A 57,671-nucleotide genomic window follows, 5' to 3' on the forward strand; every position below is an offset into this window, starting at 1 on the left:
TGCCATGAGAGCAGTGGTTTAGTTTTTGGGTTTGGTCGCACAAACACAATAACTCTTCCTTACTGCTCTCTTGCGTTTACGGCATGCTCATCCCGGCAATCCGTGAAGAACCAAAAAAAAGCCCGCTTCGGTAGCGGGCTGAATCCAATTCTAAGAGAGTTGGAGGAGACAGGTGTAATGATGCTGCATTGCGGGATATTTATCCAATTTTAAATTCGCATAGTGGATATTAAAATGGTGAATATCGTTAAAAACAGGCAACAGGGATGCATGTTTAGTCGTATCGTGCTGGACCACTATCAAAAGTGGAGCTACTGTTATTGACGGATATCCCGTAAGTTCACCATCGTGACGGAGGCCGCCATGCGCCATTTGTCCATCAAGCAAGCTTTCACTGCAACCTTTCTGCTGGCCCTGGTTCTGGCCGCGCTGACCCTGTGGGCGCTGCTGCGCGTGTCCGATAAACAAGCCGCCGCCACCAGCGCCAGCCAGGCGCGCTACCAGTCTTATTTGCTGGCGGACGAACTGCGGCAAAGTTCCGACGATTTGACGCGGCTGGCCCGCACGTACGTGGTGTCCGGCGATGCCGCCTATGAGCGCCAGTACATGGATATCCTCGACATCCGCAACGGCAAGAAGCCCCGTCCGGAACACTATGAGCGGATTTACTGGGACTTTGTGGCGGGCGGCTTGCCGGTGCCGCCATCGAGCGGCCAGACCGTGGCCTTGCAGGATTTGATGAAGCAGGCCGGATTCACCGACCAGGAGTTCGCCAAGCTGAAACAGGCGCAGGCCAACTCGGACGGGCTGGTGAAAACCGAAGTCATTGCCATGAACGCCGTCAAGGGCTTGTTTGACGATGGCAAAGGCAACTTTACCCGCAAGGATGCGCCGGACATGGAGATGGCGCGGCGCATCATGCACGATGCGACCTATCACCAGAACAAGGCCCGCATCATGCAGCCGCTCAATGAATTCCTGGTGCTGCTCGATAACCGCACGGCGGCGGCCGTGGCGCAGGCGGAACAGGACACCCGCACCGCCTTTGCGCTGGCCGTTACCCTGCTGGCGCTGTCGGTCGGCGGCACGCTGCTGTGCCTGCAACTGGTCTACCGCTATATCCAGCGCAACCTGGCCAGCGCCACGTCGGCGGCGGAAAAGATTGCCGAGGGCGATTTGACGGAAGAGATCAGCGTCGCCCACCACGATGAAGTTGGCATCCTGATGCAAGCCATTGCCACCATTAACGGCAACCTGGCGGGCATGATCGGCAAGATCCACGAGAGCACCGATGAAATGGCGGTGGCAACCGGTGAAGTCGCCAAGGGCAATGCCGACCTGTCGGCGCGTACGGAATCGCAAGCCAGTTCGCTGCAACAGACGGCCAGTTCGATGGAGTCGCTGACGCACACGGTGCAGCGCAACGCCACCGACGCCACTGAAGCGAACCGGCTGGCCGCCACCGCATCGACCATTGCCGCGCAAGGGGGCGACGTGGTGTCCCAGGTGATCAGCACGATGGGCGCCATCCGCGAGAGCTCCACCCGTATTGGCAACATCACCAGCGTGATCGATGGCATCGCGTTCCAGACCAACATCCTGGCGCTGAACGCGGCGGTGGAGGCGGCCCGTGCCGGCGAACAGGGCCGGGGCTTCGCCGTGGTGGCCTCCGAGGTGCGGTCGCTGGCCCAGCGCAGCGCGGCGGCGGCCAAGGAAATCAAGGAACTCATCGGCGACTCCAGCGGACGGGTGGAAGCGGGCGCGCGGATGGTCGATGAAGCAGGCAAGACCATGGCGCAAATCGTGCTGGCGGTGCGCCAGCTGGAAGGCATCATGGCTGGGATCACCAACGCCAGTGCGGAACAAAGCACGGGCATCCAGGAAGTCAACCGGGCTGTCACGCAAATGGACGCCATCACACAGCAAAATGCCGCGCTGGTCGAGCAGGCTGCCGCTGCGGCGGAAAGCTTGCGGGAACAGGCGCAAGGCCTGGCCCGCGCAGTCAGCACTTTCCGACTGCGCGGCGAGGGGAGCGGCTACGCTACCGCATCGGCGGCTGCGCACAGCCGGCATCTGGCGCTGTCGCACTGAGCGGGGTTGCGCCGGTGGCGGGCAAAAAAAACCCGCCAGGCGGCGGGCCAAAGCCCTGTTCGGACTGAGGAGATAAACGGCGGACCGGATCGTATCGGGCGCACTGACGCGCAAACGCAAGGCGATTCTGGTCGGAATTCGGGGAAAGTCGCGCGAGCCGGGATTGGGGTCGCAGTGGATGCCGTGGCCGGCATTGCAACGCGATCTGGCGTTGCGGAAGAAAGTTGCGGTCAGAGTGGACCGTTAGAACACTGTAGCACAGGATCGGGCCTTGTGCGCCATTGGATGCGGCTAGTGCGTTTTGGCCACAGGTTGCAGGGTGCTAGCCGATGAACCTTGTGACAAGAAAAAACGCCAGGGCCGTTACGGGGCGCTGGCGTCCAGTGTTACCGCATGCGGCAACGCTTATTTTTCAGCGAATGCGCGCTCGATGACGAAGTCGCCCGGGGTCGACGTGTTGCCTTCGTTGAAACCGCGCGCTTCCAGCATTTCCTTCAGGTCGCGCAGCATGTCGGCGCTACCGCAGATCATGACGCGGTCGTCGTTCGGGTTCAGTTCCGGCACGCCCAGGTCGGCGAACAGCTTGCCGCTCTCGATCAGGTCCGTGATGCGGCCCGTGTTCTTGAATTCCTCGCGCGTCACGGTCGGGTAATAGCGCAGCTTGCTGGTGACCAGTTCGCCCAGGAATTCGTGGTTCGGCAAGTGCTCCACCAGCAAATCGTGGTACGCCAGTTCATCGACCTGACGGGTGCCATGCACGAGGATCAGTTGGTCGAACTTGTCGTAGATTTCCGGATCGCGCACGATCGACAGGAACGGCGCCAGGCCGGTACCTGTCGACAGCATGTACAGGCGTTTGCCTGGCAGCAGGTAGTCGGACACCAGCGTGCCGGTCGGCTTGCGGCCGACGATGACGGAATCGCCCACTTTCAAGTGTTGCAGGCGCGACGTCAGCGGACCGCCCGGTACCTTGATGCTGAAGAATTCCAGGTGGTCTTCATAGTTCGCGCTGGCGATCGAGTAAGCGCGCAGCAGCGGCTTGCCATCGATGCGCAGGCCGATCATCGTGAAGTGGCCATTCGAGAAGCGCAGGCCAGGGTCGCGCGTCGTCGTGAACGAAAACAGGGTATCGGTCCAGTGGTGCACGCTCAAGACGCGCTCTTCATTCATATTGCTCATGTATTCAATCCTGACTCAATGACAAGCACTGTCCATCCCCGGGAAACCGGGCCTGGCAACCTGCTGGGCTGGAATAACAGTGCGGGTTAATGCTGGTAACAACAATGACCGATATGTTAAGGCATTTGGCGGATTTTTGCCTGATAAACGGCCATATGGTTACCATTTAATAGGCATATGCATATATGGGAAGCTCATATATGGGGAACGGAGGTATAAAGAAGGCAGCCAAGGCAATGAATTCATGGCCGTGCCGGCACGTTCCGGCGCTCGTAACGGTCGATAATGCGGCGCGCCGTGCCATCGGCGCGCATCGTGTCGAGCGCCTTGTTGAGCTGCGCGACAACGCCGGTGGAAATGCCGGTCTGGCAAGCCATGTAGTGTTCGACTTCCTTGATCACGTACACCGGCTTGATGGCGCTGACGCCCATTTCCTCGGCCAGGATCTGGCCGCGCGCCATGCCGGTGGCCCACAATTGCACGCGGCCGTTGACGAGTTTTTTCACATTGGCGTGGTTATCGCCGGTCAGGTCCAGGGTCAGGCCCTGCGATTTCAGGAACACCGAGGGACCGTCGTCGATCAGGCCGCCGATGGAATAGCCAGCCGCGTCGCTGAGCCGTTGTATCGTGCCCGTAAAGTCGGCACGGGCGAACAGCACCCACTTGTTGCTGGACAGGGGGCCGACCCACGCGAACTGGTTTTCGCGGTCCGGCAGCCGTGTCACGGGGAATACACAGGTATCGGGCAAGGTATTGGCCATCATGTAGGCGCGGGCCCAGGGGTAGATCGCCACTGTCGGCGCCAGGTCGGCGCGCAGGAACGCTTCGGCCAGCAAGTCGGCGCTGACGCCGGCGATCTTGCCATGTTTGTCCGTGTAGGCAAACGGCGCATTTTCGCTGGAGACGATGGTGATGCCTGCCGTGGCCGGCATTGGCGCCAGCAGCAGCGGCAGCACCAACGCTGCCGCCAGGTGCGCAGCCCGGTGCGCCGCGGATGTCGCCGTAGGAATCAATATTCCGCCCGCAGACTCAGGCTGACCCGCCTCGGCGCGCCCTGGATGAAGTAATCAAAGCCGAAGCCCGCCAGGCTGATGGCATAGCTGTCGTATTGGCGATCGAGCACGTTGCTGACCTGCGCTATCAGCGTATACCGGTTGCTGCTGTCGGACAGGCTGGCGCGCGCATTGAGCAAGCCGTAGCCGGACTGGCCGATGCGCTGGTAGCCGGGCCTCCCGTTATAGGCGCTGTACCATTGGCGTCCCTGGGCGCTGCCGGCCAGGCCCAGTTCCAGCGTGCCGCCGTAGGCCATGCGGCTGCGGTAGTCGATGGCGGCATTGAACCTTGCCTTGGGGGCGGAAATCAGTTCATTGCCGTCGAGCCGGTCCGCGCCCAGCACCAGTTCCGTGTATTTCGTGTGCATCAGGTTGACGCCGGCCGTGGTTTTCCACGCATCCGAGGGCCGCCATTGCAGGTCCGCTTCGATGCCCCGGATATGCGCTTCGCCCGCGTTGAGCAGCATGGTCGAGGCGCCCACGACATTGATGAATTGCTGGTTGCGGTAGCGGTAGTCGTAGCCCGCCACGTTCAGGCGCAATTTGTGCGCAGGCCATTCCTGCTTGATGCCCGCTTCCAGCGCCGTGATGGTTTCCGGCCGCGTATAGCCCTGCTTGACGACAGTCCCGGGCGAATACACGAGGCCCGGATTGAAGGCGCCGCTGCGGAAGCCGTTCGACAGGCTGGCATACACCATTGCATTTTGCGTCAGGCGGTAATCGGCGCCCAGCTTGCCGGACCAGTTATGTTCGCGCTCCGTGCGGCGCGGGCCGGACGCCGTGGTGTACGGCCCGGTCAGGTAGCGCCCGCCGAGGCCCGGCGGCAGGAACGCCGCTTCGATGCCGCTGGCGTTGCCGGGGATCCAGCTGCCGACCGGGGCGCCCGCGGTACTGCGCTGTGAAATATTGATGTATTCCAGCTTGCTGCGGTCCGATGTGTAGCGCACGCCCGCATCGAAGCCCAGCTTGTCGCTGGCTTGCCAGCGGCCCTGGGCGTAGGCGGCGGCGCTGGCCGTCTGCGTCGTCATGCTGTGGTCGACCAGGCCGTAGGCATTGAGCATCGCGGCCAGCGCCGGGTCTTGCAGCTGCACCAGCGGCAGCGCCGTATCGAAGAAGCGGTAGGTATTGAACATGGCGCGCTGTTCGCGGTTCAGGTAGACGCCGGCGATCACGCTGAACGGGCTGTTCCAGTTCGATGCGACGCGTATATCCTGCGACAGCGCATGGCCGTCAAACCGCCAGTCCGGCTCGATCAGCGCCTGCGGGCTGCCGTCGCCGTCGGCCTCCAGCCGGTAGCGCGTGCGGTACCACGACGTCACGGCCGTCAACGTGTAGGGCCCGGCAGCATGGCGCAGGCGCGCGCTGGCCAGGTCCAGTTCCACCAGCGCGTGGCCCGCCTTGTTGATGGCCGTTTCCAGGTAATCCATGTCGGCCGGGCGGGTATATCCCGTCAGGCTGACGTTGCCGAGCCCCGGCACGGCAAAAATGCCTTCCATGCGTGGCGGATTGGTGCGGGGCGAGCTGCGGCTGTGCGTCAGCTTGACCAGGACATCGGTGGACGGCGCCAACTGGCCATTCAATGTCACGCGCGCCGCGTAGCGGTCGGCCTGCGCCATTGTGGGGCCGAGACGGTTCTTGATGTAACCGTGGTCGTGGTCCGCATCGAAGGCGGCGCGGATCGCCAGGACGCCCGGCGACAGCGCGGCTTCGCCGGCCAGGAACAGGCGCCGGGCGCCATAGTCGCCAATACCTGCCCGCACTTCGCCGGACGCCGGCGCATCGAGCGCCGGGCTGCGTGTGATCAGGTTGATGGCGCCGCCCGTGGTGTTCTTGCCGTACAGCGTGCCTTGCGGGCCTTTCAGCACTTCGATCCGGTCCAGGTCGAAGAAGGCCATGCCGTGCGTGGTGATGGCGCCCAGGTAGGCTTCATCGAGGTAGACGCCGATCGGGCTGGCTTCCGTGCTGTTGAAGTCGGACATCGACACGCCGCGCAGCGAAAACACCATTTGCACGCCGTTCGACGTCGACGCCTGCAAACCCGGCACTTGCTGGTCCAGTTCGTAGCTGCTGAGTACGCCGCTGCGTTCCAGTTCGCGGCCACTGAGCGCGGTGACGGACATCGGCACCTGCTGCACCGGTTCCGCGCGGCGCTGTGCCGTCACTTCGATCACTTCCATCGGTTGATCCGCGGCGATGGCGGGCATGGATGCCAGCACGGCGGCGCAGGCGAGGGTGGGGTGAAGCAGCGTGGCGTGTCGAAGCATGGAGCCTCCTGATACCTGAAACGGTATCACTGTACCAAATTAATTGATTGGCCGTGAAGCCCGCCAATGATCATCATACGCGCACTGGCTTGATCAGTCGGGACGGCGTCCATGCCGCATGCGCATTTCAAATAACGGTATAAATAATATACACCGATTGTGCGACGCAACAATGGACGAGGCAGGGCGATTTCAAAGCGCGCCCGCCGTTAAAGGGCTTCTGCTCAATTTGCGCAAGTCCGGCCGATTTGATCATCCTTGTGATTCTTTGGAAATACAGACCGAAAACCGCGCAGCGCTCACCTAGAATGCAATCTGAAAGCCGATCAAACAAAGGACAGGCCGATCAACGGCCGATCTTCGGAGGAGAGCATCGTGAGTCGTAACGTGATTGAAAATTGCAACAAATTCCGCCAGATTTCCCGCCCCAACGCGAAACTGCATGCGCTGGCCGCCGCAGCGGCGCTGCTGGCCATGCACACGGCAATGGCGCAGGAAACGGCAGCCGCCAAGCCTGCCGGCGCCGACAAGGCCGCGGAAAAACCAGTTGAATCCGTGATGGTGGTGGGCACGCGCAAATCCGTCGCGTCGGCCATCGACCGCAAGATCCGCAACGCCACCGTGTCCGATTCGCTGGTGGCGGAAGACATCAATCAATTCCCTGACAAGAACGTGGGTGAGGCGCTGTCGCGCATCACCGGCGTGCAGCTGACGCGCGATTTCGGCGAGGGTTCGCAGGTGGCGATCCGCGGTGTGGAACCGGACTTGAACCGCGTGGAAATCAATGGCATGTCGGTGCTGAGCACCAACGGCACGGCGGGCCGCGGCGCGGAATTGCGCGAACTGGCGTCGGAACTGATCGCGTCGATCGACGTCTACAAGGGCACCACGGCCGACATGACCGAAGGCGGCGTGGGCGGCACGGTCAGCATCAAGACCCGCAAGCCGCTCGATTTCAAGGAAACCACGATTGCCACCACGATTTCCGGAGAACAGGCGACCAGCCGGGGCGGTGTGCAGCCGCGCGCCAGCCTGCTGCTGGCCGACAAATTCCTCGAAGGCCGCCTGGGCCTGATGGCCAACATTGTCTACGACAAGGTGTACACGCAAAACGATTATGCGCGCAACACGTCGTGGCGCTTCCTGCGCGACTGGGATTTTTCGCCTGAAAAAACCGTCGTGAGCCGCGATGCGGCGCTGGCGGGCATCACCAGCAAGGCCGGTTGCGCGGGCCTGCCGGCCGCGCAGAAAACCGCGTGCGAAGCGCAGTGGAACGATTACTCGCCTGGCACGCCCCGCTACGGCATCTGGACCCGCGACCATGATCGCTCGTCCGCCGAACTGACGGCGCAATACAAATTCTCCAATGCGCTGACGGCGTACGTCAGCTACCAGGCCAATACGCAGGACGAACGCCTGAACGACCGCAACTTCGGCACGGACTTCGGCGCCACGACGCGCCTGTCGAACGCGGGAACCGCGCCGGTCTACAACCAGGCCACCGGCGTGCCCACCACGGCAGGCACATGCACGCCGGTGTCGGCCACCGCGACGCCGGCCGGCGTGGTGGTGAACAACCACTATGTGACGCAGTACACGGTCGGCAATTGCCTGAACGTGGCGGGCGTGGGCGGGCAGGGCGCATTTTCCACGTCGGCGCGCGACTTCGGGCTGAACGTGAAATCCCGCTACGCGTCGGGCGGCTTCAATTACCGCAAGGATGCGTGGGAAGTGGAAGGCTTGATTGCCAAGTCGTCATCGGACTACCAGAGCCAGTCGAACAATATCGTGCTGACGCAGAATGCGCCGGGCCTGAAAGTCACGCTGGACAGCCAGGGCTTGCCGCACTTCGACTTCCCTTCCGCGTATTCTCCGGACAGCGCCAGTTCCTATACGCAGGTACAACTGCAATACCGTCCATCGGCCACGAAGAATACGGAAGACCAGGCCAAGCTGGACTTCAAGTACCGCCTCGATAGCCCTTTCTTTACCAAGCTGTGGTTCGGCGCGCAAGGCCGCAAGGCCACCGCCAAGCAATATGGCGCCGGCGGCTACCTGGTCAGCAATGGCGATAATCTCACCAGCACGGCCGACGACATCACGGTGCCGACCGCCAACGTCAATCAGACCTTGATTTTCGATCCGCTGTTCACGGGTTCCGCGCAGCGCGCGGCGGACACGCAAAGCGCGTTGAACGCCAACTTCTCCACCAAATACACCAACGCGGCCGGCATGGCGGAGCTGATCAACAAGATCCGCGGCACGTCGCCCGGCACTTTCTTCAGCGGCTACGACAAGGTCGGCAACCTGCCGGCCAACTGGATGACGCCAAGCTACGCGGCCGCCGCGCCATTCTTCGACACCTCGCACTTCAATTACGGCAACCTGTACCAGGCGATGGGCACCGATGGCAAGGTGTACCCGCAGGTGCCGGCGTTTGGCGTCGATGAGCGCATCCAGTCCGGCTACCTGCGTGCGGACTGGGATACCGAAGTCGCCGGCTACGGCATCCAGGGTAACTTCGGCGTGCGCTATACCCGCACCCGCGACATTTCCACCGGCTTGAACCGCCTGCAGGTGCGCCGCGCATCGTCGGCGTCGGGCGGCTATTCCGACTATGTCGTGACCAATTCGATTGCATCGGTGGACAACCGCTACTCGGACATCCTGCCCAGCGCGAACGCGATGATGTGGCTGGTGCCGGACTTGTTCCTGGTCCGCCTGGGCTGGGGCAAGGTGATGGCCCGTCCGAAAATCGACTTGCTGGCGCCGAACGCCACCTGCACGGTCGGCAGCGGCAACCCGGCCTTCGGCGGCGACGGCACCGACGATTGCACGGCCGGCAACCCGGACTTGAAACCATTCCGCGCCACCAACACGGACCTGAGCCTGGAATACTACCCGTCGCAGGACAGCCAGGTCAGCGTGGGCCTGTTCAAGAAGGACATCAGCAGCTACATCATGGACAAGGTGCTGGTGAAGAACGTGGACTTGTTCAAGAACGGCACGCTGTTCGACGTCACGCAGCCGATCAATGGCAAGGGCGCCACCACCAAGGGTATCGAGTTGACCGCGCGCACCGCGTTCACGTTCCTGCCGGGCTGGCTGGGCGGTTTTGGCGGCGACGTCAACTACACCCGCATGACGTTCAAGTATGCGCCGGGCACCGAACGCCTGAACGTCCTGGATGGCACCGTGCTGCCGTATCCTGGCCTGTCGAAGAACAGCTACAACGTGGCGCTGTGGTATGACCAGGGCCCGATCAATGCACGCATCGCCTATAACTACCGTGACCGCTTCTTCACGGGTACCAACGACGTGTCGGGCAATCCGGTATTCATGGAAAAGAATGGCTTCCTGGACGCGAAAATCCAGTGGCGCTATAACAAGAACATCACGTTCTCGCTGGAAGGCAAGAACTTGACGGACCAGGCGCAGATCACGGACGCCGGCGACCTGTTCCGCGTGAATGAGCTGGCATGGTCCGGCCGACGTTATTTCTTCAGTGTGTCCATTAAAAACTAGAAAAGGAGATCTATGCATTACCGCCTGCACTCATCAGTTCGGCGGATCCGGCTGGTTGCCATGGCAGCGATGCTGCTGGCAGCCGGAGCCCTCGGGGGCTGCGCCTTGCAACAGGCCGCAGCCCCTTCGGCGTTGGTTCAACCGGTATCCGACGTTTCCTTTGCCAATCCCCTGGTGCGCCAGCGCGCCGATCCGCACGTGTCGCTGCACAGCGATGGTTATTACTACTACACGGCCACCGTGCCGGAGTATGACCGCATCGAAGTGCGCCGCGCGCGCTCACTCAATGAACTGGGGACGGCCAGGGCGCAGGTGGTATGGCGCAAACACGCCACCGGCGAGATGGGGGCGCATATCTGGGCGCCGGAAATGCATTTCGTCGACGGCAAGTGGTATATCTATTTCACGGCGGGACGGGCGGAAGCGCCATGGGAAATCCGGCTGTACGTATTGGAAAACAGCGCAGCCAACCCGCTGGAAGGGCAATGGGTGGAGCGCGGGCAGCTGAAGACCGGCTGGGAGAGTTTTTCGCTGGACGCCACCACGTTTACCGTCAAGGGCCAGCGTTACCTGGCTTGGACGCAAATCGCCGCCGGCGACAAAAAGGGAACGAATATTTACCTGGCGAAGATGGATACGCCCACGTCGATCGTGCAGCCAGCCGTGCTGGTGTCCAAACCGGAATACGCATGGGAAAAGGTGGGGCATGACGTCAACGAGGGGCCGGCCGCGCTGGTCAGCCATGGCCGCGTGTTCCTGACGTATTCGGCATCGGCCACGGATGCGAATTATTGCCTGGGCATGGTGACCGCCGATCAGGACGCGGACTTGCTGAATCCCGCATCGTGGCGCAAGTCCGCCGAGCCGGTCTTGCGCAGCAGCGTGGCCAACAGCCAGTATGGACCGGGCCACAATGCCTTTACCACGACGCCGGATGGCAAGACGGACATCCTGGTCTACCACGCGCGCAACTACCGCGACCTGGCGGGCGATCCGCTGAAGAATGCCGACCGGCATACGCGCGCGCAGGCCATCAGTTGGCGCCCTGACGGGACGCCGGACTTTGGCGTGCCGGTGGCGGATGCCGCGCGCTCGGCTTCCGGCAGTGTGGCGAACAAACCGCTGTTCCGCGACCCGGGCATGGATGGGGCGGCCGATCCGGTGCTGGTGTGGAATGCGCAGCGGGGCCGCTGGTGGATGTATTACACCAACCGGCGTGCTCGCATCAAGGACCCGGCGCCGATCGCATGGGTGCACGGCACGCATATCGGCATCGCGGAATCCGCCGACGGCGGGGCTTCGTGGTCGTACGTCGGCGAGGCCGACATCGAGCTGCCGCCGACGATGGGCGGCAAGGATGCGACGCACTGGGCGCCGGATGTCGTGCGGGGGGACGATGGCGTCTATCACATGTACCTGACGGTGGTGCCGGGCATCTTCACGGACTGGAACCATCCGCGCCATATCGTGCATTTGACCAGCACCGACATGCGCAACTGGCGCAACCCCGTCGAAGTCAAGCTGGGCTCGAAAAACGTCATCGACGCCAGCGTCGTGAAGCTGCCGGGCGGCGGCTGGCGCATGTGGTACAACAACGAGGTCGACAAGAAGGCGATCTGGTATGCCGACAGCCCCGACCTGACGACGTGGACCGACAAGGGCCGCGCCGTGACGGACCAGGCGGGAGAAGGACCGAAAGTCTTCCAGTGGAAAGGCAAGTGGTGGATGATCACGGACGTGTGGGATGGCCTCGGCGTCTACCGGTCCGATGACCTGTCGTCATGGAAGCGCCAGGACGGCAACCTGCTGAAAGGTGGCGGGTCCGGCCTGGACGACCAGGTGCAGGGCGGCCATCCGGATGTCGTGGTCAGCGGCGGCCGCGCTTACCTGTTCTACTTCACGCATCCCGACCGCCGCGGTCCCGACAAGGACAAGGACGGCCCGGAACAGCGGCGCAGCTCGATCCAGGTGACAGAACTGTTTGAAGACAACGGCAAACTGCGCGTCGAGCGCGACCAGCCGGTTGCCATTACGCTGTTTCCGCAAACACCGTAGGACCGGGGCGCGTGTCTAGCGCGGCAGTGCGGCGCGCCAGCGGCCGCGGTAGGCGTGCAAATCCGGCAAGTCTATCGGCGGCGCCACGGTGTTGGCGCCGCCGGGCTTGCTGCCCCAGTGCCGCAGCATCCATCCGCCCGATGTGGTGCCGCTGGTATCGGACGATACCTGCACCTGCTGGCCCATGCGCAGCGCCGCCAGCAATGGCGCGAAATGCGGATTGCCCGTGTAGCTGCCTTCCACGATCACCGGCCCCGTATCCGCCCCCAGCATGTCCAGGCAATAGTCGCTCATCAGTGCGCAGTACAGGCTCGCCAGCGCATAACGCTCCGTCGGCGATTGCGGTAGCGGCCCGTCGATCCGGCCAGTGTGCGCGGCAAACGGCCCGCCGGCGGCAAACGCGGGAATCGCCAACGTTCCCTGGTCGATGACGCGCGCGATATCGTCCGCCGTGCACGCGGCCGGCGCATCGCCGGCCAGCTCGCCGAATTCCCGTCCGCCCATGAAGCGCATGCACGCCACGGGATCGCCCAGCGCATTGACGTTGGCCAGCATGTCCGCTGCTTCCTTCAAACCATCGAGCGGCCGCCCCAGCGCCGCGGCGATCACCCAGGTGCCGGTGGACAGCACCGCGCGCGGCCCGGATTCAACGCCGCCAGCGGCGGGCAAATGCCGCAACAGCGAAGCATTGCTGTCATGGATGCCGCAGACAATCACGCATTCTTCGGACACGCCGGTCTGCCGCGCCAGCGCGGGTTTGATCGTGCCGAGGATGTCCCATGCATTGCGCATGGCGGGGAATTGCCCCTTCCAGCCCATCTTTTCCACCAGCGCCGAATATTGCCGGTGGCCCGGTTGCCACAAATCCGTATGGCAGCCCAGCGACGTGACTTCCGACGCGGCCACGCCCGACAGCAGCCAGGCCCAGTATTGCGGATACATGAGGATGTGTCGCGCCTGGGCGAATTGCGCCGGATATGCGGTGGCCAGCCAGTGCAATTGCCGCCCCAGGTTCAGGCCGGCCGGCAGGGCCGGCGACAGCGTGGCGGCAAAGTCCGGACGCACCGCGTCGTAATGCGCGCCGCCGCCCGGCAGCGCGTATTCATAATCGGGCACCGGCAACACCAGGCCCTTGTCATCGACCAGCGCCGCCGTGGCGCCGTGCGTGACCGGCACGATGGCCGTGATGCGCGCCTGCGATGCAAAGCCGCGCAGGGTGGCCAGCAGCCAGCCCCGGATGCCTTCCGTATCGTGGTGCGGATACGGACCATCGGTGGCGATGGTATTGGCCCGCCGCGCTTCGCCGATCACCGCGCCTTCCGCGTCCAGCAACACCAGCTTGACATTGGTCTTGCCGATATCGAGGATGGCCGTGGCTTCCTTCAAGCCCGTCATTTCGCCACCTTCTTGCCGGCCAGCAGGCGGGGAATGGCGATGGTGGCCAGTAACAGCAAGCCCACGACGATCGTCATGTAGATGCCCGGCACATTGGCCAGCGACAGCCCATAGGTGAGGGCGCCCAGCGTCAGCACCGACAGCATGACGCCGGCAATGGTGCCGGTGCCGCCGGCGATACCCACGCCGCCAAGAATCACCATGGTGATGGCTTCCAGTTCCCAGCCCATCGCGATATTCGGACGCGTGCTGCCGATACGGCCCGTCAGCAGCCACGCGGCGATGCCTGCCATGGCGCCCGTCAGCACGAACAGCGCCAGGCGGTAGCGGTCCACGGCAATGCCGGAAAAGCGCGCCGCGTCCGGGTTGTTGCCGATGGCGTACATGCGGCGGCCCCACGTGGTGGCGTGCAGGATGAAGGCAAACAGCGCGGCAAACACCAGCAGCACGACGAATTCACGGGGAATCACATCGAAGAAATACCCCTGGCCCCAGTCCATCATGACTTGCGGGTAACCGGTGAATGCCTTGTCGCCCAGCACCACGCTGGCCAGGCCACGGTACAGCGACACGGCGCCGATCGTCACGACGATCGACGGCAGCGCATGGACCGTCACCAGGTAACCGTTCAGGAAGCCGCATGCGGCGCCGGTGGCGATCCCGACCACCAACAGGCTTTCCGGCGGCCAGCCCGCATTCATGGCCAGGCCCATGGCGACGGACGCCAGCGCCAGGATGCCGGACACGGAGATGTCGATTTCGCGGCAAATGATCAACAATGCCATCGGCAAGGCCAAGAGCGCCTTTTCACTGAAGTTGAAGGTGCCGTCCGCCAGGTTGTAGGGATCGAGGAAGGCCGGCAGCAATGCGCCATTGACGGCGAAGACCAGGGCCAGCATCAGCACCAGCAGCGCTTCTCGGCGCGCCAGCACGGATTTCAACGTGGTGGGCGCCTTGTCCAGCACCGTGTAGCGGGACGTGTGCTGCGCGGCGTCGGCCGGCGACGGAGGCACGGCGGCGGTCGGGATGGCGGAAAGTGGTGCATTCATTAAACGTGGCTCCCGGTTTGAATCTGGTGCAGCGGCAGGATCTGGCGTCCGCCTTGTTTATTACCCCGTGCATTGATCAGCACGGCCGCGAGGATGACGAGGCCCGTCAGTGCGCTTTGCCAGAACGGCGACACTTTGACGACAGGCAGCGCATTGCCGATCACGCCGAGGAACAGCGATCCCAGCACCGCGCCCGCCACAGTGCCGGCGCCGCCCGCGATGCTGATGCCGCCGATCACGCAGGCGGCAATCACGGTGAACTCGAAGCCATAGGCGATTTCCGTGTAGGCCACCGCATAGCGCGCCACCCACAGGTAGCCCGCCAGGCCGGCCACCATGCCGGAAATGCCATACGTCCAGAACAGGCGCTGCGCCATCGGGATACCGACATAGCGGGCCGACGCAGGGGCATTGCCGATCGCGTACAGGTCGCGGCCAAAGCGCGTGTGGCGGGTGCCGTACCAGCACGCCAGCACGACCAGTGCGGCAATCCATACCAGGTGCGTCGCACCCAGCAAGGTATCGAGGGGGAAGGCAATGAAATTGGCCGGCATCTGGTGCGAATTGACCCAGGCGCCGCCGGACAGCACGAACACCAGGCCCCGGTAGACGCTCATCGTGCCCAGGGTGACGACGATGGGCGGCAAATCCAGGTAGCCGATCAGCGCGCCGTTCACTAAGCCCAGCAGCAGCCCCGCCACGGTGGCGGCCAGCATCACGACCGCCAGCGGTAAATCCGGATGCGTTGACGCCAGCATGGCGGCAATCATGCCGCACAGCGCCAGCGTCGACGCCACCGACAAATCAATGCCGCGCGTGACGATCACCAGCATTTGCGCCAGCGCCAGCATGATCAGGAGGGTGCTGTCGGTCAGCACGTTGCCCAGGCTGGCGGGCGACACGAACACCGGCGCGCGTAAGCCCACCAGCACGATCAACAACACGACCATCAGCGCCAGGATGGCTTCGCGCTGTTTCAATACATTTTTCATTACGCAGCTTCCTTTGCATCGGCGAGGCCGGAGGCCGCCGCCACCACGGATTCCGGCGTGGCTTCCTGCCGGGAGAATTCACGCACCATGCGGCCGTGGTGCATCACGATCACCCGGTCCGACAGGCCCAGCACTTCAGGCAATTCGGACGACACGAGGATCACGGATAAACCCTGTTCCACCAGCCGGCTGATGAAGCGGTGCACGGCCGCCTTGGAACCGATATCGATGCCCTTGGTCGGTTCATCGAGGATGATGACCTTGGGTTGCGTGGCAAGCCACTTGCCCAGCACTACCTTTTGCTGGTTGCCGCCGGACAGTTCCGACACGTTTTGCATCAGGTGGTGCGCCTTCAGTTCCAGCTGTTCCGCATAATGGCGGGCCAGCGTGGCTTCCTGCGGACGCTTCCTGCGCAGGAAAAAGCCCAGGCGGCTCAATACCGGCAACGTCATGTTGTGCAGGATCGGCAGCGACAGGTGCGCGCCGTGGTGCTGGCGGTCTTCCGGCACGTAGGCGATACCGTGGCGGACCGCGTCGTCCGGGCACGTGATACGGACCGGCACGCCATCGATCTTCACCGCGCCGCGCACGTTCGCCGTCAGGCCGAACAGCGCCTGCATGACTTCCGAACGGCCCGCGCCCACCAAACCGTAGAAACCCAGGATTTCCCCCTTGCGCAGCCGGAAGCTGACGTTGTCGAATTCCGTCGGGTGGCAAAAACCGTCGATTTCCAGCAAGGTGGCGCCGGGCGTGACATCGGCTTTTGGATACGCCTGGTGCACGGCGCGGCCGACCATCAGGGCCACCAGTTCCGGTTCCGAGATGTCGGAAAGCAGCCCGTCGGCCACGAACTGGCCGTCGCGCAGCACCGTGTAGCGGTCCGCCACCGTGAAAATTTCATCGAATTTGTGGGAAATGAAGATGATCGCCGTACCGGCCGCCTTCAGTTGGCCGATGATGCGGTACAGTTCCACGATTTCCCGCTGCGACAGCGATGCGGTGGGCTCGTCGAGGATGACGACTTTCGCGTCCTGCGACAGCGCGCGGGCGATTTCCACGAAATGGCGCTGGGCGACCGACAAATCCCGCACGCGGGCCCGCACGGGAATCGCCACTTCGAGCCGCGCAAACAGCTTTTCCGCTTCGTCTTCGATGCGCTTCCAGTCGATGCGCCCGGCTTTGCCGGTGCAAGGCTGGCGGCCGACAAATATGTTTTCCGCCACCGTCAGCTCGTCGAACATGACGGTTTCCTGGTGCACGGCCGTGATCCCGGCCAGCATGGCTTGCTGGGGACCGTGGAACGTCACCGGCTGGCCTTCCAGCAGGATGCTGCCGCCGTCCGGCTGGTAAATGCCGGTGAGGGTTTTCACCAGGGTGGATTTGCCGGCGCCGTTTTCGCCCAGCAGCGCCATGACTTCGCCGGCGCGCACTGTGAGCGCTACCTCGTTGAGCGCGACGATGCCGGCAAAGCGCTTGCAAATGGCGCGCATTTCCAGCACCGGCGCACCCGTGTTGTTCACTTGCATACGGCGTCCTGTCAGAAAATCCTGGAGAACTGCTCGACGTTCTCCTTGTTGTAGACGAACGGCGCCGCCATCGCGGCTTCGCCCTTGGCATCGATGGCAATCGTGCCCATGCGGCCGGCATTGATGGTGCCGCCCGCCTTGGCTTCCGGCGCGCCCTTGACGAACTGGTAGGCCGCATACGTGGCCGCATACCCCAGGTCGATCGGATTCCAGATCGCGAATTCGCGCACCGCGCCGCTTTTCACGTGGCCGGCCATTTCCGACGGCAAGCCCAGGCCCGTGACGAAGACCTTACCCACCAGTTTTTCGTCGACCACGGCCTTGCTGGCCGCATTGATGCCCACCGTGGTGGGGGCGATGATGGCTTTCAGGTTCGGGTTGCTGCGCAGCAGGCCGATGGCTTCGCGGTAGCTTTTATCGGACTGGTCGTCGCCATACACGGTGGCCACCAGTTTCAGTTTCGAGAATTCCGGTTTCGCGAGTTCGTCCTTCATGACGCCGATCCAGATGTTCTGGTTGGTGGCCTGCGCGGACGCGGACAGGATCGCAATTTCGCCGGCGCCGCCGATGGCGTCGGACGCCATTTGCAACTGCTTTTGCCCGATCAGTTGCGCATTCGACGGGTTCAGCTGCATCAGCCGGCCTTCCGGGGCCAAGCCGCTGTCGAACGACACCACCTTGATGCCCCGTTGCATGGCTTTCTTGGCAATCGGCACCAGCGCATTCGGATCGTTGGCCGAGATGACGATGGCGTTGACCTTCTGGCTGATCAGCGAATTGATGATCTCGATCTGGCCTTCGGCGGACGGCGTGGTGGGACCGGTATAAATGATTTCCACGTCCTTCAGTTGCGCGGCCGCTTCCTTGGCGCCCGTATGGGCCGCGTCGAAGAAGCCGTTGCCGAGGTTCTTCACCACCATGGCGATGCGGACTTTCTCAGGAGGCTTGCTGCAACCGGCTGTCAGCAGCAGGCCCGCTGCGATGGCGCCCGCGCCGATGGCCTTCAATGCGGTGCGGCGTGCCTTGCGGTTGTTCTGGTTGTTCTGATTATTCAATGTGCAGTCTCCGTCTGGAACATGGCGGGTTGGGTGAGGTCGTAAACATTAGGAAAAGGGGAGACGGCCGGTTGCGGCGGCAATTGCTCCGGCTCCACGGTCACGACTTTGATGCCCGACTGCTCCAGCAATTGCACTGCGGAATCCGACGCGTAAGTATCGGTGATCACCGTGGAAACGCGGTTCAGGCCGCACAGGATCAAGCCTGCCTTCTTGGCAAACTTGGAACTGTCGGCCAGCACGATCAATTCCTCGGCCTGGCTGATCAAACGCTTTTCCGCCTGGATCAGCAGCGGGTCCGCTTCCATCAATCCCAGCAGCGACAAGCCGTAGACGCTCATGAACATCTTGGCCGCGTAATGGTGTTGCGTGATGTCGTTGTCGAACGGGCTGAGGATGACGTTTTGCTCGCGGTAGACCTTGCCGCCAGGAACAATGATTTCATTTTCACTGGTGACCAGCAGCCGCTCGGCCATCAGGAAGGAATTGGTGAGGATTTTCAAGTGTTGGTCGACGAGGAATTCCGCCATCATGAACGTGGTGGTGCCGCCGTTGATGATGATGGTTTCGCCTTCGCGGCACATGCCGGCCGCATAGCGGGCAATGGCGCGCTTGCTTTCCGCATGGGCACGGATATTATTCTGGAATGATTCGCTGGTGAGGGGGAAACTGCGCTTTTTCTGCGGCAGGTTGGCGGCGCCGCCGCGGGTGCGGGTCAGCAGGTTGCGCGTGGCCAGCCAGCTGATGTCGCGCCGCACGGTGGCGGGCGATGCGTTGAGCCATTCGACCAGTTGCGGCACGGTGGCCGTTTCATGTTCGGCGAGCAGCTTCAACAAACGTTTACGGCGTTTGTGGTTTACCATTTTCGTCTCCTTTTGTTGTACCTACTCCAATATTCCCGCCGTGGTGCATGGCTGCGGAACATCTGGGTGATCGCTGTTGTTACCGGAAAGACTAATCACTCTGTCCGTGAGCGTCAATCAGCGAATGATCAACCGGTTGATTATTTCTCGCCAGCTTCCCACGCGATTGCGCATTTCAATCATCATTCTGATTATTCCGAACTTGCTCACAATGTTGATCGGTGGCGCGTTGACACCCCATGGCCCCAAGGTTTCTACTGGCTCCGTATGCCGAACAGGCACTTACCGCAAGCACACACACCAACGACGGAGAACAGCAATGAATGACCCGAAGCAGCAAGAACCAATCACTTCGCAGTGGAATGACAGCGTGGCCGCCAGCATGAGCGAGCCGGAACTGCTGCTGTACCGTTCCAACCTGCTCGGTTCGGACCTGCGCATTACCAATTTCGGTGGCGGCAATACCTCGGCCAAGGTGTCGATGACGGACCCGCTGACCGGCCAGCAAGCGGAGGTGCTGTGGGTGAAAGGTTCGGGCGGCGACCTGGGCAGCATCAAGATGGATGGTTTTTCCACGCTGTACATGGACAAGCTGCAAGCGCTGAAAGGCCGCTACCGTGGCCTGGAACATGAAGATGAAATGGTGGGCTACCTGCCGCATTGCACGTTCAACCTGAACCCCCGTGCCGCGTCGATCGATACGCCGCTGCACGCGTACATCAACCGCAAGCACGTCGACCACATGCACCCGGATTCGTGCATCGCCATTGCTGCTTGTAAAAACAGCAAGGAACTCACGCAAAAGATCTTTGAAGGCGAACTGGGCTGGCTGCCATGGCAGCGTCCGGGCTACGACCTGGGCCTGAAGCTGGAAGCGCTGTCGGCATCGCAGCCCAGCCTGAAAGGCATCATCCTCGAAGGCCACGGCTTGTTCACGTGGGGCGATACCGCCAAGTCGTGCTATGAAACCACGGTGGCCATCATCAAGCGCGCCGAGGAATGGCTGGCGGCGAACATCAGGCAGCCGGTGTTCGGCGGCCAGGCCGTGCAACCGCTGGCGCCGGAAGCGCGCGCCGCGCTGGCGGCAAAACTGATGCCGCTGTTGCGCGGCAAGATCAGCCAGCAGGAATACAAGCTGGGCCACTTCGACGACAGCGCCGCCGTGCTGGAATTCGTCTGCGCCCGCGACCTGGCGCCGCTGGCCGCGCTGGGCACGTCGTGCCCGGACCACTTCCTGCGCACCAAGATCCGTCCTTACGTGGTGGCGTTCGACCCGGCCAAGCCGGACTTCGACGCGCTGGCGGCCAGCCTGGACGCGGGCCTGGAAGCGTACCGCGCGGATTATGCCGCGTACTATGAGCGCTGCAAGCGTTCGAACAGCCCGGCCATCCGCGACGCCAACCCGATTATTTACCTGATCCCGGGCGTCGGCATGCTGTCGTTTGCAAAAGATAAAGCCACCGCCCGTATCGCCGGCGAATTCTATGTCAACGCCATCAACGTGATGCGCGGCGCCAATGGCGTCGACCAGTATGTCGGCTTGCCGGAACAGGAGGCGTTCGATATCGAATACTGGCTGCTGGAAGAAGCGAAACTGCAGCGCATGCCGAAACCGAAATCGCTGGCTGGCCGCATTGCACTGGTGACGGGCGGCGCCGGCGGCATCGGCCAGGCCGTGGCGCGCCAGATGCTGCAGGAAGGGGCCTGCGTGCTGCTGACCGACATCGACGGCGAAGCGCTGGAAGAAGCGAAGAAGTCGCTGGCGAAAGTCGCCGGCAAGGATAACGTGGCCACCATCGTCGGCAACATCACCAGCGAACAGGCGGTCGAAGGCGTGCTGGAAGAAGCTGCGCTGCGCTTCGGCGGCGTCGACCTGCTGGTGTCCAACGCCGGTATCGCGTCGTCCGCGCCGCTGGAAGAAACCACGCTGGAAATCTGGAACCGCAACCAGGATATCCTGGTGACCGGTTACTTCCTGGTGTCGCGCGCCGCGTTCCGCATGATGAAGACGCAGAAACTGGGCGGCTCCATGGTGTTCGTGGCATCGAAAAACGGCCTGGTGGCATCAAGCGGCGCGTCGGCGTACTGCACGGCCAAGGCGGCGGAAATCCACCTGGCGCGCTGCATCGCGCTGGAAGGCGCACCGCTGGGCATCCGCGTCAACGTCGTCAATCCGGACGCCGTCATCAAGGGTTCGCGCATCTGGGACGGCAAGTGGAAGGAAGAGCGCGCGGCATCGAACAAGATCGGCGCCGACGACATCGAAGAGTTTTACCGCCAGCGCAGCATGCTGAAACTGTCCGTGCTGCCGGAAGATATCGCCGAGGCGGTGTATTTCCTGTCCAGCGACAAGGCCGGCAAGAGCACCGGCAATGTGCTGAACGTGGATGCGGGCAACGCAGGCGCGTTCACGCGCTGATCACAATAAGATGCGGGCGGCGCCGGGCCGCCCGCACTGCCGAAACAAGGGAGACAAGCATGACTGTAGTAAACAAGGATTTGATCGCAGCCGGCCAGGTGGCCGCCCATAACGCGCAGCGCGCAGCCAACCTGGAAGCGGATTACGCCGCGCTGGGCGGCATGCTGGAACGCCGTGGCATCGATATCGAAAAAATCACGGCGCTGGCGCAAACGTTCGCCGTGGCGCTGCCCAGCTGGGGCGTCGGCACCGGCGGCACGCGTTTTGCCCGCTTCCCGGGCAAGGGCGAACCGCGCAACGTGTTTGAAAAGATCGACGATTGCGGCGTGATCCACCAGTTGACGCGCGCCACCCCCACCGTGTCGCTGCACTTCCCGTGGGACAAGACCGACGACCCGGCTGCGCTGCGCGAACATGCCGCCGCCTATGGCCTGGGCTTTGACGCCGTGAACTCGAACACCTTCCAGGACCAGGTGGGCCAGGAACAGACCTATAAATATGGCAGCCTGACCAACATCAGCGCCGCCGTGCGCGAGCAGGCCGTGGCGCACAATATCGAATGCATCGAACTGGGCCGCGCGCTGGGGTCGAAAGCGCTGACCGTGTGGGTGGGCGATGGCGCCAACTTCCCGGGCCAGAGCAATTTGCGCGGCGCGCTGGAGCGCTACCTGGACAGCATGCGCAATATCTACAGCGCGCTGCCGGACGACTGGAACGTGCTGATCGAACACAAGCTGTTCGAGCCGGCGTTTTATGCGACCACCATCGCCGATTGGGGCACCAGCTTCGCGTGCGCACAGGAACTGGGCCCGAAAGCCAAGTGCCTGGTCGACCTGGGCCACCACGCGCCGAACACGAACATTGAAATGATCGTGGCGCGCCTGGCGCAATTCGGCAAGCTGGGCGGCTTCCACTTCAACGACAGCAAGTACGGCGACGATGACCTGGATTCCGGTTCCATCAATCCGTTCCAGCTGTTCCTGGTGTTTAACGAACTGGCCGATGCGGCATCGCGCGAAGGCGCCGGCTTCCAGACCGCCAACATGCTGGACCAGTCGCACAATGTGACGGACCCGATCGAAAGCCTGATGAACAGCGCCGTCGAAGTGCAGCGCGCGTTCGTCCAGGCAGCGCTGGTGGACCGCGCCGCGTTGAAACAGCACCAGGAAGGCAACGACGTGCTGCAGGCGGCGCAGGCGCTGAAACACGCGTTCCGCACCGACGTGTCGGCGATCCTGGCGATGGCGCGCGTGCGTTCCGGCGGCGCGGCCGACCCGGTGGCGTGCTACCGCGCATCCGGCTACCGCGTGCAGGCCGCCGAACAGCGCCCGGCCAAGGCAGGCGCCTCCAGCAGCGGCATCGTTTAAGCGGCTCCGCACCCGATGAACAGCATACGTCTTGTGTGCGGGACGGGTGCGCCCGTTTCCGCCGTATCGCGCCGTCGGCACATGGTGTCGCTGGCCTGCGCCACGCTGATGTTACATGGCGCCGCGCCGGCCGCGCCGTCGGCCGCCGTGGGCGAAGCGCCGGCCAGCCATATCGCCGACGTGGCGGCGCGGCTGGACACGCCACCCGACAGCGCCCGCGCCATGGTGCGCTGGTGGTGGTTCGGCCCGGCCGTCGTCAATACCCAGCTGGAGCGCGAGATGCGCGCCATGAAAGCGGGCGGCTACGGCGGCTTTGAAATCCAGCCGGTCTATCCGATGGAACTGGACGATCCGGCGCGCGGCATCCGCAATGTCCCGTATTTATCCCCCGATTTCCTGCAATCGCTGGCATTTGCCAACACCAAGGGCCGTGAACTGGGCTTGCGCGTGGACCTGACGCTGGGCTCCGGCTGGCCATACGGCGGCCCGCACATCGGCGCGCAGCATGCGGCAAGCCGTATGCGCGTCGCCACCAGCGCGGTCCCGGCCGGGGCCACTTCCTACATGCTGCCATCCGTGATGAGCGGGGAAACGCTGGTTGCGACCTACCTGGGCGACGGCACGGCGAAAGAGCACGACCCGGTCAAACTCGGCCTGGTGGAAAACCAGCCGGGGGCCATGGCCGGCCGCGCCACGGTGGCGCCGTCTGCGCACGAGCGTGTGGCCGTGTTTTACATTGGCAGCCGCACCGGCCAGCAAGTCAAGCGGCCGTCGCTGGGCGCGGAAGGCTTCGTGCTGGACCACATGGACGCCAGGGCCGTCCAACTGCACCTGGATACGGTGGCCGAACCGCAAGTGCGGGCCTTTGGCAACCAGCCGCCCACCGCCGTGTTTTCCGACAGCCTGGAAGTGTACGGCACCGACTGGACGGGCGACTTCCTCGGTGAATTCCGCCGCCGCCGCGGCTATGACTTGAAACCGTATTTACCGGTGGTATATAGCGGCCAGGGCCCGGACGCGCCCGCGTTGCGGCGCGACTGGGCGCTGACGCAGACGGAACTGGTCAACGAGCGCTTCCTGGCGCCCGTCAACGCGTGGGCGCGCGCCCACGGCACGCGCTTCCGCTCGCAGACTTATGGCGAACCGGCCGTGTCGCTGTCGAGCACGCGGCTGGTGGATTTGCCGGAAGGCGAAGGCCCGCAGCACCGCGCGTTTTCCTTCACCCGCCTGGCCACGTCCGGCGGCCACCTGTTCGGCCGCAACGTGATTTCCGCCGAAACGTGGACGTGGCTCAATTCCCCCGCGTTCAACGCCACGCCGCTGGACATGAAGGCGGAAGCGGACCGCATGCTGCTGCAGGGTGTGAACCAGTTCATTGGCCATGGCTGGCCGTACACGCCACCCGGCTCGCAGGAACCGGGCTACGCGTTCTATGCGGCCGCCGTGTTCAACGACCACCAGCCATGGTGGAACGTGATGCCGGACGTGAACGGCTATCTGCAGCGCATGAGTTATTTGATGCGCCAGGGGAAACCCGCCAACACGGTGGCCGTGCTGCTGCCGAATGACGATGTCTACGCATCCCTGAATCCCGGCAAGGTGTCGCTGTCGGCGGAAATGCACCACCACGTGACGCCGGAGTTGACGGCGCAAATCCTCGATGCGGGCCATAACCTCGATTACATCGATGCCGACGCCATTGTCGCGCAAGGCGTACAGCACGCGGTGCTGGTGCTGCCGCACGTGACGCGGCTGGCGCCGGACGTGCTGGCGAAGATCCACGCCTATGCGCGGCAGGGCGGCAAGGTGATTGCCGTGGGCGGCTTGCCATCGCTGCCGCCCGGTTTTGCCGACGCGGCCGCGCTGGGCGTCAACGTGCAGGCGGCGTCGAAAGCGCTGGCGGCCGAACGCAACGTCCAAGTGGTGAACGGCGATGGCGCGGTCGGCGCCGCGCTGGGCAAGGCGGTGCGGCCGGAATTGCTGGTGCAGGGGCAGAACGGCGACGTGGGGTTCATCCGCCGCAAGCTCGATGATGCCGACATTTACTTCATTGCCAACACGGGCAACCGCGCCGTGCATGCGACGGCAGCAATCGCACAGCAGCGGCGCCATGCCGCGTGGGTCAACCCGCACGATGGCAAGGCCGTGGCGGTGTCGCTGGCCGAGGGTTTGAAGCTGGACCTGGCGCCGTATGAATCGGCCGTGCTGGTGTTGTCCGACAGCCCGTTGCCGTCCGTGCGGCAGCGCAAGCCGGCGGGCGCACCCGCCGTGCTGGCGCGGCTGGAGACAGGCTGGCAACTGGCGTTCCCCGCGTTGCAGCGCGCCGCGCAACCGGTTACCGCGCTGCGTTCGTGGACGGACGATGACGCGACCCGTTATTACTCGGGCATCGGCGTGTATACGCGGGATGTCGATCTGGATGGCGCGGCGCTGGCGGGCAAGCGTATCGCCATTGATTTCGGCCCCGGCACGCCGCTGGACACCACCGCCAAGGTACCGGCCGGCATGCGCGCCATGCTGGAAGGCCCCGTGCGGGAAGCCGCCGTGGTCTATGTCAACGGCAGGCGGGCAGGTTCCGCATGGTCGCCGCCATACAAGGTCGAGTTGACCGGGCTGCTGCACCCGGGCCGCAACCGCATCGAAGTGCAGGTGGCGAACCTGGCGCTGAACGCGCTGGCGGGACAGGAGCGTCCCGATTACCGCCTGCTGTGGGCCCGCTATGGCCAGCGCTTCGTGCCGCAGGATACGCAATTGATCGCACCGAAACCGTCCGGCATGCTGGGCCCGGTGCAACTGGTGACGGAGAACATGCAATGATGGCAACAATGAAACGCCGCTGGCGCCCGGCCGGCGCCGCGTTATTCTCGGGTTTGGTGCTGGTGCTGGCCTCGGCCGGCGCTGGCGCCAAGGATTTCAACCCGGCCGCCTGGGGCGCGAAAGCCGATGGCGTGACGAAGGACACGCAAGCCATCCAGTCCGCGATCGACGCCGCGGCCAAGGCCGGCGGCGGCAACCGTGTCGTGCTGGCGGGCGGCACCTACCTTTCCGGTTCCGTGTTCGTCAAGAGCGGCGTGACTTTATATGTGGGCAAGGGCGCCACATTGCTGGGATCGCAGGACATCGCGGATTATCCCGTGATGCCGACGCGGATCGCCGGCATTGAAATGCGCTGGCCCGCCGCGCTGGTCAATATCGCCAATGAAAAGAACGCGGCGATTGAAGGCGAAGGCACGATCGATGGCGATGGCAAGGTGTTCTGGGACAGTTACTGGACGCTGCGCAAGGCGTACGAACCGCGCGGCCTGCGCTGGGCATCCGATTACGATGCGCAGCGCCCGAGGCTGGTGCAGGTGTTCCGGTCGTCGCATGCGAAAGTGGGCGGCGGCCTGCTGTTGCGGCGCGCCGGGTTCTGGACCGTGCACATCTGCTATTCGGAAGACGTGACGGTGGAAGACGTCACGATCCGCAATAACGAAGGAGGGCGGGGGCCGTCGACCGACGGCATCGACATCGATTCGTCGAAGCGGGTGCTGGTGCAGCGCGCCGACATTGCCGTCAATGACGATGCGCTGTGCCTGAAAGCAGGCCGCGATTCGGACGGGCAGCGTGTGGCGCGTCCGACGGAAGACGTGGTGATCCGCGATTCCGTGATCCGCGACGCGGCGGCCGGCGTGACGTTCGGTTCCGAGACGGCGGGCGGGTTCCGCAATATCGAAGCGTACAACCTGACCGTGGTGGGCAACGTGCCGGTCGGTATCCTGTTCAAGTCGGCCCATACGCGGGGTGGCTTTGGCGAGAACCTGCGGATCCACGACATCACGATGACGGATATCCCCGTGGTGCTGCGCGTGACGATGAACTGGAACCCCAGCTACAGCTATGCGCAAATCCCCGCCGACATCAAGGATGTGCCGCCGGTCTGGAAAGTGCTTGCCACGCCGGTGCCGCGCGACAAGGGCATGGCGCACTTCCACGATGTGAAAATCTGGAATATCCGCGCGACGGGCGCCACCACGGCGTTTGAAGTGGACGCCTACAAGGAAGCGCCGCTCGAGCGTTTCAGTTTATCCAGGCTGGAGATCCAGGCGAAGCAGGGCGGTTACATCCACGACGCGAAAGACTGGCGCTTTGAAGATACGAAGCTGACGCTGGGCAGCCCGGTGGGAATCGAAGACGCCGCCGCTGTGAAAGGCTTGCCGGCCAGTGCGGTGCACGTGCGCCCCGCGCCACCGAAAGCCGATCCAATGAAAAAAAGTTTTGAGGAGCAGGACAAGACATGATGTTTGAACGCAAAGCAATCGTCATCGCGATGCTGGCCGCAGTGACGGTGTTGGCCGGCTGCGCATCCGCGCCGCAGCCGCCATACGCGGACAACGCGTATCCGTTGCCGACACCCGCCATGCAAGCCATCGTCGACAAGGATACCAGCCGCCATTTCGGCGACGCGCCAGCCGATGGCGGCGCCATGGCCACCGATTTGTCGCCGGCGCTGCAGCCCGCCGCCATCGACAAGGCGCTGCGCAAGGTGGCCGACTGGCAACTGGCCCGCACGCAGCGGCATATCGACCGGATCTGGACGTCCGCCGTGCTGTTCACCGGCTTCATGGCGGCGTCGGACGCCACGGGCGACGCGAAATACCGCGACGCGATGCTGGCCATGAGCAAAGGTTTCAACTGGGACTTGAAGGGGCCGTACCCGAATGCGGACGATATCAGCGTCGCGCAAACGTATCTGGAATTGCATGCGCTGGACCCATCGCCCGACAAGGTGTTGCCTGCCAAGGCACACCTGGACCAGTTGATCGGCCTGAAAACGCTGAACCCGAAGGATACGCGGGTGCCATGGTGGTGGTGCGACGCGCTGTTCATGGCGCCGCCCGTGTGGGCCAGGATGTACCAGGCCACGGGCGAGCGCAAATACCTGGATTACGTGCATGAACAGTGGCGGATCACTTCGGACCTGCTGTACGACAAGGACGAGCACCTGTACGCGCGCGACACCAGCTATATCGGCAAGCTTGAGCCGAACGGCAGGAAAATTTTCTGGTCGCGCGGCGAAGGCTGGGTGATGGGCGGGCTGGCGCGCACCATCGATTACATTCCGCAGGATGACCCGCGCCGCCCGTTCTATCTCCAGCAATTGCGCGAAATGTCCGCGAAAATCGCGTCGCTGCAAAACCCGCAAGGCTTGTGGCACGCGGGCTTGCTCGATCCCGCCACGTATCCATTGCCGGAAATTTCCGGTTCCGCGCTGTTCGTGTACGGCATGGCCTATGGCGTGAACCGGGGTTACCTGGACGAAGCGGCTTACCGTCCCGTGATAGAAAAGGCGTGGGCCGGCATATTGAAACACGTGTATGCGGACGGGCGCCTGGGCGGCATCCAGCAGACGGGCGCGGAACCGGCGTTTTACCGGCCGGCCTCCAGCTTCAATTATGGCGTCGGCGGCTTCCTGCTGGCGGCCGCGGAACTGAAGAAAATGGCCGAAGGCCGGAAAGTGGCGGTGAAATGAGCGATCCAGCACTGGTGCGGGCATTCCGCATGCAACTCAAAGCGGGCCACGAGGCGGAATATGAACGCCGGCACGACGAACTGTGGCCGGAACTGGCGCAGGCGCTGGCCGAGGCGGGGATTTACGATTATGCGATCTTCCTCGACCCGGACACGTTGCACCTGTTCGGCACGCTGAAGCTGAAGCCGGACCACCGCATCGATGATTTGCCGAACCATCCCGTGATGCAGCGCTGGTGGGATTACATGGCGCCGCTGATGGAAGTGGAACCGGGCAACCGGCCGCGCCAGTGGGCGTTGAAGCCCGTGTTCCACTTCGCGTGACGTGGCTGGGTCATTTGCCCAGCAACCCCCGCATGCGCAGCCACTCTTCGGCGCGCTTCGGCCATGCCGACGTGGTGCCCAGTCCTTCGGTCATGCCGACGCCGTGGCCACCCTGCTCGAAAATGTGCAGTTCGGCGGGCACTTTGGCGCGCGTCAGCGCCTGGTAAAAGGCAATGCTGTTGTCGGCCGGGACGGATGCGTCGCCCTGGGTGTGGAACAGCAGGGCCGGCGGCGTGGCGCCGGTCACCTGCGTTTCCAGCGACATGCGGTGTACCAGTTCCGGCGCGGGATGGTCACCCAGCAATGCCTTGCGCGAACCCGCATGGACGGCCGGTCCTTCCATGGCGATCACCGGATACAGCAGGATCACGAAGTCGGGGCGGGCGCTGACGGCATCGAGCGCGGCGCCCGTGCGGCCTTCCGGCGCGTCGAACAGCGTCGCGGCGCTGGCCGCCACGTGGCCACCGGCGGAACTGCCGATGACGCCGATGCGGTGCGGATCGAGCCCCAGCGCGGACGCCTGGCTGCGCAGCAGGCGCACGGCGCGCAGCACGTCCTGCAGCGGCGCCGGATGGCCGAATTCCGCCAGCCGGTATTTCAGGATAAAACTGGTCACACCCAGGCCGGCCAGCCATTCCGCATAGCGCATACCTTCCCGTTCCGCAGAAAGACGCACGTATCCGCCGCCAGGGCAGATAATGGCGGCCGCGCCGTTGGCTTTGCCGGCCGGCGGCGCGACCATGGTCAGGGTCGGGACGGAGACGTTCGAGATGCGGCCGTCGCTGGTCAGTTCGGGGCCCGGCCGGGTTTTGGCGTTCGGGACGCCTTCGGGCCACAAGGCCTGCACGGTGGCGGAATCGGCAAGGGCAGACATCATCGGCGTGGTCAGTAACAGGGCAATGAACAAGCGTTTTTTCATAGGGATGACAATGGCAGGTTACAGGGAATCATGCAAACGGGCAGTGCTGGCGGCGGCATTGCTGCTGGCGGCAGCGGCGGGCCAGGCGGAAGAATTGTTCAATGGACGCGACTTCCAGGGCTGGGACTTGCTGGCCGGAAAGGACATGCCGCCGGAAGGGGCATTCACCATGCTGGCTGGCGGCGTGATCGCATCGACGGGCCAGCCGTCGGGCTTTCTGGCCACGCTGGCCAGCTACCGCAATTACCGCCTGCACGTGGAATGGCGCTGGCCGGGCAAGCCGGGTAACGGCGGTGTGCTGCTGCATATCTCGCCAGGCCCGATGGACCGGGTGTGGCCATTGAGCCTGCAAGTGCAGACCAAGCATGGCAGCGCGGGCGACTTGCTGCCGATGGCGGGCTACGCGTTTGCAGAGCCGCCGACCAGCGCCCCCGGTGCACAGCCCGTGATCAAGGCCCATACGGCGCCGGACAGTGAATTGCCGGCCGGCGAATGGAACAGCGCGGACATCGTCAGCCGCGACGGCGTGGTGGAAGTGTCCGTCAACGGTGTGCCGCAGAACCGTATCAGCCACGGCAAGCCGGACCAGGGCCGCATCGGCTTCCAGCTGGAAGGGGCGCCATACGAGTTGCGCAACGTCCGGCTGGAAAAGCTCGATTAGTGGCGTTTCAGCCATGCGTCGGGCACGGGCACGATGGCGATGTTCATCGTGCGGCCGTCTTCCGACAGCATGGCTGACTGGATTTCAATTTTCGTGCCGTCCGCGTTGAAGGTCGGGTGCGGATGGTCGGCCGCCGTGGTCTTGTGGCCGGTGGTCAGCAGCATCATTTCGCGGGTGCGGCGGTCGATCAGGTACAGGCTGCGGGAAAAGTCGTCGCCCACGGCCCAGCGGCCGTCGCTGGACCCGTGTACGTGCCAGAATCCGCTGCCGGACGGCGTTTGTCCCGCGATATTGACCTGGCGGGTACGCAGGTTGACGATGGCCAGGCCGGTCGGTTTTTCGCGTGTCCCGGCGTTGCCCCAGGCCGCATCCTGGCCCGGATTGGCGCCTTCCACCGCCGTGCCGGGCGCATCCACGCCGGACGCGCCGCCCGGGATCGGACGGTGGCCGAGGATCGCCATCGCCACCTCGTCGCGGGAAATCACCGCTTCGTGCGTGACCCACTCGTACGGTGCTTCCGGATACAGCGGGCGCAGTCCCGTGCCATCGGCCTGCACAGTCCACGTGCGCTGCGGCGACTTGCCGCCGGTTTCCCAGCAAAACACGATTTCGCCCGGTTGCCACAGGTTGGCCTGGATATGGCCGACCTGGAACGGTACCGACACCACGTGGCGGACTTCGCCCGTCTTCAGGTGCATGCGCGCGATGCCGGCCGGTCCCGCACCCATGTTGCGGGGGCCGAACGGCGGTTCGATCTTCGCGCCGGGCGCCATGTGGCGCGCCGCTTCGTCGCGCCCGACGCGGAAATACACCCATTCCTCGTCCGCGTCGAGCGCCATGTCGCCGCCGGCGTCGATGGCGGCCGGCGTCACGCCGGCGATGCGCTGGTAGGCATCGGCGCCTTGCAGCTTGCCGGCCTTGCTGTCGGCGAACAGACGGTCCAGGTCCACTTCGACGATTTGCTGGCGCTTCTCTTCCACATCCTTGCGTATGAAATACAGCTTGTTGGCCTTGCGCGCCAGGTTCAGCATGCCGGTATAGCCGCCTTCCGTCACCTGCACGATGTCGCCGTTCTGTTCATTGACGGCCAGTGCTTCTCCGCCCGCCAGTTTCGAGCGGAACACCACCCATTTGCCGTCGGCCGTCCATTGCGGATGGGTGGGATAGATTTTCGAATCACCGTGCGGTTTGCTGGTCAAAAACGTCAGCATGGCGCCGGTGACGGGGTCTTTGACGATCTTGCGTTCGGACGGGAAGCGCTTGCCGATTTGCGCCTGGGCGTTGCCGCACAGGATGGCCGGCGCGATGGCCAGCAGCAGAATCAGGGGCAACTTCAGGGGCAGTATGGCTGCCCGCGTGGTTATGGATGGCATGGTGTCTCAAGTCATGATGGATCGGGATTTTGATTGTCGTGGCTTTGGCATTGATAGTCTGCTCAAGACGCTGATTCTTTATTTTCATGGCGCGTGTGGCGAATTTGACTGGCATAGAATGGCCGGCATGAACAGCCAAACGACTTTATTTATCTTCGTGGCGGCCGCCTTGTTCGCCGGTTGTGCCACACACGAGGCGCCGCAGCCGGTGCAGGCCGCGCTGCCGGCCGCCGTCAATACGGACCCCAGCGCCGCGGCGCGCAACCTGGTCTTGCCGGAACCAGCCAATCCCGCGCTGCCATCGCTGATCCTGATCGGCGACTCCACCGTCCGTAACGGCCGTGACGATGGCCAGGGCAAGGGGCCGGCCGGCCAGTGGGGCTGGGGCAATCCGGTTGCCGCCTATTTCGATCATCACAAGATCAATGTGGTCAACCGCGCGATCGGCGGCTTGAGCAGCCGGACTTACCTGACGGGCGGCCACTGGGAACGCACGCTGGCCTTCGTCAAGGCGGGCGACGTGGTCGTCATGCAGTTCGGCCACAACGACGCCAGCGCCATCAACGACAACAGCCGCGCGCGGGGCACGATTGCCGGCACCGGCGGCGAAACGCAGGAAATCGACAATTTGCTGACGGGTAAAGCGGAAACCGTGCACAGTTACGGCTGGTATTTGCGGCGCTATATCGCCGACATCCGCGCCCGGGGCGCCGTGCCCGTCATTTGTTCGCCGGTGCCGCGCAAACGGTGGGACGCCAGCGGCAAGATTGCCCGCGGCGGCAACAGTTATCCCGCCTGGGCGGCGCAGGTGGCGCGCGACGAAAAGGTCGGCCTGATCGATTTGGCCGGCAATGTGGCGCGCCAGTACGATGCGCTGGGCCATGACGCGGTCATGCAACTGTTCCCGCAAACCACGCCGGATGAATCCACCCATACCAACTGGGCCGGCGCCGAGCTCAACGCGCGGGCCGCCGTGGCGGGCATCAAGGCGCTGGGATTGCCGCAACTGGTGGCGGCGCTGGCGCCGAGGGCGGCGGACATCGCCGCCGCCGAAGATGAGCGCCCGGTGGCCGACGCGTCATCGGTGCCGCAGGAACAGCCGCGCAATGCGGCCTTGCCGACCTTGTTCATCGTCGGCGATTCCACCGTGCGCAGCGGCGGCGCCAATGGCGCGGTGGGCTGGGGCGAACGCATTGCCCCGTATTTCGATTCGGGCCGGGTCAATGTCGTCAACCACGCCATCGGCGGGCGCAGCAGCCGCACGTTTTACACGGAAGGGCGCTGGGACAAGGTGCTGGCGCAATTGAAGGCGGGCGACGTGGTGCTGATCCAGTTCGGCCACAACGATGGCGGGCGCATCGGCGATCCCGCCATGAAAAACCGCGCGTCCGGCGCCGGCACGGGGCCGGAAACCGTCGAGGAAGCGAGACCGGACGGCACGCGCGAACAGGTGCACACGTTTGGCTGGTACATGGCGCGCTACGTGGAAAGCGCGCGGGCCAAAGGCGCGCACGTGGTGCTGCTGTCGCCGGTGCCGCACAAGGACCGCTGGCAGCAGGGCCGCGACTTCGAACAGTTTGCGCAATGGGATGCGCAGGTGGCGCAGGCGGGCGGCGCGCGCTTTGCCGACCTGACGATGGCGGTGGCCGGCGGTTATCGCGGCATCGGCGCGCAACAGGTCGATGGCTTCTTTTCCGATGCCCGCACCCATACCAATGACGCCGGTGCGCAATTCAATGCGCAGCGCGTGGTGGCGGTATTGAAAGGGTTGCGCGACAACCCGGTGACGGCATGGCTGTCGGCGCAGGGGCAGGCGGTGGCGCCTGTCGGCGGCCAATGAAAGCCCTGAACGGCGGTGTGGTGGCTGGTCTGCTGCTGGCGGCCGTGACGGCATCGGCGGCGACGGAGACGCCGCGCTGCGAACTGCCGGCGCGTACCGGAAAGCTGCTGTACGCGGACGATTTTACGCACGGTCTGGCGAACTGGGTGGCGGAATTCCGCCCCGAACGATCGGCCGTGACGGCGCGGGCGGGCAAGCTGGCCATCGACGTGGCGGGCGGCGCAACGGTCTGGTTCAAGGCGGCGTTGAGCGGGGATTACGTGGTGCGCTACCGGCGCAAGGTGGTGGTTGGCGGCGGGCGCAATGACCGCTTGTCGGACCTGAACCAGTTCTGGATGGCGCAGGATCCTGCCAACAGCGACCTGTATACGCGCGACGGTACGTTTGAACAGTATGACGGCTTGCGCCTGTATTACGCGGGCATTGGCGGCAACGGCAATACCACGACGCGCCTGCGGCGCTATGACGGCCAGGGGCAGCGCGTGCTGCTGAGTGACCTGGGCGAAGCGCGCCACCTGCTGCGCGCCAACCATGAGTATCAGGTCGAAGTGGCGGTCTATCGCGGCTGCACGCAGGTCACGCTGGATGGCGCCTTGCTGTTTGCGTACCGCGACCCGCAACCGCTGCGCTCCGGGCAATTCGGCTTCCGCACCACGCAGTCCAGGCAGGAAATCAGCGACTTCAAAGTGTATCGACTCGACTAGCCGTCGTTAGCGATATTGAAAACATGATAAGTCCGGACCAGTAAATATTACTGGTCCGTGACATGATTGCGATAAATTTGCTTGCGCTAGCTAATAAAGTGCGGCATATTTATCGCATGGATACTCATGACCTGCAAATCTTACAGCTGATCCAGTCCGACAACCGGCGCTCCGCGGCGGAAATCGGGCAGGAAATCGGCTTGTCCGTTTCCGCCGTCAGCGACCGCCTGCGGCGCCTCAACGCATCCGGCGCGATTGCCGCCAACCGCGCCGTCATCGATCCTTCCCGGGTCGGTATGACCGCGTGCGCCTTCATCTTCGTCGATCTGGAACCGCGCGCGGACGAGGAAGTCTTTGCGGCCGCGCTGCGGGGTTTCCCGGAAGTGCAGGAAGGCCACCACATCACGGGCCCGCATTCCTGGCTGGTCAAAGTGCGCACCCGCGACACGGCCGCGCTGCAAGTGTTCCTGACGCAGCGGCTGAAACGCGTGCCGGGCGTGCTGCGGACGGAAACCGTGATTGCGCTCGATACCGCCAAGGAAACGTCCGAACTCGCGTTTGGAGGCCAGCCATGAGCGAGATCGCGATGACCCTGGCGCGCGGCGCGCTGGTGGGGTTTGCCATCGCCGCCCCCGTCGGGCCGGTGGGATTGCTGTGCATCCGCCGCACCTTTGCCCACGGGCCGTCCACCGGGCTGGCGACGGGACTGGGCGCGGCGGCGGCCGACGCCATGTACGGCCTGGTGGCGGCGCTGGGCGTGGGCGCGGTGGCGTCGCTGTTGCTGGAACATGCGTCCAGCCTGCGCATCGGTGGCGGTATCCTGATGGCGCTGCTGGGTATTGCCGCCTTGCGGCGCGCGCGCCGGCCGGCACCCGGTGTGACGGCGGCGTCCGCACCGACGCCTTCCGGTTTGCTGGGCGCCTTCGGCACGACGTTCGCGCTGACAGCATCCAGCCCGATGACGATCCTGTCGTTCGCCGGCTTGCTGGCCGCGCTGGCGCCGCCGGACGGTTCGCTGTCCAGCGGCTTGCTGCTGGTCGTGGGCGTGTTTTCCGGGTCGATCGCGTGGTGGATGCTGCTGGTGGGCGGCGTCTCGGCCAGCCGCAAGGCGATTCCGCCGAACGCGATCCGCTGGATCGAAGCCGTGTCCGGCGTGGCGCTGCTGGCATTCGCCTGCTGGTCGCTGGCGACGGGCATGATGGGAGGCGGTGCGGCATGACGGCGCCATTGGTACTGGCCGGCGACAGCGAACTGGCCGCGCTCGGCGCGCAGGTGCTCGGCGGCGTGCTGCCGAAGGCAGCGTGGACGCACCGCGCGCACCTGGCCGTCGCCGTGTGGGTGACCGCGGCGCGGCCCGACATCGTGCCGGCACGCGACATGCCCGGGATAATCCGTGCTTATAACGTGGCCAGCGGCACCGCCAATACGGATACCGGCGGCTACCATGAAACCATCACGCTGGCGTCGCTGCGGGCGGTGGCGGCGTTCCTGTCGGCGCAGCCGCATGGCATGCCACCCTACGCCGTTTGCAATGCGCTGTTTGATTCGCCCTATGGCGACAAGGACTGGCTGCTGTCGCACTGGTCGCGCGACGTACTGTTTTCCGTGTCGGCGCGGTGCCGCTGGGTGGAACCGGACAAGGCGCCACTGCCGTTCTGACGATCGCCGGAGGCGCTTGACGATGGTTCCAATATGTTGGATACTAAATCCATCATGAAAGACGAAACCATCCATGACCGTATCGCCCGGCGGGTGCGCGATTTGCGCGCCGCGCGCGGCATTTCGCTGGAAGCGCTGGCCACGCAATGCGGCGTCAGCCGCTCCATGTTGTCGCTGATCGAACGGGGTGAAAGCAGCCCGACCGCCGTGGTGCTGGAAAAGCTGTCCGGCGGCCTGGGCGTGCCGCTGGCTTCGCTGTTCGATCCGCCAGAACCCGCCGCAAGTCCCGTGCTGCGCGCCGCCGACCAGGTGGCGTGGCGCGATCCCCATTCCGGTTACGTGCGCCGCAACGTGTCGCCCGTTGCTCCCGGCAACCCGGCACAAATCGTCGACGTGTCGTTCCCGCCCCATGCGCGGGTCACCTATGAATCCGGCCCGCGCCCGTCGCTCGTGCACCAGTACGTGTGGATGCTGGAAGGGACCATGGAAATCACGCACGGCGACGATGTCCATACGCTGCACGCGGGCGATTGCCTGGCGATGGGGCTGGACCGCCCCAACAGCTTCCATAACCCCGCCGATACGCCTGCGCGCTACGCGGTGGTCCTTACCACCGACCATTAATTACTGATGACGGGAGTTGCCATGCCAGACCAGATCAAAGTACGCCGCCTGTTTTCCCTCACGGACGCTGAACTGCAGGGACTGTCGGCCGTGCTGTGCGATTGCGTGGAAGGGGGCGCATCGGTCAGTTTCATGCAACCGTTTTCGGCGGACCAGTCGCAGGCGTTCTGGCGCAACGTGGGCGAATCCGTGGCGCGCGGCGAACGCGCATTGCTGGTGGCCGAAGGCGCGGCGGGGATTGTCGGCACCGTGCAAGTGGTGCTGGGCCAGCCGGACAACCAGCCGCACCGGGGCGATGTGTCGAAAATGCTGGTCTCGCGCAGTGCGCGTCGCCATGGCGTCGGCGCCTTGCTGATGGAGGCGGCGGAAACCACGGCGCGCGCCTGCGGCAAGACCCTGCTGGTGCTCGACACGGCCAGCGCGGACGCGGAACGCCTGTATGAACGGATGGGCTGGACGCGCCTGGGCGTGATCCCCGGCTATGCGCTGTTGCCGCAGGGCGGCCTGTGCGACACCACGTATTACTACCGCATCCTGCCGCCCACCGACGCGGTGCTGGACAACCCTGTGTGGCACGCGCTGATTTCCGCGCAGCGCGGCATGGCGCAATTGCACGGACTGGCGGCGCGCTTCCGGCCCGACATTTCCCCGCTGGCCGGCCTGCGGGAACCGACTGTCCAGGCGCTGGAGGATTTGCGGACGCTGGCGCGGCCGGGCGAGCAATTGTGGCTGCTGTCGGACGGGCCGTTGGACTTGCCGCCCTGCTGGCGCGAAGTACGGGCGCGCTTCATTGACCAGATGGTCAGCACGGGCGGGCGGCCGCGCCGCGTATCCGGTTTCGTGGAACTGGGTGAGAACGACGTGGCCGACATGGCGGCGCTGGTGGAATTGACGAAGCCGGGACCGTTCGAGGCGCATACGCGCGACATGGGGGCTTACCTCGGCGTGCGCGATCCGGACGGCCGGCTGGTGGCGATGTCCGGGCAGCGTATGAACCTGATGCATTACCGGGAAATCAGCGCGGTGTGCAGCCATCCCGATGCGCGGGGACGGGGTTTGACGGCGCCGCTGATGGAGGAATTGATGGGGCGGATCGTTGCGGAGGGCAAGACGCCATTCCTGCACGTGAAGACGGAGAATGACAGTGCGAAGGCGGTATACCGGAAGCTCGGGTTTACCGTGCGGCGGGCCATTTACTTTTCCATCATCGAGGCCGTCTAACGCGGTATCGTCGGCGCACGCACGGCGGCTTTCGCTGCGCGAAAACCGCCGTACGCATTCAGCGCCGCGGACCGTTAGTCGGCGAACACCTGGGATGCCGGCGTGATCTTCACCGCTTCCGGCCTGATGTTCAGCTTCAGGTTGCCGATCACCGCATCTTCGTCGAGCAAGTCCTTCGGCTTGTTGCCGTCATACTTGATGGGCGAGGGCGCATCCGTGACCAGCTTGTCCTTCAAGCCCGCGGCATCCTTGGCGATCATGACCACCGACAGGTTTTGCGCGGACAAATGACGGCGCATGGCCGCGTTGACGTCATCCACCGTGAGTTTGGCCAGCGCGTCGCGCATCATTTTCGTGAATTCCGGCGTGCCATACCACTGCGAATCCAGCGCATAACCCAGTTGCTGGTCCTGGGTCGACGTCATGACGAACACGTTCTTCATCAGGTAGCCGCGCGTGGTCTCGAACTGCTCCTCGGTCATGCCGTTGCGGATGGCCTTGTCCAGTTCCGACAGCGCGATGCGCAGCGCGAAGTGGGCGTTTTCCGGCGCCACGGGGCGGATCCAGATTTCAAACAGTTGCGCGCGGCGCGCGAGGTTCGGGTTCGGGAAGAACTGGAACATGCCGCGCGGGAAGGCCTCGATGTACGCATAGTCACCGTAATTCATGCCCCGCAGTTCGCGGATGCGCTGGTACAGCAGGGCGCTGGACGCGCGGTGCTCGCCCAGCCACGTTTTCACCATCCACAGCGCGGCAAAGTCCGGATGCGAACGCGTCACGGCCAGCGGCAGACCCAGCGAAATGCCGGTGGAGCGGGAATTCTTTTCAATGATTTCCACTTCCAGGCCGTTCGCCTTGCGGCCCTGCGGCGCCGTGATGGCGGGCAGGCCCGCGCCTTGCGGCAGTCTTGCCACCGCCTGTTTCAGCGCCGCCGTCATGTCGTCGGACACATCGCCGGAGATGCCGATCTTGACAGCGCCCTGCGTATATGCGCTGCGGTAGAACTGGCGCACGTCGTCCAGCGTGATCGATTCCAGGCCTTTGACCGTGCCCAGCGCCGGGTGGCCATAGGGCGTGCCCGCGTACACATTGGTCTGCAGGCGCTCCTTGCCCAGCTCTTCCTCGTTATTGTCCTTCAAGTCCGTCTGCAGGGCGTTGCGCTGCGCGTCTTTCAGGCGCCGGAAGTCTTCTTCGCGGAAACCGGGCGACAACAGCATCGGCAGCGCGATGTCGTTGAACGCTTTCCAGTTATCCTTGTGGATGGTGCCCGTAAACGTCGTCATTTCCTTGTCGGTCTGCTCCGTGAAGCTGCCGGCCATCGGGAAAAACGCCTTGCTGATTTCATCGATCTTGCGGTCGGCGGAACCGGCCGACGCCACCATGGCGGCCGTCAGTGCAGCCAGGCCTTCCTTGCCGGCCGGGTCGTGGGCGGAACCGGCGGAGAACAGCAGCTTGTAGCGGATTTGCGGCAGCGCGGTCTTTTGCACCGTCACGGCCACGTTGGCGCTGGCGGCCTGCGGTTCCAGGCTGGCCAGTTTCGGCAGCGTTGCAATCGCTTCCGGCAGCGCCGCGTGCGACAGCGTGCTGACCACCATGCCGTCATCGGTCAGGTATTTGCGGGCGGCGGCTTGCAGGTCGGCCGGCGTCAGCGCGTCGATGACGCGGTAATAATTGTTGATGGTGCCGTAGGAACGGTTGAAGTGGACATACGACGCCAGCGTGCCGGCGATTTGCTCCGTGTTGTCCAGCGACCGCACGGCGCCATATTTCAGGGCGGATTTGGCTTCGGCCAGCGCCTTGTCGCTGACCGGTTCGGCGCGCAATTTCGCCACGGTTTGCAGGATCTGGTCGCGCACGTAGACGGCGTCTTCGCCTTTTTTCACGCGGGCGCCAATGAAAGCCAAGGTCGGATCGACGCGGTTCGGCGTGTTGTCGAACAGCTGGTCGACCTTTTGCTCATCCTGCACCAGCCGCTTGTACAGCGGCGACGTGCGGCCAAACGACAGCGACAGCAGCAGCGACAGCGCGGCCTGTTCCTTGTTCTTGTCGGAGAATGCCGGCGCATGGAACGCCGCCATCACCATCGGCAAGGTCGGCGTGGCCCATGGCACGTGGCGGTAGATGGCGCCCTTGCCATCGCGTGCGGGTTCGGCCGGCACGTCGGCCTTGTACGTGCCGCGTTGCCACTTGCTCCAGTATTTTTCCACCATGGCGATGGCTTTTTGCGGGTCGACGTCGCCTGCCACGATCACTGTGGTGCGCTCCGGGCGGTACCAGCGGTCGAAGAACACTTTCGAGTACGCGTACTGGTTCGGCATGTCTTCGATGTCTTTCAGGAAGCCCATCGTCGTGTGCTTGTACGTATGCTTGTCGTAAGCGGCTTCGCGCATCACTTCCAATAGCTTCTGGATCGGGTTTGCGCTGTTCTTGTTGTATTCGCCCAGCACGGCCCGCGATTCCGTCTTGAAAACATCTTCGCTGTATGACAGGTGCTGGAAACGGTCCGCTTCGACTTTCAGCACGGTCTCCAGGTCTTCCTTGGCGAACGTCGTGTAGTAATTGGTCAGGTCGTCGCTGGTGTACGCGTTCTGGCGCGCACCGGCGCGGGTGATGATGTCCTGGTATTTTTCCGGCGGATACGTGGGCGTACCCCGGAACATCATGTGTTCGAAGAAGTGGGCGAAGCCGGATTTGCCCGGTTCGACTTCATTGCGCGACCCCGTTTGCACTGGAATTTGCAGTGAGACGATGTTCGGGAAGCCGGTCGGCACCACGATGATTTTCAAACCATTGGCCAGCGTTTTTTCCGTGGCCTTGAATGGCAGCAGATCTGCCGCGGGCGCCGCGCAGGCGATGGGTGCCGCCATGGCCAGCATGATGGCCGGCGCGAAGGGTGCGAGGGACTGGATAAGTCGGGACACTTGTGCTCCTTATAATTGTTGGATCGGGCGGCCGCAAGGTTACCACTGTTAACAAACTCCGCCTATCGTGTCCGCAATACCCCGTGCTACCATCGCGCTGTCGACCACCCCACTGTGATCATGCAATGAGCTTAGCATCCGGCGTTAACGCCATTGATTCCCTTGTATACGGCAGCTGGACCGGCCAGGCGGGTGCGCCGGCCACCGTGACTTACCAGTTCCTGACGTCCGTGCCGAATGGTGCATCGTCGGAAGACCGCGCCGGTTTCAAGCCGATGACAGACGTGCAAAAGCAGGCGACACTCAGCGCGCTCGCGCTGTGGGCGGCGGTGGCCAACATCACCTTTGTCGAAGTGTCATCCGATGCCAATATCCGTCTTGGCACCAATAACCAGGGCGACACCAGCAGCGGCTATTCGTATCTGCCGGAGCCCGGCGTGACGCAGGTCGAGCTCTACCTCAACAACACCGGTTCGTACAATTCGAACTACACACCCGGCACCTTCGGTCCGTCCGTGCTGTTGCACGAGATCGGCCACACGCTGGGCCTGAAGCACCCGGGCGACTACAACTCGACAGGCGAAGCCGTCGACGGCCCGTTCCTGCCGACGGCCACCGACAACCTCGATTACACGCAGATGTCTTACCGGCAGTCGATGACGAACCGTGGCAATTATCCGGTGACACCCATGCTGTACGACATCCAGGCGATCCAGTATCTATATGGCGCCAACATGTCGTATCACGCGGGCGATGATGTGTACAAATTCACCAATGGGCAGATGTCGTCGTGCATCTGGGACGCGGGCGGCTACAACACGTTCGATTTCTCCGACTGCACGGGCCTGACCACGATCGACCTGCATGCGGGCGCGTTCAGCAGCACTCGCCTGGCGATCGGCAATGTGTCCATCGCGTACAACGTCACCATCAAGGGGGTCATCACGGGCGCGGGCGGCTCCACGGTGCGCCTCAACGATGCGGGCGATACCGTCTTCGGCGGCGCTGGCGCGGACCTGGTCTACGTGGGCGCGGGCGACGATGCCGTCAATGGCGGCGACGGATTCGATACCGCGTCGTTTACCGGCGCCTATGCCAGCTACAAGATCGTGCGTTCCGGCGATTCGGTGGTGGTGACGGGGCAGGGCAAGGATACGCTGTCGGGCGTGGAAACGCTGCAGTTTGCCGACCGGACCGTGAACGTGGCCGACATCGTGCAGGTGGTCGCCGGTGGCACCGGCGGCAACGACCGCTTCGTCGCGCAGGCGGGCAGTGAATCCTTCGATGGCGGCGCCGGTGTCGATACGGTGGTGTATGGCGGCGCCAGGAGCGCTTATACGGTCAGCACGGTCAGCTCCGGCGCCACCTTGCAGGTAGTCGACAGCGGCGGCACCGATACCCTGACGTCGATCGAGCGCGTGCAATTTGCCGATGGCGCGCTGGCGTTCGACACTTCCGGCCTGGCCGGAGAGGCCTATAAACTTTACCGCGCCGCGTTCAACCGCACGCCGGACGACGGCGGACTCGGTTACTGGATCAGCCAGATGGACAAGGGCGTGGCGCTGCGCGACGTGGCGCGCAGCTTTATCGCCAGCAATGAATTCAAGGGCCTGTACGGGGCCGCGCCCACGGACGCCGCCTTTGTCGACTTGCTGTACCAAAATATCCTGCACAGGGCGCCCGATGCGGCCGGTGCGGCATACTGGGTGGGGGTACTGGGCCAGGGCCAGCCGCGTGAAGATACACTGGCTTTCTTCTCGGAAGGCAAGGAAAACACGGACGCCGTGGCGACCTTGATCGCCAACGGCATCAGTTATACGCCCTGGCTGGCGTAATCACGACTGGGCGAGCTTTTTCTCGGCCCACTCCCAAGCTTCCGTCAGGCTGATTCGGTTGCGCCCCATGTGCTTGGCGCGGTACAGGGCCGCGTCCGCCGTGGCGATCAACTGGCTGATTTCATTGTGCGGCGCCGGCAGCGCGGTGGCGGCGCCGATGCTGACCGTCACGTGCGAGTCCATGTTCGGCAGTTGCAATTGCTCGACGCGGCACCGTATCCGTTCCGCCACGATGGCGGCGCCCTTCAGCGCCTGGTTCGGCAGGATCACGGCAAACTCTTCGCCGCCATAGCGCGCCACCAGGTCGTTGGCGCGCATTTCACTGGCCACGGCGGAGGCAATCCGCTGCAAACACTCGTCGCCGCCCAGGTGGCCATAGGCGTCGTTGTACTGCTTGAAATTATCGACATCGACCATCAACAGCGACAGCGATTGCTGCTGGCGCAGCGCCCGCTGCCATTCCGCCTGCAGTGTATGGTCGAAGCAGCGGCGGTTGGCCAGGCCCGTCAAGCCATCGCGCGTGGCCAGTTGTTCCAGCGCCAGCTGGGCCTGTTTTTCATCGGTCATGTCGCGCAGCGTCTCCACCACGGCCACCAGGGTGCCGTCGCCGGCCCGGATCGGACTGGCGTCGGCCGCCAGGTAGCGGCGCAAGCCGAGGCGCGGCATGTCGCACCAGTTTTGCGCCGTTAATCCCGCGCCGTCGGCGCTGCGGCGCACGTGCTGGTCATAGAGTTGTGGCACGTCGAACTGGCGGTCTTGCAACACCAGGTCGGCCAGCGTGGGGCGGGGCATGGAATAAAAACAGCGCCAATGCTGGTCGGTACCCAGCACGCTGGCGGCCGGCACACCGGTCAGGCGTTCGCATGCGCGGTTCCAGATCAGTACGCGCCCCTGGCTATTGATGGCAAAGGTGGGAATGGCCAGCAATTCCATCAGTTGCAGCGCCAGTTCATGGTCCGCATGATCTTTCTTATCGGCCTCACCGGCGGTCGGCAGGTGCATCACATTCTGTTCCTGTGGCATGGGCTGTCCTTTTTATTTGATGGCTGTGAGCACTGGAAACATTTTGCTTTTGGGAATCACTGGCAGGCTTGATGCTGAGCAAAACCTCGTGCATTGGGCACCGCCACGGTCAACGCCGTGCCGTGGCCGGGAGTGCTGGCCAGCGCCAGCCAGCCGCCGGCATCGGCCACGCGCCGCTCCATGCCCATCAGGCCCAAGCCCCGCCGCACGGGGCCGTCCGGCATGCCGACGCCATTGTCGTGCACGGTCAGGCTGAGCTGGTTTTCATCGCGTGCCAGCGCAATGCGCACTTCGGATGCCTGTGCGTGGCGCGCGATATTCGACAGCGATTCCTGCAACACGCGCAGCACGGTGGCTTCCGCGGGGCCGGCGCCGTCGCTGTGGTAGCACGTGTCTTCGAGGTTGAATTCGATGCCGTTGGCGCGGGCGAATTCATGCAGTTGCCGCTCCACGGCGCAGCGCAAGCCCTGTTCCAGCGCGACCGGGTGCAAGCCGTTGATAATGGCGCGCAGCGAGCGGCTGGTGACGTCGATATGGGCGGACATGCGTTCCAGGTGCGCGGCCTGGTCCGCGCGGACGGGCTGGCGGCGCAATGTGGCGAGGTCGAGTTTCAAGGTCAGCAAATTCTGGCCCAGGTCGTCGTGGATGTCGGCGGCAATGCGGCGCCGCTCATCCTGCCGCGCCCGCTCGCATTGCGCACGCAGCGACCGTACCGCCATCGCCAGCAGGTAGCAGCGCCATAACAGCAGCACCGTGGTTAACAAAAGAGTGGAACCGGACAGCAACTGCACGTGGCTGGCCTGCATGGGCATCTCCTTGGCGAACTGGACAGTTAGGAACTTATTACTGTTGCCAATAGGAAGTTTTGCCAATTATCAATTTATCTATACGCGATGGCGAATAAGCGGCAGTGGGCGGGGCCTTTATACAACAACCGATCCGAGTGTAAAATAGAGGGTTACCTGACGAGTGAGCCATTCGTGACATACAGCATCAAAGAGATTTTCTACACCTTGCAGGGCGAGGGCGCCCACGCGGGGCGTCCCGCCGTGTTTTGCCGTTTTTCCGGCTGCAACCTGTGGACCGGGCGCGAAAGCGACCGCGCCAGCGCCGTGTGCCAGTTTTGCGACACGGATTTCGTCGGCACCGACGGCGAGCGGGGCGGCAAGTTCACGACACCGGAAGCGCTGGCGGCGGAAATCGACAGCCTGTGGCCGGCATCGTATGCCGCCAGCAAGTATGTCGTGTTCACCGGCGGCGAACCGCTGCTGCAGCTGGACGAGCCGCTGATCGCCGCCATGCACGCGCACGGCTTTGAAATCGCCATTGAAACCAATGGCACGTTGCCGGTGCCGCTGGGCGTGGACTGGGTATGTGTGAGCCCGAAAATGGGCTCCACCCTGGTGGTGCACAAGGGGAATGAAATCAAGGTCGTGATTCCGCAAAAAGACCAGGACCTGGCCGCCTATGAAGGGCTGGATTTCGACAATTTCTTCGTGCAGCCCATGGATGGCCCGCTGGCCGCGTTCAATACCACGCTGGCGATCGAAACCTGCAAGCGCAATCCGAAATGGAAACTGAGCCTGCAAACCCACAAACTGCTGCAAATACCTTAATTAATTTAAATCAATGCTGACCATCACCCGCAAGCTGGAATTCGACGCCGGCCACCGTATCCCTGACCATAAAAGCCAGTGCCGCAACCTGCACGGCCACCGCTACACGCTGGAAATCACGCTGGTCGGCAATGTCATCGATGCCGAAGGCAATTCCGACAATGGCATGATCATGGACTTTTCCGACGTCAAGGCGCTGGCGAAAGAACACCTGGTCGACGTCTGGGACCACTCGTTCCTCGTCTATGAAAAAGACGCGGCGGTCAAGGATTTCCTGGCGTCGCTGCCGAACCACAAGACCGTCGTCATCGACCGCATCCCCACCGTGGAAAACCTCGCGAAGGTGGCGTTCGACATCCTGAAGGCCGCGTACAAGGACCGCTATGGCACGGGCCTGCACCTGCACAAGCTGGTGTTGCACGAAACCCCGAACTGCTGGGCCGAGATCACCGATGACTGAAGCGGCCAAACCGGCCGGCGCTGAGACAGAAGTCTATATGCGTGCCGCGCTGGAACAGGCGCAGCTGGCCTGGAATGAAGGCGAAGTACCGGTGGGCGCCGTGGTGGTCAAGGACGGCGTCATCATCGGCCGCGGCTACAACCAGCCGATCGGCCGCCACGACCCCACCGCGCACGCGGAAATCGTGGCCATGCGCCAGGCGGCCGAAGCGCTGGGCAATTACCGCCTGCCGGGGTGCGAACTGTACGTCACGCTGGAGCCCTGCGTCATGTGTTCCGGCGCCATGATGCATGCCCGCATTTCCCGCATCGTGTATGGCGCGCCGGACCCGAAAACCGGCGCCTGCGGTTCCGTGCTCGATGTGTTTGCGCAGGAAAAACTCAATCACCACGCCACCACCGAAGGCGGGCTGCTGGCTGACGATTGCGCCGGCATGCTGAAAGGCTTTTTTGCCGCACGCCGCGCGGCGGCGCAGGAAGCGCGACTGAAAGCACAGGCCGCTGTTGCCATTTCCCCGCATTAGAGGGGACACTCTTCGTGCACGCTTGACGAACGGCAGACCTCGGGTGTTATGCTGGGGAAAAAGAGTTTTGCAAGTTGCAAGTAAGCAGGAGAGCAGATGCGGTCCAGCAAGAAAACTGACGGTGCGCCCGGCGTGGTGCGCCTTGCTCTCGAATTGCGCGCCCCGTGGGAGTTGGGCGCGGCAGTCGTGGCATATCCTTTTGCCCATATGGCCCCGCCCGGCGACGGCCATCCTGTCATGGTCGTCCCCGGCCTGGCCTCAGGCGATCTCACCACCATCGTGATCCGGAAATTCCTCGCCGAGCGGGGTTTCGACACGTACGCGTGGGAACAGGGCCTGAACTTCGGCCCCAATAACGGTTCGCTCGACGGCTGCGTGGCCCGCGTGCGCGACATCCACCGCCGCACCGGCCGCACCGTCAGCCTGGTGGGCTGGAGCCTGGGCGGCGTGTTTGCCCGCGAAATCGCCAAGATGCTGCCGGAGTGCACGCGGGTGGTGGTGTCGCTGGGCACGCCGTTCACGGGCAATCCCAAGTCGAATAACGCATGGCGACTGTACGAACTGGTGTCGGGCGACAAGGTCACCGACATGGGCTTCGAACGGTTCGCCGTGCGCCCGCCGGTGCCCACCACGTCCATTTTCAGCCGCACGGATGGTGTGGTGGCCTGGCAATGCAGCATGGAAGAAGAAACCGCGCTGTCGGAAAACATCGAAGTGCACGCCAGCCATCTCGGCATGGGCGCCAATCCCACGGCGCTGTTCGCCATTGCCGACCGCCTGGCGCAACCGGAAGGCGCGTGGCGCCGGTTTGACCATGATACCCACACGGGCATCAAGAAACTACTGTACTGGGATCCCCAGCGCACGCCGTTCTTTCGGCACATGTTCGGACTCTACTGACAAAGGAGAACCATCATGCCCATCATCACCGCCAACGGCATCGACATTGCATATGAGACCAGCGGTAATCCGGATGGGCCGCCGGTCTTGCTGATCATGGGGCTGGGCATGCAACTGGTGTCCTGGCCCGCTGAATTCGTGCAGGGCCTGGAGCGCGAAGGGTGCTTCGTGATCCGTTTCGACAACCGCGACAGCGGACTGTCGACCAAGTTCGACCTGGCCGGCGTGCCGAACCTGCCGTTGTCGTACGTGAAAAGCCTGGTGGGCTGGCCGCTGCGGTCGGCCTACATGCTGTCGGACATGGCGGCCGACGCGCATGGGCTGCTGGACGCCCTGCGCATCGGCCGGGCGCACGTGGTCGGCGTGTCGATGGGCGGCATGATTGCGCAGATATTCGCTGCGCGTTATCCGGACCGTACATCGAGCCTGACGTCCATCATGTCCAGCAGCGGGCGGCGTGGCTTGCCTGGCCCGACCCGCGCGGCGCGGCGCGCGCTGATGCAGCCGGCGCCTGCCGGCGCGCAGCGCGACCGCCTGATCGAACACATGGCGCAAACGTTCCGCGTGATCGGCAGCCCCGGCTTCCCGATGCCGGAAAAGATGCTGCGCGACCGCATCGCGATGTCCATCGAGCGCAGCCTGTGCCCGGGCGGCGTGGCGCGCCAGCTGGTGGCGATTGCCGCCAGCGGCGACCGTTCGCCGTTGCTCAGGCAAATCGTGCGGCCGTCGCTGGTGATCCATGGCGCGGCCGATCCGCTGGTGCCGGTGGCGTGCGGCATCGACACCGCCAAAGGCATCGCGGGCGCCGTACTGCACGTGATCGACGGCATGGGACACGACTTGCCGCCGCAGTTGATCCCCCGCTTCCTTGCCTTGCTGAAGCCTTTCCTGTTTAGTAAGATTGTGCCTCATGCCGTAGCCGGTTGAAGCCGTAATGGATACGTTGCGCGCCGCTGCGGCTCTCACATAGGAGCTTAGCGGCACGTGACTGACAAGAATCTTTGCATTGCCATTGCCGCCCCCGGCGGATATGCGCTGGACCGCGCGCAGTTCGAACGCGGGCTGGCGCGCCTGCAGGCGCAGGGCATCACCGTCCATAATTACTACGATCCGGACCGTGTACACCAGCGCTTTGCCGATACCGACGCGGGCCGCCTGGCCCAACTGAACGCGGCGGCGCAAGATCCCGATGCGGATATCGTGCTGATGCTGCGCGGTTCGTATGGCATGACCCGGCTCCTGCCGGACATCGATTTCCGCGCCTTGGCGGACAGTGGCAAACTGTTTGTCGGCTACAGCGACGTCACGGCATTCCATATGGGTTTGTATGCGACGACGGGCGCCATCAGCTTCGCGGGACCGATGGTGTGTTCCGATTTTCTCCACGCAGAACCGTCCGCGTACACGCTGAACCAGCTGTGGGATTGCCTGCGCGGCCCGGTGCACACGGTGCGCGGCGCTGCGGCGGGCAATCCTTTGGTGGATGTGCAAGGCACGCTGTGGGGCGGTAACCTGGCCATGCTGGTCAGCCTGCTGGGAACGCCATATTTCGCCAACATCGATAACGGCATCCTGTTCCTGGAAGACATCGGCGAACACCCGTACCGCATCGAACGCATGTTGCTGCAGTTACAGCAGACCGGGGTGCTGGAGCGGCAGCGGGCCGTGGTGCTGGGCGACTTTTCCGGCTACCGCCTGAATCCCGCCGACAATGGCTATGACTTCGATGCGATGCTGGCTTACATGCGTGCGCGCCTGCCGGTTCCCGTCGTGACGGGGCTGCCGTTTGGCCACATCAAGGTGCACTGCACGTTGCCGTTCGGCGCGCAGGCGCGCCTGGTTTCCGACGTCGCCGGGTTTGATCTGACGGTGTCCGGCTATCCGACCCTGGCTGCGCTGGCAGGGCGCGCCAACCCCGTGCTGCCGCCCCTTGGTGACACCGGTGGCTGACGGCAGCATGGGTGGCCGCTATCTGTCCGAACCGCTCGCCGAACTCAGTTACTACCGCGCCACGGCCAGCCACGACGGCTTTGCCGCGCTCGATGGCGCCGCCGATGCGGACATCTGCATCATTGGCGGCGGTTTCGCGGGCCTGGCGACAGCCGCTTCACTGATGGAAAAGGGCCAACGTAACGTCGTGGTGCTGGAAGCGGAAACCGTGGGCCATGGCGCGTCGGGGCGTAATGGCGGCTTCGTGTTTGGCGGATATTCGCTGGGCGAACGGTCACTGGTGCAGTCGGCGGGTCCGGAAGAGGGGCGTAAGCTCTACCAATTGACGCTGGACGCGGTGGAAACGATACGGCGCCGCATCCGCGATTACCGGATCGACTGCGACACCGTCGATGGTGGCATTTACCTGGCCAACTGGTTCGACGACGACTCTCTCCTCGAGCGGCAGCAACGCTTCATGCGCGATGCGCTGGGCGTGGAATGGCAACGTGTTTCGCGCGACGAATTTGCAGACAAATCGAAAAGCCGGCGCTATTTCGGCGCGCTGTACGAGGAAAATGCCTTCCACTTCCATCCGCTGAAATATGCGCAGGGGCTGGCCCGCGCGTTGGTGGAAGGCGGTGTGCGTGTGCATGAACAGAGCCGGGTGCAGGCCATCGAACGCACCGGCGCCGATGGCACGGGCTGGCGCGTTGTCACCGGCGAAGGCGAGGTCAGGGCGCGTCACGTGGTGGTGTGCTGCGGCGGCTACATCGAGCGCCTGTATCCGAAACTGGCGGGGGCGATATTGCCGATCGCCACCTACGTGATGGTGACGGAACCCCTCGGTGAGCGGTTGCCGCAGGCGCTGAAAACGGATGCGGCGATCTACGACACCCGATTCGCCTTCGACTATTACCGCCCGCTGCCGGACACGCGGCTGCTGTGGGGCGGCCGGATTTCCATCTTCGACAAGGGCGCGGCCGACGTGGCGCGCCTGTTGTATGGCGACATGCTGAAGGTGTATCCGCAACTGGCGGGCGCCAAAGTCGATTACGCGTGGAGCGGCATGATGAGTTACGGCCGCCACAAGATGCCGCAATTGGGCCGGTTACCGGAAGGGATCTGGTATGGCATGGGGTTCGGCGGCCATGGCGTCGGCCCCACGACCCTGTCGGGCGAAGTGCTGGCCGCCGCGCTGACGGGACAGACGGTCGACCTGTCACGGTTCAAACAGTGGGGCTTGCCGACCACGGGCGGGCCGGCGGGGCTGCTGGCCGCGCAGTTGACGTACTGGTATTACGAACTGCGCGACTGGATGCGGCAATAACGCTTCAAGGCTGCTGTTCGATGGCCGACAGCGCCGCGCGTATTTCCTCCGCAGTGCGTTGGGCCGATTGCAGGTGGGGATAGTGGCCCATTCCCGGCAATAACGTCAGCGACGCGTGGCTTCGTTGCGCGAACTCGCTGCCCATCGCCGTGCTGATGTAGAAGTCGCGTTCGCCCCACACCACGGCCACAGGGGTTTTCAGCGCCGGCAGGCGGCTTTCAAGATATTCCTGGTCGCGCGTGAAGTTCGCGTAGTAGTGGTGGAAGGCATCGGCCGCACTGATGCCGCCACGTTCCCAGCCTCGCGCCATATCGGCCTTCAATGCCGGTGCGATGTCGAATTGCTCCGCCTTGTCGAAGCCCCGGCGGTAGCAGTTTTCCAGGATCTCGTCGCGGTTGCGGCTCATCGCCGCGTGGATGGCGTCCGACGTCGGCTTTTGTTTCAATGCCTGCAGGTTGGCGTGCATGTATTGCGGGCGGTTGAGGGGCGCGAAGTCGCCGACCACGATGCGGCGGGCGATGCCCGGCTCGTCCAGTGCCAGTAACAGGGCAGGCAAGCCGCCGATATCGGTCCCATAGATCAGCAGGTGCGCGGTGTCGATGCCGGCCGTGCGGATATAGTCGCGCAAGACCTGCGCATAGGCTGACGGTGCGTAGGAAAAATGTTCGACCGGCGGCCGCGACGACTGTCCATAACCAGGCCAGTCGAACGCGTGCACTTCGTATTCGTTACCCAGCGATTGCGCGACGTCGTTCCACGTCAACAAAGTCTCGGGAAAACCATGCAGCAACAGCACCGTGGCTTTCGGCCGGGGCGGGCGCACCACCATCCTGCGCAGCGTGATGGTTGAATTGACCTGCAATTCGTCGATCGTGGTGGCGGGCGCCGCCTGCGGCGCGCCGGAGGCGGCCAATGCCAGGGCGAAGGTGGCCGCCTGGGCCAATTGGTTGAACAGTTTGCGCATGATTGACTCCCTCATTTTATGATGTGTATACACCATATGATTGAAAAAGCAGCCGGCTGATGGCCGGCTGCTGGTGCGCCACCCGGGTTAGCCGGGCGGCAAATTGTGTGCCATGTTAAATAACGCGTCCCTGCCTTGCTGGCCAAGCAGGCGCTGCGCGGCCGCTTGTGCTTCGCGCCAGGCGGGCGTGGCCGCGCGCAGCAGCGCTTTACCCTGTTCGGACAGTACGATCGGCCGGCGCCGCCCGCCGGCGGCGCCGGCTTCCACCGCCCAGCCATTTGTCAGCAGCAATTGCAAATTGCGCGTCGACGTCGAGCGTTCCTGGTGGTTGAAGCGGCCGATCTCCGCGCGACTGGCCCCATCCATGCCGGCAATCAACACCAGCAGCGAAAATTGCGCGCCATTGACGTCATAGGGCCGCAGCGCCTGGTCGTAGATGCCGGTGATGACGCGGGACAGGCGCCGCGCCCGGGTCAGGATGCAGCCTTGCATGACTTCGGCGGCCAAGGCTGCTTCAGTTGGTGGCGGAGGTGTGTGATCGGGTTCCATGAAACGCAATATAGTGTATATACACCATAAAGGCAAGGAGCGCCTTGCGATGGCATGCGGCGGGCGTTATTTTGTGAACAATGCGGCCAGGTCCAGCAGCAATTCCTTGCCGGCCGAGCCATCCGGATATTCCTGCGCCTTGGATTTCAGCTCGGCCCCGACACGGCGCCGTTCGTCGTGGAACACGGGGGAAGCGCCGTAACTGTCGCTGTAAAACTCCAGCACGGACAACGCTTCGCGGGCAACCTGGTAGGCACTTTTGCTCATGACGATCCTCCGGAACGTGGGTTCAGCTCTTTCAATATAGCAAATACATGGCGGTCTGCCGGGATAGGTGTTCGTGGTAGAATGTAGGGTTATTGAATCCACTGCAACCAGGAACTCCCCCAAGTGTTATCCACAGCTAACATCACGATGCAATTCGGCGCCAAGCCGTTGTTCGAAAACATTTCCGTCAAGTTTGGCGATGGCAACCGTTATGGCCTGATCGGCGCCAACGGCTGCGGTAAATCCACCTTCATGAAAATCCTCGGCGGCGACCTGGAACCATCGGCCGGCAATGTGTCGCTGGACGTCAATGAGCGCCTGGGCAAGCTGCGCCAGGACCAGTTCGCCTACGAAGACATGCGCGTGCTGGACGTGGTGATGATGGGCCACACGGAAATGTGGGACGCGATGGCCAAGCGCGACGCGATTTACGCGAATCCGGACGCCACCGACGACGACTACATGCATGCCGCCGAACTGGAAGGCAAGGTCGCGGAATATGACGGCTACACGGCCGAAGCGCGCGCCGGCGAACTGCTGCTGGGCGTGGGCGTGGCCATCGACCTGCACCAGGGCCCGATGAGCGCCGTGGCGCCGGGCTGGAAGCTGCGCGTGCTGCTGGCGCAGGCCCTGTTCTCGGATCCGGACATCCTGCTGCTGGACGAGCCGACCAATAACCTGGACATCAATACCATCCGCTGGCTGGAAGAAGTGCTGAACGAGCGCAATTCCACCATGATCATCATTTCCCACGATCGCCACTTCCTGAACCAGGTGTGCACGCACGTGGCCGACATGGATTACGGCACGCTGAAGATTTACCCTGGCAACTACGACGACTACATGCTGGCTTCGACGCAGGCGCGCAACCAGCAACTGGCCAACAATGCGAAGGCCAAGGAAAAAGTCGCCGAACTGCAAGACTTCGTGCGCCGCTTCTCGGCCAACAAGTCCAAGGCCCGCCAGGCCACGTCGCGCGCCAAGATGATCGACAAGATCAAGGTGGAAGACATCAAGCCGTCGTCGCGCGCCTATCCGTTCGTGCGCTTCGAAGGCGAGAAGAAATTGCACCGCCTGGCCGTGGAAACGGAAAACCTGTCGAAGAAATACGACCGCCAGCTGTTCAAGAATTTCTCCATCATGGTGGAAGCGGGTGAACGCATCGCCATTATCGGCGCCAACGGCGCGGGTAAGACCACGTTGCTGCGCTGCATCGGCGGCGAGGAGATCACGGGCCTGTCGTCCGACACCGGCATGGTGAAATGGGCGGAAAACGCCAACGTCGGCTATATGCCACAGGATCCGACCGAGGAATTCGCTGCCGGCGATAGCCTGACCGACTGGATGGGCCGTTGGACCAAGGAAGGCGACGACGACCAGGCGGTCCGTTCCATCCTGGGCCGCTTGCTGTTCGGCGGCGATGAAGTGAAGAAATCCGTCAAGGTGCTGTCCGGTGGTGAAAAAGGCCGCATGATGTACGGCAAGCTGATGCTGGGCCGCCACAACGTGCTGCTGCTGGACGAGCCGACCAACCACATGGACATGGAATCCATCGAGTCGCTGAACATCGCGCTGGACAAATATGCGGGCACCCTGATCTTCGTGTCGCACGACCGTGAATTCGTGTCGTCGCTGGCGAACCGCATCATTGAAATCAAGGAAGACGGCATCGTCGACTTCAGCGGCAACTACGAAGAGTACCTGAGCAGCCAGGGTATCGCTTAAGTTTCCTGGTATGCATGGCGGTTTGGCGCCTGCGCGCCAAACCGCCCTACGGTCAGCGGCGCGCCACGGTGCGCCCCTCCCGGCAAAATTCCCCATCCTGTGCGATAGTGTCGCCATCCCATTGTTCTTAAAGCCTCAGCATCATGCAACAGAACTTAGCCATCAAGCCCATCGAGTACGAACATCCGCAAGAAGGCGGCAGCTGTGTGGCGCGCGCGTGGGCGCGCACGCCGGTCACGCCGTCGCCTGAAGAACGCACCGAACTGATTGCCCGCATCAAGCGCCTGCTGAAAGAGCGCGAAGCCGTGCTGGTCGCGCATTACTACGTTGACGCCGATTTGCAGGACCTGGCCGAGGAAACCGGCGGCTGCGTGTCCGATTCGCTGGAAATGGCCCGTTTCGGCCGCGACCATCCGGCCAAGACGCTGGTGGTGGCCGGCGTGCGCTTCATGGGTGAAACCGCGAAGATCCTCAGCCCGGAAAAAACCATCCTGATGCCGGACCTGGACGCGACCTGTTCGCTGGACCTGGGTTGCCCGGCCGACGAATTCGCCGCCTTCTGCGACCAGCACCCGGACCGCACGGTGGTGGTGTATGCCAACACCAGCGCCGCCGTGAAAGCGCGCGCCGACTGGATGGTGACGTCGTCGATCGGCCTGGAAATCGTCGAGCACCTGCATGCGCAGGGCAAGAAAATCCTGTGGGCGCCGGACAAGCACCTGGGTTCCTACATCCAGAAGAAAACCGGCGCCGACATGCTGCTGTGGCAGGGTTCCTGCCTGGTCCACGATGAATTCAAGGGTGTGGAACTGGACTTGCTGAAAGCGGAATACCCGCACGCGAAAGTGCTGGTGCACCCGGAATCGCCGGAAAACGTGGTGGCGCAGGCCGACGTCGTCGGTTCCACGTCGCAAATGATCAATGCGGCCGTGACCATGGACGCCGACACGTTCATCGTGGCCACCGACAATGGCATCCTGCACAAGATGCGGGCCGCCGCTCCCGGTAAAACCTTCATCGAAGCGCCAACGGCCGGCAACAGCGCCACCTGCAAGAGCTGCGCGCACTGCCCGTGGATGGCCATGAATGGCCTGAAAAACCTGGCCGATGTGCTGGAAAACATGGGCAATGAAATCCACGTCGACCCGGCCATCGGCCAGCAAGCCGTGAAATCCATCAACCGCATGCTGGACTTCGCCGCGGCGAAAAAGGCCAAGGTCGCGCCATCGTCCGACCTGGCCAAGGAAGGCGCGCTGTTCCAGGGGATCGGTCCGGCATGAGTACACTGATCAACCGATACGCGCCGTTCGACGACGCACTGACGCGCGCATTCGAGCAAAACCTGCTGTCGGCGTTGCTGGAAGACGTGGGCACGGGCGACCTGACGGGCCAGCTGGTGCCGGCCGAAGGCCGTTCCACCGCCCGCGTGATTGTCCGTGAAGACGCGGTGCTGGCGGGCGCGCCGTGGTTCGAGGGCGTCATGAAAGCGGTCGACGCATCGATCGCGATCGACTGGCATTACGCCGAAGGCGACCAGATGCAGGCCGATACGCCCGTGTGCACCATCACGGGTCCGTCGCGCGCGTTGCTGACGGCCGAGCGTTCCGCACTGAACTTCATGCAGCTGCTGTCGGCGGTGGCCACCGCCACCCGCAAGTACGTGGCGGTGGTGGAGGGGACCCATGCAAAGATCCTCGACACCCGCAAGACTTTGCCCGGCATGCGCCTGGCGCAAAAGTATGCGGTGCGCGTGGGCGGCGGCGTCAACCAGCGCCTGGCGCTGTATGACGGCATCCTGATCAAGGAAAACCATATCGCGGCCGCCGGCGGCATCACGGCCGCTATGGTGGCGGCGCGGCGCGTGGCGGAAGGCCGTCCCGAAGTCACGATCCAGGTCGAAGTGGAAAACCTGCAGGAATTGAACGAAGCGCTGGAAGCGGGCGCCACTTCGATCCTGCTGGATAACTTCGACCTCGGCATGATGCGCCAGGCTGTCGCCATCAATGCGGGCCGCGCGCTGCTGGAAGGTTCCGGCGGCGTCAACCTGGACACCGTTCGCGGCATCGCCGAGACGGGCGTCGACCGCATTTCCATCGGCAGCCTGACCAAGGATATCCGCGCGGTGGACTTTTCGCTGCGCGTGATCGGCTGACCGGCCAACCGCCAGGCGCCATCGGCGCCGCGTTACATGCGTGCGCTACATCCGCGTCGCTGACGGGCTGGCGCCGAACAGTTTGCGGTAATCGCTGGAAAACTGGCTGAAACTGCCGAAGCCCCACGCGGCGGCCACCGCGCCGATGGGCTGCCGGCGCGCGGCCGGGTCCAGCAACTGGCGGCGCACGCCGTTCAGCCGCACGCGGCGCAGGTACAGCGTCGGACTCATCCCCAGCACATCTTCAAAACAATACTGCAAGGTGCGACGGCTGACGTGCGCGATCGCGCACAGGTCCGGCACGGTGAGCGGCTGGTCGCGGTGCGCGAGGATATAGTCGCGTACGCGGGCCACGACTTTCTGGCGGCGCTGGAAGCTGTGCGCGGCGGCCGGTTCCACGCCGCTGCAATCGAGCACACCCAGCAGCGCCGCCAGCAATTGCTGTTCGCTGCCGGCCGGCAGCATGCCACCGTGCGCGCCGCTGACAGCCAGCGCCGCCGCCAGCGCTTCCATGCACGCCATGCGCGCTTCACCGTCCACCCGCAATACTTCGGCCGCCTGCATGCGCTCCCAGTCCACCCCGCAGGCACTGCGCAGCGCGGCCTGTGCCAGCACGTCGCGGCACACCACCATGCCGTAGATCACGTGGCTGCTGGGCGTCAATAATTCAAACTCGCCGCCGCCAGGACGCACCATCACACAATCGCCGTCGAGCGGGCGGCCATTGATGCGGATCGCGCCGGCCTGGGCGGGAAAGCCGAACCACAAGGCGCCGGGCCAGACGCGGCAGGTTTGCCGCACCGACTGGCTGATTTCCTCGCGGAATACTTGCATGCGAGGCAGCCGCAATTCCGCCAGCGCGCCGTGGAAGGCGCCCGCTGTCATCTGGTCGTAGCACTGTTCCCAGTCCGTCAGGTTGCGCGCCAGCTCATCGGCATCGTGTGTCAGGACGGTGCGGTAGGCCGGCGCACTGCGCAATTCCGGAGCATGGCCGGTGGCCGTTGTTACATTCTGGTGCATCGCTGTTTCTCCTTGTCGCAGTGTTCGCACGGCGGGCGCCAAGTTTGCCGATTTTCGATAACGGCCGTCATTGAGCGCCTCCTATACTCGGTTCCAGCAACATTCATACCAGTATCCAACACCGGGAGCATATCCATGAACGCGAACCAATCCGGCACCGCGCCGGCGCTGCAACAGACCCTGACCACGTTCCAGCTATGGGGCATCGCCGTCGGGCTGGTGATATCGGGCGAATACTTCGGCTGGAGCTATGGCTGGGCCACGGCCGGCACCTTGGGCTTCACCATCACGGCGATCTTTATTGCCGCCATGTACACCACCTTCATTTTCAGCTTTACCGAGCTGACCACGTCGATCCCGCACGCGGGCGGCCCGTTCGCCTATGCCAAGCGGGCCTTTGGTCCGCTTGGCGGCTATATCGCGGGCGCCGCCACGCTGGTGGAATTCGTGTTCGCGCCGCCCGCCATCGCGCTGGCGATCGGCGCCTACCTGAACGTGCAGTATCCGGCGCTCGACCCCAAGCTGGCCGCCACGGCCGCCTACGTGGTGTTCATGGCGCTCAACATCATCGGCGTGCAGATCGCCGCCACCCTGGAATTGCTGCTGGCGCTGCTGGCGATCTTCGAATTGCTGGTGTTTATGGGCGTGGTGTCGCCGGGCTTCTCGCTGGCGGCGTTCGCCAAGGGCGGCTGGTCCGGGCAGGACAGCTTCAGCCTCGCCGCGATCCCCGGCATGTTTGCCGCCATCCCGTTTGCCATCTGGTTCTTCCTGGCGATCGAAGGCGTCGCC

Annotated in this window: 48 protein-coding genes and 1 pseudogene (1 of these 49 running past the window's edge); 31 read left to right on the forward strand and 18 right to left on the reverse strand. The window is 63.8% G+C overall.

The genetic code is table 11. From position 1 onward, the window contains the following. Window positions 1-213 (forward strand): hypothetical protein (locus GJ700_RS35770; RefSeq protein WP_229507350.1); only part of this gene is annotated, 213 nt, incomplete at its 5' end. Window positions 214-363: 150 nt separating this feature from the next. Beyond that, on the forward strand, window positions 364-2,091 hold the full coding sequence (locus GJ700_RS31280; RefSeq protein WP_154381488.1) for a methyl-accepting chemotaxis protein: 1,728 nt from the start codon (window positions 364-366) through the stop codon (window positions 2,089-2,091). A 405-nt stretch (window positions 2,092-2,496) separates the two neighbouring features. Here GJ700_RS31280 and GJ700_RS31285 read toward each other — a convergent pair whose 3' ends face one another. The 3 genes from GJ700_RS31285 to GJ700_RS31295 form a co-directional block, all read right to left on the reverse strand. Beyond that, complete coding sequence (locus GJ700_RS31285; RefSeq protein ID WP_154381490.1) at window positions 2,497-3,270, reverse strand: ferredoxin--NADP reductase; 774 nt, start codon at window positions 3,268-3,270, stop codon at window positions 2,497-2,499. A 242-nt stretch (window positions 3,271-3,512) separates the two neighbouring features. Then, window positions 3,513-4,283, reverse strand: coding sequence for a substrate-binding periplasmic protein (locus GJ700_RS31290; RefSeq protein ID WP_154381492.1), 771 nt, complete (start codon window positions 4,281-4,283; stop codon window positions 3,513-3,515). After that, on the reverse strand, window positions 4,280-6,586 hold the full coding sequence (locus tag GJ700_RS31295) for a TonB-dependent receptor (protein WP_154381494.1): 2,307 nt from the start codon (window positions 6,584-6,586) through the stop codon (window positions 4,280-4,282). Before GJ700_RS31295 ends, GJ700_RS31290 begins: the two co-directional genes overlap by 4 nt. 375 nt (window positions 6,587-6,961) lie before the next feature. Between GJ700_RS31295 and GJ700_RS31300 the strand changes: the two genes are divergently transcribed. Both GJ700_RS31300 and GJ700_RS31305 read left to right on the forward strand, forming a co-directional pair. After that, a complete protein-coding gene (locus GJ700_RS31300; protein WP_371868216.1) occupies window positions 6,962-10,111 on the forward strand; it encodes a TonB-dependent receptor in 3,150 nt (1,049 codons plus the stop codon). 60 nt (window positions 10,112-10,171) lie between these two features. Further along, window positions 10,172-12,166 carry a family 43 glycosylhydrolase gene (locus GJ700_RS31305; RefSeq protein ID WP_154381496.1) on the forward strand — a complete coding sequence of 665 codons (1,995 nt, stop codon included), beginning with the start codon at window positions 10,172-10,174 and terminating at the stop codon, window positions 12,164-12,166. Window positions 12,167-12,181: 15 nt separating this feature from the next. Here the strand turns inward: GJ700_RS31305 and GJ700_RS31310 are convergent, their stop codons facing one another. Genes GJ700_RS31310 through GJ700_RS31335 form a run of 6 tightly spaced genes read right to left on the reverse strand, consistent with a single transcriptional unit; the run spans window position 12,182 to window position 19,046 of the window. Then, complete coding sequence (locus GJ700_RS31310; RefSeq protein WP_154381498.1) at window positions 12,182-13,561, reverse strand: FGGY-family carbohydrate kinase; 1,380 nt, start codon at window positions 13,559-13,561, stop codon at window positions 12,182-12,184. Then, window positions 13,558-14,610: an ABC transporter permease gene (locus GJ700_RS31315; protein WP_154381500.1), complete on the reverse strand. Its 1,053-nt coding sequence runs from the start codon at window positions 14,608-14,610 to the stop codon at window positions 13,558-13,560. The genes GJ700_RS31310 and GJ700_RS31315 overlap by 4 nt, the downstream gene beginning before the upstream one ends. After that, window positions 14,610-15,602: an ABC transporter permease gene (locus GJ700_RS31320; RefSeq protein ID WP_154381502.1), complete on the reverse strand. Its 993-nt coding sequence runs from the start codon at window positions 15,600-15,602 to the stop codon at window positions 14,610-14,612. Before GJ700_RS31320 ends, GJ700_RS31315 begins: the two co-directional genes overlap by 1 nt. Continuing rightward, window positions 15,602-17,128, reverse strand: a complete 1,527-nt coding sequence (locus tag GJ700_RS31325) for a sugar ABC transporter ATP-binding protein (protein WP_154381504.1) — start codon at window positions 17,126-17,128, stop codon at window positions 15,602-15,604. Before GJ700_RS31325 ends, GJ700_RS31320 begins: the two co-directional genes overlap by 1 nt. A gap of 11 nt (window positions 17,129-17,139) precedes the next feature. Beyond that, window positions 17,140-18,183: a rhamnose ABC transporter substrate-binding protein gene (rhaS, locus tag GJ700_RS31330; protein ID WP_229507351.1), complete on the reverse strand. Its 1,044-nt coding sequence runs from the start codon at window positions 18,181-18,183 to the stop codon at window positions 17,140-17,142. Next, entirely contained in the window at window positions 18,180-19,046 is an 867-nt protein-coding gene (locus tag GJ700_RS31335) for a DeoR/GlpR family DNA-binding transcription regulator (protein ID WP_154381506.1), read from the reverse strand. Before GJ700_RS31335 ends, rhaS begins: the two co-directional genes overlap by 4 nt. A 319-nt stretch (window positions 19,047-19,365) precedes the next feature. Here GJ700_RS31335 and GJ700_RS31340 point away from each other — a divergent pair, with 319 nt between their 5' ends. Genes GJ700_RS31340 through GJ700_RS31365 form a run of 6 tightly spaced genes read left to right on the forward strand, consistent with a single transcriptional unit; the run spans window position 19,366 to window position 28,667 of the window. After that, window positions 19,366-21,465, forward strand: a complete 2,100-nt coding sequence (locus GJ700_RS31340) for a bifunctional rhamnulose-1-phosphate aldolase/short-chain dehydrogenase (RefSeq protein WP_154381508.1) — start codon at window positions 19,366-19,368, stop codon at window positions 21,463-21,465. A 59-nt stretch (window positions 21,466-21,524) separates the two neighbouring features. Continuing rightward, complete coding sequence (gene rhaI, locus GJ700_RS31345; protein ID WP_154381510.1) at window positions 21,525-22,832, forward strand: L-rhamnose catabolism isomerase; 1,308 nt, start codon at window positions 21,525-21,527, stop codon at window positions 22,830-22,832. Window positions 22,833-22,847: 15 nt separating this feature from the next. Then, window positions 22,848-25,649 carry a glycosyl hydrolase gene (locus tag GJ700_RS31350; RefSeq protein ID WP_229507352.1) on the forward strand — a complete coding sequence of 934 codons (2,802 nt, stop codon included), beginning with the start codon at window positions 22,848-22,850 and terminating at the stop codon, window positions 25,647-25,649. After that, a complete protein-coding gene (locus tag GJ700_RS31355; RefSeq protein WP_229507353.1) occupies window positions 25,646-27,112 on the forward strand; it encodes a glycoside hydrolase family 28 protein in 1,467 nt (488 codons plus the stop codon). Before GJ700_RS31350 ends, GJ700_RS31355 begins: the two co-directional genes overlap by 4 nt. Beyond that, window positions 27,109-28,344: a glycoside hydrolase family 88/105 protein gene (locus GJ700_RS31360; protein ID WP_229507354.1), complete on the forward strand. Its 1,236-nt coding sequence runs from the start codon at window positions 27,109-27,111 to the stop codon at window positions 28,342-28,344. Before GJ700_RS31355 ends, GJ700_RS31360 begins: the two co-directional genes overlap by 4 nt. Beyond that, window positions 28,341-28,667: an L-rhamnose mutarotase gene (locus GJ700_RS31365; RefSeq protein ID WP_154381512.1), complete on the forward strand. Its 327-nt coding sequence runs from the start codon at window positions 28,341-28,343 to the stop codon at window positions 28,665-28,667. Before GJ700_RS31360 ends, GJ700_RS31365 begins: the two co-directional genes overlap by 4 nt. A 10-nt stretch (window positions 28,668-28,677) precedes the next feature. Here GJ700_RS31365 and GJ700_RS31370 read toward each other — a convergent pair whose 3' ends face one another. Continuing rightward, on the reverse strand, window positions 28,678-29,586 hold the full coding sequence (locus tag GJ700_RS31370) for an alpha/beta hydrolase (RefSeq protein WP_154381514.1): 909 nt from the start codon (window positions 29,584-29,586) through the stop codon (window positions 28,678-28,680). Window positions 29,587-29,596: 10 nt separating this feature from the next. On the opposite strand from GJ700_RS31370, the gene GJ700_RS31375 reads away from it, so the two are divergent. Further along, complete coding sequence (locus tag GJ700_RS31375; RefSeq protein ID WP_195764068.1) at window positions 29,597-30,247, forward strand: 3-keto-disaccharide hydrolase; 651 nt, start codon at window positions 29,597-29,599, stop codon at window positions 30,245-30,247. Here the strand turns inward: GJ700_RS31375 and GJ700_RS31380 are convergent. Then, window positions 30,244-31,620 (reverse strand): TolB-like translocation protein, encoded by a 1,377-nt coding sequence (locus GJ700_RS31380; protein ID WP_229507355.1) that lies wholly within the window; start codon window positions 31,618-31,620, stop codon window positions 30,244-30,246. The two genes, GJ700_RS31375 and GJ700_RS31380, sit on opposite strands and share 4 nt — an antisense overlap. A gap of 127 nt (window positions 31,621-31,747) precedes the next feature. Here GJ700_RS31380 and GJ700_RS31385 point away from each other — a divergent pair, with 127 nt between their 5' ends. The 8 genes and pseudogenes from GJ700_RS31385 (at window position 31,748) to GJ700_RS35780 (ending at window position 37,668) form a co-directional block, all read left to right on the forward strand. After that, a complete protein-coding gene (locus GJ700_RS31385; RefSeq protein WP_154381518.1) occupies window positions 31,748-33,460 on the forward strand; it encodes a rhamnogalacturonan acetylesterase in 1,713 nt (570 codons plus the stop codon). After that, window positions 33,457-34,164, forward strand: coding sequence for a DUF6250 domain-containing protein (locus GJ700_RS31390; protein ID WP_154381520.1), 708 nt, complete (start codon window positions 33,457-33,459; stop codon window positions 34,162-34,164). The genes GJ700_RS31385 and GJ700_RS31390 overlap by 4 nt, the downstream gene beginning before the upstream one ends. Before the next feature lie 116 nt (window positions 34,165-34,280). Then, a complete protein-coding gene (locus GJ700_RS31395; RefSeq protein ID WP_195764069.1) occupies window positions 34,281-34,739 on the forward strand; it encodes an Lrp/AsnC family transcriptional regulator in 459 nt (152 codons plus the stop codon). Further along, window positions 34,736-35,383 carry a LysE family transporter gene (locus tag GJ700_RS31400; RefSeq protein WP_154381524.1) on the forward strand — a complete coding sequence of 216 codons (648 nt, stop codon included), beginning with the start codon at window positions 34,736-34,738 and terminating at the stop codon, window positions 35,381-35,383. Before GJ700_RS31395 ends, GJ700_RS31400 begins: the two co-directional genes overlap by 4 nt. Continuing rightward, complete coding sequence (locus GJ700_RS31405) at window positions 35,380-35,823, forward strand: hypothetical protein (RefSeq protein ID WP_229507356.1); 444 nt, start codon at window positions 35,380-35,382, stop codon at window positions 35,821-35,823. The genes GJ700_RS31400 and GJ700_RS31405 overlap by 4 nt, the downstream gene beginning before the upstream one ends. Window positions 35,824-35,877: 54 nt before the next feature. Then, window positions 35,878-36,447, forward strand: coding sequence for a helix-turn-helix domain-containing protein (locus GJ700_RS31410; RefSeq protein WP_154381526.1), 570 nt, complete (start codon window positions 35,878-35,880; stop codon window positions 36,445-36,447). Window positions 36,448-36,468: 21 nt separating this feature from the next. Continuing rightward, window positions 36,469-36,984 (forward strand): annotated as a pseudogene (locus GJ700_RS35775) (GNAT family N-acetyltransferase); the annotation flags it as partial. 390 nt (window positions 36,985-37,374) lie between these two features. Next, complete coding sequence (locus GJ700_RS35780; RefSeq protein WP_260117401.1) at window positions 37,375-37,668, forward strand: GNAT family N-acetyltransferase; 294 nt, start codon at window positions 37,375-37,377, stop codon at window positions 37,666-37,668. Window positions 37,669-37,742: 74 nt separating this feature from the next. On the opposite strand, the gene GJ700_RS31420 is transcribed toward GJ700_RS35780, so the two are convergent. Then, on the reverse strand, window positions 37,743-40,589 hold the full coding sequence (locus GJ700_RS31420) for a M16 family metallopeptidase (protein WP_371868218.1): 2,847 nt from the start codon (window positions 40,587-40,589) through the stop codon (window positions 37,743-37,745). Between the two features lie 125 nt (window positions 40,590-40,714). On the opposite strand from GJ700_RS31420, the gene GJ700_RS31425 reads away from it, so the two are divergent. After that, complete coding sequence (locus GJ700_RS31425) at window positions 40,715-42,424, forward strand: DUF4214 domain-containing protein (protein WP_154381528.1); 1,710 nt, start codon at window positions 40,715-40,717, stop codon at window positions 42,422-42,424. Here the strand turns inward: GJ700_RS31425 and GJ700_RS31430 are convergent, their stop codons facing one another. Together GJ700_RS31430 and GJ700_RS31435 are read right to left on the reverse strand one after the other, a co-directional pair. Then, on the reverse strand, window positions 42,425-43,357 hold the full coding sequence (locus GJ700_RS31430) for a sensor domain-containing diguanylate cyclase (RefSeq protein ID WP_154381616.1): 933 nt from the start codon (window positions 43,355-43,357) through the stop codon (window positions 42,425-42,427). A 146-nt stretch (window positions 43,358-43,503) separates the two neighbouring features. After that, window positions 43,504-44,253: a sensor histidine kinase gene (locus GJ700_RS31435; protein ID WP_195764071.1), complete on the reverse strand. Its 750-nt coding sequence runs from the start codon at window positions 44,251-44,253 to the stop codon at window positions 43,504-43,506. Window positions 44,254-44,427: 174 nt separating this feature from the next. Here GJ700_RS31435 and queE point away from each other — a divergent pair, with 174 nt between their 5' ends. The 7 genes from queE to GJ700_RS31470 all read left to right on the forward strand — a co-directional run bounded on the left by queE (window position 44,428) and on the right by GJ700_RS31470 (window position 50,205). Continuing rightward, window positions 44,428-45,063, forward strand: coding sequence for a 7-carboxy-7-deazaguanine synthase (gene queE, locus GJ700_RS31440; RefSeq protein WP_371868219.1), 636 nt, complete (start codon window positions 44,428-44,430; stop codon window positions 45,061-45,063). A 13-nt stretch (window positions 45,064-45,076) separates the two neighbouring features. Next, entirely contained in the window at window positions 45,077-45,523 is a 447-nt protein-coding gene (gene queD / locus GJ700_RS31445) for a 6-carboxytetrahydropterin synthase QueD (protein WP_154381534.1), read from the forward strand. Then, entirely contained in the window at window positions 45,516-46,046 is a 531-nt protein-coding gene (gene tadA / locus GJ700_RS31450) for a tRNA adenosine(34) deaminase TadA (protein ID WP_154381536.1), read from the forward strand. The genes queD and tadA overlap by 8 nt, the downstream gene beginning before the upstream one ends. Before the next feature lie 96 nt (window positions 46,047-46,142). Then, entirely contained in the window at window positions 46,143-46,946 is an 804-nt protein-coding gene (locus tag GJ700_RS31455; RefSeq protein WP_154381538.1) for an esterase/lipase family protein, read from the forward strand. 15 nt (window positions 46,947-46,961) lie between these two features. Beyond that, window positions 46,962-47,873, forward strand: a complete 912-nt coding sequence (locus GJ700_RS31460; protein WP_154381540.1) for an alpha/beta fold hydrolase — start codon at window positions 46,962-46,964, stop codon at window positions 47,871-47,873. A 57-nt stretch (window positions 47,874-47,930) separates the two neighbouring features. Then, on the forward strand, window positions 47,931-48,896 hold the full coding sequence (gene ldcA, locus GJ700_RS31465; protein ID WP_371868220.1) for a muramoyltetrapeptide carboxypeptidase: 966 nt from the start codon (window positions 47,931-47,933) through the stop codon (window positions 48,894-48,896). A gap of 7 nt (window positions 48,897-48,903) precedes the next feature. After that, on the forward strand, window positions 48,904-50,205 hold the full coding sequence (locus tag GJ700_RS31470; RefSeq protein WP_154381620.1) for an NAD(P)/FAD-dependent oxidoreductase: 1,302 nt from the start codon (window positions 48,904-48,906) through the stop codon (window positions 50,203-50,205). A 4-nt stretch (window positions 50,206-50,209) separates the two neighbouring features. On the opposite strand, the gene GJ700_RS31475 is transcribed toward GJ700_RS31470, so the two are convergent. The 3 genes from GJ700_RS31475 to GJ700_RS31485 form a co-directional block, all read right to left on the reverse strand. Beyond that, the gene (locus GJ700_RS31475) at window positions 50,210-51,169 is read right to left on the reverse strand and encodes an alpha/beta fold hydrolase (protein WP_154381542.1); all 960 of its coding nucleotides are present in this window, start codon (window positions 51,167-51,169) and stop codon (window positions 50,210-50,212) included. An 87-nt stretch (window positions 51,170-51,256) separates the two neighbouring features. Further along, entirely contained in the window at window positions 51,257-51,676 is a 420-nt protein-coding gene (locus GJ700_RS31480; RefSeq protein WP_229507357.1) for a MarR family winged helix-turn-helix transcriptional regulator, read from the reverse strand. A 108-nt stretch (window positions 51,677-51,784) separates the two neighbouring features. Next, entirely contained in the window at window positions 51,785-51,985 is a 201-nt protein-coding gene (locus GJ700_RS31485) for a hypothetical protein (RefSeq protein WP_154381546.1), read from the reverse strand. A 123-nt stretch (window positions 51,986-52,108) separates the two neighbouring features. Here GJ700_RS31485 and GJ700_RS31490 point away from each other — a divergent pair, with 123 nt between their 5' ends. The 3 genes from GJ700_RS31490 (at window position 52,109) to nadC (ending at window position 55,862) form a co-directional block, all read left to right on the forward strand. Next, window positions 52,109-53,710 (forward strand): ABC-F family ATPase, encoded by a 1,602-nt coding sequence (locus GJ700_RS31490; RefSeq protein WP_371868221.1) that lies wholly within the window; start codon window positions 52,109-52,111, stop codon window positions 53,708-53,710. A gap of 143 nt (window positions 53,711-53,853) precedes the next feature. Beyond that, on the forward strand, window positions 53,854-54,990 hold the full coding sequence (gene nadA / locus GJ700_RS31495; RefSeq protein ID WP_154381548.1) for a quinolinate synthase NadA: 1,137 nt from the start codon (window positions 53,854-53,856) through the stop codon (window positions 54,988-54,990). Then, the gene (gene nadC / locus GJ700_RS31500; RefSeq protein WP_154381550.1) at window positions 54,987-55,862 is read left to right on the forward strand and encodes a carboxylating nicotinate-nucleotide diphosphorylase; all 876 of its coding nucleotides are present in this window, start codon (window positions 54,987-54,989) and stop codon (window positions 55,860-55,862) included. The genes nadA and nadC overlap by 4 nt, the downstream gene beginning before the upstream one ends. A gap of 45 nt (window positions 55,863-55,907) precedes the next feature. On the opposite strand, the gene GJ700_RS31505 is transcribed toward nadC, so the two are convergent. After that, window positions 55,908-56,882, reverse strand: coding sequence for a helix-turn-helix domain-containing protein (locus GJ700_RS31505; protein ID WP_154381552.1), 975 nt, complete (start codon window positions 56,880-56,882; stop codon window positions 55,908-55,910). Window positions 56,883-57,017: 135 nt separating this feature from the next. Between GJ700_RS31505 and eat the strand changes: the two genes are divergently transcribed. After that, a protein-coding gene (gene eat / locus GJ700_RS31510; RefSeq protein WP_154381554.1) for an ethanolamine permease crosses the window boundary here: on the forward strand, window positions 57,018-57,671 show its 5' end (the start). Its footprint extends 720 nt past the window's final position; the window shows 654 of its 1,374 coding nt (coding positions 1-654); the start codon lies at window positions 57,018-57,020; the stop codon falls past the right edge of the window.

It is taken from the genome of Pseudoduganella rivuli (genome assembly GCF_009674485.1).
Classification (GTDB): domain Bacteria; phylum Pseudomonadota; class Gammaproteobacteria; order Burkholderiales; family Burkholderiaceae_D; genus Rugamonas; species Rugamonas rivuli_B.

Coding starts and splice junctions, on each gene's coding strand:
- GJ700_RS31320 (WP_154381502.1), bottom strand. CDS start 15,602: ATGAAAAATGTATTGAAACAGCGCGAAGCCATCCTGGCGCTGATGGTC.
- GJ700_RS31470 (WP_154381620.1), top strand. CDS start 48,904: ATGGGTGGCCGCTATCTGTCCGAACCGCTCGCCGAACTCAGTTACTAC.
- GJ700_RS31340 (WP_154381508.1), top strand. CDS start 19,366: ATGAATGACCCGAAGCAGCAAGAACCAATCACTTCGCAGTGGAATGAC.
- GJ700_RS31430 (WP_154381616.1), bottom strand. CDS start 43,357: ATGGAATTGCTGGCCATTCCCACCTTTGCCATCAATAGCCAGGGGCGC.
- GJ700_RS31325 (WP_154381504.1), bottom strand. CDS start 17,128: ATGCAAGTGAACAACACGGGTGCGCCGGTGCTGGAAATGCGCGCCATT.
- GJ700_RS31355 (WP_229507353.1), top strand. CDS start 25,646: ATGATGGCAACAATGAAACGCCGCTGGCGCCCGGCCGGCGCCGCGTTA.
- GJ700_RS31360 (WP_229507354.1), top strand. CDS start 27,109: ATGATGTTTGAACGCAAAGCAATCGTCATCGCGATGCTGGCCGCAGTG.
- GJ700_RS31455 (WP_154381538.1), top strand. CDS start 46,143: ATGCGGTCCAGCAAGAAAACTGACGGTGCGCCCGGCGTGGTGCGCCTT.
- GJ700_RS31505 (WP_154381552.1), bottom strand. CDS start 56,882: ATGCACCAGAATGTAACAACGGCCACCGGCCATGCTCCGGAATTGCGC.
- GJ700_RS31285 (WP_154381490.1), bottom strand. CDS start 3,270: ATGAGCAATATGAATGAAGAGCGCGTCTTGAGCGTGCACCACTGGACC.
- GJ700_RS31425 (WP_154381528.1), top strand. CDS start 40,715: ATGAGCTTAGCATCCGGCGTTAACGCCATTGATTCCCTTGTATACGGC.
- queD (WP_154381534.1), top strand. CDS start 45,077: ATGCTGACCATCACCCGCAAGCTGGAATTCGACGCCGGCCACCGTATC.
- GJ700_RS31375 (WP_195764068.1), top strand. CDS start 29,597: ATGGCAGGTTACAGGGAATCATGCAAACGGGCAGTGCTGGCGGCGGCA.
- GJ700_RS31280 (WP_154381488.1), top strand. CDS start 364: ATGCGCCATTTGTCCATCAAGCAAGCTTTCACTGCAACCTTTCTGCTG.
- GJ700_RS35780 (WP_260117401.1), top strand. CDS start 37,375: ATGGGGGCTTACCTCGGCGTGCGCGATCCGGACGGCCGGCTGGTGGCG.
- GJ700_RS31350 (WP_229507352.1), top strand. CDS start 22,848: ATGAACAGCATACGTCTTGTGTGCGGGACGGGTGCGCCCGTTTCCGCC.
- GJ700_RS31390 (WP_154381520.1), top strand. CDS start 33,457: ATGAAAGCCCTGAACGGCGGTGTGGTGGCTGGTCTGCTGCTGGCGGCC.
- GJ700_RS31380 (WP_229507355.1), bottom strand. CDS start 31,620: ATGCCATCCATAACCACGCGGGCAGCCATACTGCCCCTGAAGTTGCCC.
- GJ700_RS31310 (WP_154381498.1), bottom strand. CDS start 13,561: ATGACGGGCTTGAAGGAAGCCACGGCCATCCTCGATATCGGCAAGACC.
- GJ700_RS31485 (WP_154381546.1), bottom strand. CDS start 51,985: ATGAGCAAAAGTGCCTACCAGGTTGCCCGCGAAGCGTTGTCCGTGCTG.
- nadC (WP_154381550.1), top strand. CDS start 54,987: ATGAGTACACTGATCAACCGATACGCGCCGTTCGACGACGCACTGACG.
- GJ700_RS31385 (WP_154381518.1), top strand. CDS start 31,748: ATGAACAGCCAAACGACTTTATTTATCTTCGTGGCGGCCGCCTTGTTC.
- GJ700_RS31435 (WP_195764071.1), bottom strand. CDS start 44,253: ATGCAGGCCAGCCACGTGCAGTTGCTGTCCGGTTCCACTCTTTTGTTA.
- GJ700_RS31400 (WP_154381524.1), top strand. CDS start 34,736: ATGAGCGAGATCGCGATGACCCTGGCGCGCGGCGCGCTGGTGGGGTTT.
- GJ700_RS31365 (WP_154381512.1), top strand. CDS start 28,341: ATGAGCGATCCAGCACTGGTGCGGGCATTCCGCATGCAACTCAAAGCG.
- rhaI (WP_154381510.1), top strand. CDS start 21,525: ATGACTGTAGTAAACAAGGATTTGATCGCAGCCGGCCAGGTGGCCGCC.
- GJ700_RS31405 (WP_229507356.1), top strand. CDS start 35,380: ATGACGGCGCCATTGGTACTGGCCGGCGACAGCGAACTGGCCGCGCTC.
- GJ700_RS31410 (WP_154381526.1), top strand. CDS start 35,878: ATGAAAGACGAAACCATCCATGACCGTATCGCCCGGCGGGTGCGCGAT.
- GJ700_RS31315 (WP_154381500.1), bottom strand. CDS start 14,610: ATGAATGCACCACTTTCCGCCATCCCGACCGCCGCCGTGCCTCCGTCG.
- nadA (WP_154381548.1), top strand. CDS start 53,854: ATGCAACAGAACTTAGCCATCAAGCCCATCGAGTACGAACATCCGCAA.
- GJ700_RS31305 (WP_154381496.1), top strand. CDS start 10,172: ATGGCAGCGATGCTGCTGGCAGCCGGAGCCCTCGGGGGCTGCGCCTTG.
- GJ700_RS31335 (WP_154381506.1), bottom strand. CDS start 19,046: ATGGTAAACCACAAACGCCGTAAACGTTTGTTGAAGCTGCTCGCCGAA.
- GJ700_RS31395 (WP_195764069.1), top strand. CDS start 34,281: ATGGATACTCATGACCTGCAAATCTTACAGCTGATCCAGTCCGACAAC.
- GJ700_RS31475 (WP_154381542.1), bottom strand. CDS start 51,169: ATGCGCAAACTGTTCAACCAATTGGCCCAGGCGGCCACCTTCGCCCTG.
- tadA (WP_154381536.1), top strand. CDS start 45,516: ATGACTGAAGCGGCCAAACCGGCCGGCGCTGAGACAGAAGTCTATATG.
- GJ700_RS31295 (WP_154381494.1), bottom strand. CDS start 6,586: ATGCTTCGACACGCCACGCTGCTTCACCCCACCCTCGCCTGCGCCGCC.
- GJ700_RS31460 (WP_154381540.1), top strand. CDS start 46,962: ATGCCCATCATCACCGCCAACGGCATCGACATTGCATATGAGACCAGC.
- GJ700_RS31370 (WP_154381514.1), bottom strand. CDS start 29,586: ATGAAAAAACGCTTGTTCATTGCCCTGTTACTGACCACGCCGATGATG.